Genomic DNA, 57,671 nt, shown 5'->3' with positions numbered 1-57,671 from the left:
AGGTATTGAACTTGCGCGAGCCAAGATCTGCAGCGGCCTCTAACAACGAGTTATCCATGCGCGTTAAGTGGGCATATAGCGGCAGCACCATGAACGGCAAGTAGGCATAAACAATGCCAATAGTTACTGAAAACTGGGTATTCATCATGCGCAGCGGCGAATCAATCAGGCCAATCCCGATCAACAGGTTATTGATTAACCCACTGTTGCTTAGAATTCCCATCCAGGCATAGACACGAATCAAAAACGACGTCCATGACGGCAACATGACCAGCAGCAGTAACAGCAGTTGCCAGCGTGCTGGGGCTCGGGCCATGGCATACGCCATCGGGTAACCGAGCAACAAACAGGCCAGCGTGGCAATAAACGCCGTTTTCACTGAGCCCCAATAGGCGGCGATATACAACGAATCTGAGAGCAGAAAGAGATAATTGCCCAGATTAAGAAAGACATGCAGCGTCTGATCGGCGTACTCAAGCAGCGGGCCATAGGGCGGAATCGCAATCGCCGCTTCGGAGAGGCTGATTTTGAGCACCAGCGCAAAGGGCAGTAAAAAAAACAGCATCAGCCACACGAGCGGAAACGCGATCACTGCTCGGCGCCCCAGCTGCAAGCGTTTGAGCAGTGCTGAAGAACGAGATAACTTCATTAAAGGCAGTCTCCTCGCGGTAAGGAATGCGCCACTATCGCAATTCAAAACTTTAGCAGCTCAAGACGCTAGCGGTTCAAAACAATCGTACTGTGATCTTCCCAGTAGACATACACACTGTCTTCCCAGGTGGGTCGATCACCGCGACGCTCGGTATTGGCCATACTGACTTTAATGATCTGGCCCGACTGGGTGCGCACGTAGTAGATCGAGAAACCGCCTAAATAGGCAATATCATCCACCTTGCCTTCTGCCCAGTTATATTCTGTTGTGGGTTTCTCGCGGGTTAGCCAGATTTTTTCAGGGCGCAGCGCGACCCAAACCCGCCGATTCGACGCCTGGGTGGTAATACCGTGGTCAATATAAATGGGCCGCTCGAGCGCGGGAGCGACGATGCGGCAGTGGTCAGCAGCATCTTCGCTAATCTCTCCTTCAAACAGATTCACCGTACCGACAAATTCCGCCACCATGCGGCTCACCGGGCTTTCATAAATATCGATCGGCGAGCCTATTTGTTCGATCCAGCCATCGGCCATGATCGCCACGCGGTCGGCCATGGTCATGGCCTCTTCCTGGTCGTGAGTGACCATAATGCAGGTAACACCCACCTGCTCGATGATCTCCACTACCTCTAGCTGCATTTCAGTGCGCAGTTTTTTATCCAGTGCGCCCATGGGCTCGTCTAACAGTAACAGTTTGGGCCGCTTGGCCAGCGAACGCGCCAGTGCTACACGCTGGCGCTGACCGCCAGAAAGTTGATGCGGTTTGCGCTTGGCAAAGCGCTCCATATGCACCAGCTTCAACATTTGCGCGACGCGAGCGTCGATATCCGCTTTGGGGAGCTTATCCTGCTTTAAACCAAAGGCAATATTCTGCGCCACCGTCATATGCGGAAATAGCGCATAGGACTGGAACATCATATTGATAGGCCGCTTGTGCGGAGGCATAGCGGTGATATTTTCACCGTCTAATAAAATACGGCCCTCAGAAGGAGTTTCAAACCCCGCCAACATCCTCAGCAGGGTTGATTTACCTGACCCGGAACCACCCAATAGCGCGAAAATTTCTCCGCGCTTAACCTGCAAATTGACATCATCCACCGCCAGCGCATCATCAAACCGCTTGCTTAAGCGTTTTACTTCCAGCACCACATCTTCAGCAAACCGCGGGGTTTTACCCTGGGGGCGCGACGAAGAAGGAGTGATTGGCGAAGCAGATGAAGGCTCGTTCGACAGGGGCGTAGTGACCATTCGCCACTCCCATCAAAAGGCCCGGCAATCCGGGCATTAAAAAAGACGAGCAGCGAGCCATAGAGAATTAACTCCAGGCTCGCCGTCGGATAAATGTCGGTTTAACGACCAGACTTTACGCGGTTCCAAATGCGCGTACGGGCACGCAGCACATCTTGAGGCTTTTCAGCCTGTACGTATAGGTTTTGCATGACCTCGGTTTCTGGGTAAATAGCCGGGTCATTGATGATTTCATCAGAGAGGTACTCATCGGCCGCCGCGTTAGGATTGGCATAACGCACGTACTCGGTAATTTCAGCAGCGATTTCCGGGTCAAGAATAAAGTTGATAAAGGCGTGAGCGTTTTCAGTATTAGGCGCATCGGCGGGTACTGCCATCATGTCGAACCAGAGCGCGGCGCCTTCTTTAGGAATGCTATAGGCGATGGTGAAATCTCGCCCTGCTTCTTCAGCACGATCGGCGGCCTGGAAAACATCACCCGAGTAACCAGCGGCCACGCAGATATCGCCATTCGCCAGATCGGACACATAGCGGGAAGAGTGAAAATAAGTCATGTCGTCGCGAACGTCGGCGATCAGTTCGCCAGCCGCTTCAATATCGTCCAGATTTTCACTCAGGGGATCAAACCCCAGGTACGCCATGGCGGGCGAGAGCATTTCATCGGCAGAGTCCAGCATCGACAAGCCGCAGCCCGCTTCGCTCAATGCAGCGGTTATTTCAGGATCAAACAGCAGTGCCCAACTATCTACCGGCGCGTCATCACCCAGAATTTCTTTTACCCGGTCAACGTTATAGCCGATTCCATTGGTGCCCCACATATAGGGAACCGAGTATTCGCTACCGGCGTCGATAGTTTCCAGGTTGGCCATCAGCTCGGGGTTGAGATTGTCTAAATTGGTTAGTAACTCATGGTTGAGCGGCTGAAAAACACCGGCTTTCACTTGGCGGGTAAAATAGTAGGTAGAAGGTACCACCACATCGTAGCCGGAACGCCCGGCGAGCAGTGCGGCATCCAAAATTTCATTGCTGTCATAAACGTCATAAGTCACTTCAATGCCGGTACGCTCGGTGAATTTTTCCAGCGTTTCCGGGGCAATGTAGTCTGACCAGTTAAATACCCGCACCTCTTCAGCGTGGGCAGCGCTAGCCGCTGCGGCGAATGAGATAGCCGCAACGGCCGCGGAAAGTTTGTGGATGTTCCCCATTATCACTGCTCCTGTTGTCTCAACTAGTCATTAAACAATTCAGCATTCACTAAACAATTCAGCCAAATATTTTGCCAAGTGTCTTCATACCAAGTGCGCCCTGCTGCTGCCGGCAACAGCCCTCAGCGGCTAACAATAGCGTAGGCCATATTACTGACCGTGCGAATTTTGCGGTGCAGTGACGCCTACCGCAAGCCAATGTGAAAAATTCTTGTATTTTGCCCTACCGACCCCATTAAGTAGCTAGTAAAACAGGATCTTGTGGTACGCCAATAGGGCAATGCTATTGGCTAGATGGCTTTTTTTAATTTTAGACATTAGTCGCTAGCCGTTAGCATTAGCACTACTTTATAAACCCTTCACTCATGACAACTGGAGATTATCTGAATGTCCTTGATCAACACTGAAGTAAAACCGTTTAAAGCCACTGCTTACCTGAATGGCGAATTCGTCGACGTAAGTGAAGCTGATCTGCAAGGCCAGTGGTCTATTTTCTTCTTCTACCCCGCCGATTTTACCTTTGTTTGCCCCACTGAGCTGGGCGATTTGGCCGATCACTATGCCGAGTTCAAGAAGCTGGGCGTTGAGATCTACAGCGTTTCGACCGATACCCACTTCACTCACAAAGCATGGCACGACAGCTCAGAGACCATCGGCAAGCTGCAGTACCCAATGATCGCCGATCCGACGCTACGGATTTCACGTAACTTCGAAGTCTTGATTGAAGACGCGGGTCTTGCTGAGCGCGGCACATTCGTTGTCGACCCAGACGGTAAAATCCAAATTGTCGAAATCAACGCTGGCAATATCGGCCGTAACGCCGAAGAGCTGCTGCGTAAAGTGAAAGCCGCTCAATACGTTCGTGCCAACCCGAACGAAGTGTGCCCGGCTAAATGGAAAGAAGGCGAAGAAACGCTGGCACCTTCACTGGATCTTGTAGGCAAAATCTAAACCGCCTACGGCTTTCACGCGCTTGCTCTTATTTGCGTGGCGCAAGAGCGTGCAGGTTCAACGCCCGGGTTTCGCCCGGGCGTTCTGTTTTAAAACAGTTTTAAATTATTAATGATTAGCGCCGTCACACGCGTGTATTTAATACGTCTGTTACTTGCGAGGAAGCTACTGTCATGCTGGACGCCAATTTAAAATCCCAGTTAAAAGCGTATCTGGAAAAAGTGACTCAGCCGTTCGAGATCGTTGCCTCCCTCGATGACGGTGCCAAGTCGCAAGAACTTCTCGGCCTGCTTGAGGACATCAGCAGCCTGAGCGATAAAATTACCCTACACAGCGATGGCCAGGACGACCGCACGCCATCGTTTGCGATCAACCGCCCGGGTGAAGAGACTGGCGTGGTGTTTGCCGGCATCCCCATGGGCCACGAGTTCACGTCGCTGGTGTTGGCACTGCTGCAAGTCGGCGGTCATCCGCCTAAAACGTCTGCTGAGCTACTCGACCAAATCAAAGCCCTCGACGGCGAGATGCTTTTCGAGACTTACTACTCGCTCTCGTGCCAGAACTGCCCTGACGTGGTTCAAGCGCTTAACCTCATGGCTATCTTCAACCCGAACATTCGTCACGTCGCTATTGACGGGGCACTGTTTCAGGACGAAGTTGAGTCGCGGGAAATCATGTCGGTGCCAAGCATCTATCTGAACGGTAAGCCGTTCGATCAAGGCCGTATGACCCTTGAGCAGATTTTGGCCAAAGTTGATACTGGTGCCGCCGAACGCGATGCCAAAAAGCTCAACGAGAAAGCCGCTTTCGATACGCTCGTCATTGGTGGTGGCCCGGCAGGCGCGGCGGCCGCCATTTACTCAGCACGCAAAGGCATTAACACCGGCATTGCCGCTGAGCGTTTCGGTGGTCAGGTGGCTGACACCATGGGAATTGAAAACTTTATCTCCGTTTCCCATACCGAAGGCCCCAAGCTAGTTAGCGCGCTTGAAGAGCACGTAAAAGATTACGAAGTCGATGTCATGAACCTGCAGCTTGCCACGGCGTTTAAAGCAGCCGAGGCGGAAGGTGGACTGCACGAAGTCACCTTTGAGTCGGGTGCGACGCTTAAGAGCAAAACCCTGGTACTGGCGACGGGTGCCCGCTGGCGCGAAATGAACGTGCCCGGCGAACAGCAGTACCGCAACAAAGGGGTGGCTTACTGCCCTCACTGTGACGGTCCGCTGTTCAAAGGTAAGCGGGTAGCGGTGATTGGTGGCGGTAACTCTGGCGTTGAAGCGGCGATCGATCTGGCGGGTATTGTCGGCCATGTCACGCTCGTAGAGTTTATGGGTGAGATGCGTGCCGACGCAGTGCTGCAGAAAAAGCTCAAGAGTCTGCCTAACGTCGATATTATCCTCAACGCACAAACCACCGAAGTAACGGGCGATGGCAGCCGTGTGAATGGCTTGAACTATAAAGACCGCACGTCCGACGAGAGCAAATCCATCGCGCTGGAAGGCATTTTTGTTCAGATTGGTCTGGTGCCTAACACCGAGTGGTTGAAAGGCTCTCCGATTGAAATGACGCCCCGCGGTGAGATCATCGTCGATGCTCACGGTATGACATCCGTGCCCGGCGTCTTCGCCGCAGGCGATGTAACTACCGTGCCCTACAAGCAGATCATCATCGCCATGGGCGAAGGCGCCAAGGCATCGCTGGGTGCTTTCGACTATCTCATTCGAAACTGACAGTGGCGAAGAAAAGCCCGCTGACAAAAATGTCAGCGGGCTTTTTAGTGGGAGGGAGTTTCAGCTCGCGAAACCTTAGGCTATTCGCCTATGCCAATTACGAAGAAGACGGGATTTCCCCCAACACTTCGGGGATTGTCATCTTCACGTAGCGGCCCGGCGCAGGCTCAATAATGTTGAGTTCACCGTCCCCTGGTTGGCGCACGGGCACCATTTTTTCGCTATTGGCATAGCCATTGTCGGTCATCCATGCCTGCCAGTGAGGCCACCAGGAGCCTTCCTGAGCCGTAGCACCTGCAAGCCACTCCTCATGGCTTTCGGGCAGTGTGTCGTTAGTCCAGTAGCTATACTTGTTCTTATGGGGCGGGTTGACGATACCTGCGATATGCCCCGAGCCGCCGAGCACAAAGGTCACCGGCCCCTTGGGTAGCAACGCCCCATAGTAGGTGCTGTTCCATTTGGCGATGTGGTCTTCTTTGGTGGAGATAAAATAGCTGGGCGCCGACACCTTGCGCAGATCAATTTTCACGCCATCCAACTCAATGCCACCTGGCTCAACCAAGCGGTTCTCTAAATACATATGGCGTAAATACCAGGCATGGGTGCCTGCGGTTAAATTGGTACCATCAGTATTCCAGTAGAGTAGATCAAAGGCGGCAGGCGTCTCGCCCTTCAAATAGTTATTAATGTAGAACGACCAAAACAGATCATTCTCACGCAACAAATTGAAAGTGTAAGCCATCGAGCGGCCATCAAGGTAGCCCTTCGCTTCTAGCGTTTGTTCGATCCCTTCAACCACCCGCTCATTGAGAAATACGCCGATATCGCCAGGATCACGAAAATCCTGCAGCGTGGCCATATAGGTCACCGACTTTACTTTGCGCCCACGGCGGGTGCTGGTGAGGTACGCTACCGTAGATGCCGTTAACGTGCCGCCGACACAGTAGCTGAGGAGATTAACCGACTTCTCGCCGCAGGCCTGCTCGATAGCTTCTATCGCGCTGATCGGCCCCATCTGCATATAGTCGGCCCAGGTAATATCGCGCTGCTCCGGGCCAGGATTACGCCAGGAGATCAGGAACACCGTATGGCCCTGATCCACCAGCCACTTCACCATGGAATTATCTTCACGCAGATCGAGAATGTAGTACTTATTGATCCACGGCGGCACCATTAGCAATGGCGTTTTAAAGGTCTTTTCCGTCGTTGGCGTGTATTGGATCAACTGAATCAGTTCGTTTTCATACACCACTGAACCGGGCGTTACCGCTATGTTTTCGCCCACGCCAAAGGCGGCGCGGTCTGTCATGCGGACATTAATGCCTTCACCAGAGTTACCTAAATCTTCACGTAGACGGGCCAGACCATCCACTAGGTTTTGACCACGGGTTTCAATGGTGCAGCGCATGACCTCTGGATTGGTAGTTATAAAGTTAGTGGGCGCCATCGCGTTGACCAACTGGCGCGCGTAAAACATCAAGTTACGCTTCTGGGTTTCATCCAACCCACTTAAGTTTTCAACCAGCTCTTCCACCATCTGCGAGAACAGTAAGTACTGCTGCATAATGGCCATATAGTGGGGGTTTTGAGTCCAGGCTTCATCTTTGAAGCGACGGTCACTTTTAGCCGGGGTAATCAGCGGCGTTATTTGCTCGCCAGCCATGCCACGCAGGGCCTGTTGCCACAATAGCCACTGGTCTTGAAGCAAACGGTTCTGGGTTTCCCACAGCAGCGTAGGGTTTTGCATTAATGACTGAGCACCCGCTTCAAAGCTTTCACGCATATCACTGTAAATTGAGTCGGCGGCTTCACTGGGCGCAATACGGGAAAGCAGATCCTGCATCAATCCTTGGTACTGTTCGCTAATCTCTTTAAGCTGATTATTCCAGGCTTCAATTTCCTCTGGGGATAACCCTTCAGGCAGTCCTTGAGAAAGCCCTTCAGACAGGCTGTCAGATAGCCCTTGTGATATTGCCTGGAACGGATTGTGCCACGCTGACTGCATACTCATTCTCCCTACGCCTATCATCGGGCGCACCGACCACTTTGGCTATGTAAGCATATATAAATTAAAGCTTATAAATGCATCGCGGCGCCCTTGGGCGCCGCGATGAGGTCACTAATCAGCTTTTGCGCGATGACTGACTAGAGGCTTTGGCAGGTTGCTCGCTTTTTGTAGCCGCCTTGGCTTGCTCGGACATTTGCTGACCGGCTTCGCTGAACATTTTTTCCATTTCAGACTTAAACTGCAGGCTCATTTCGCTCATGACGCGCGCGTCTTCCTGCATCTGCTGGGAAAGCTCGTTCATCATTTCAGCTTGCTTGGTGCCGAAATCACGCAGGCTTTCTGCGTCTTGAATTTCAGTGGCGCTACGAATGCGCTCTGTACCCATCTGGCTGTAGCGCTTCATGGCTTCCAGCTGATACTGGGTCATTTTTTCCATGTTGTTGAGCATCAGCGAATTAATTTTACGCATGGGCTCAAACATTTGCTTAGTTTGGGCGTTGAAGGCGTCCATCATATTGTCTTGCATAGTGTCTGCTCCTGTTTAGTTCCTTGGCATGAGCCTTGGAGTGACTCATCGTGATGTAGCTTGTCTTGCCTTGATTTGCTGCACTGCAAAAAGAGTAGTCCCTGGCATGCTGCATTGCAACAGCGACACTGTTTTCAGTAGCTGCATTCAGTAACGCTGCAAAACGTCTCCGCATTGCCTCTCTCACATCGCCATTAGCGATCTTTCAATCCACTTCCCCACAATCTATTTTTGCCAGTCTATCGTTACTGATTTATGAATCACTGCGCTTGGATGTTGAACGTGTGCTTGAGCCGGAACGGGAGCGCGACGACGCTGTTGACTTGGCCTTACCACCACTACTGGTACTTTTATTGGCACTACTATTATTAGTACTGCTCGCCCTGGAACTCGCCGCACTGCTTTTAGAGCTGGTGTTACCACCCTGTTCAGCCGCACTGCCGTTAGACGAGGACGCACTAGTGGCATTAGTGCTGGCGCTGCCCGCTTGGCGCAACATATCCAGCATCATTTGCTGATAAGTGCCGAAGTTGGCTAGCCCTTGAGACAGTCCTTCAGATAGCCCTTGAGACAGTCCCTGCGAGAGCCCTTGCTGCATCATCGGCTGCTGGAGAAAGGGCCTCATAAGACTCATGGGGTCGTAGCCCTCTACCCCAGACTCCATTTGCCGCTGGATATTTTCCAGCAGGTTTTTCTGGAAAGCTTCGACATCCGGCAGACCCAGAGATTGGCGAAATTCGTCCGGGGTAAGATCAAATTCAACGTTAATCTTCATAGGCGGCTCCTGCACTGTTTTGTTTGAGTGTAGCAGTGAACTGCAAACCTCACCGTATTGCGCTAGCGCTGGGTTAAACGCGGCGTATCAACGCTCACCTCACTATTTTGGCCGCGATGACGCAGCCAGTGATCCAGCAACGTAATCGCCATCATCGCCTCAGCGATGGGCGTTGCGCGAATACCCACACAGGGGTCGTGACGCCCTTTGGTAATCACTTCGACGGCCTGTCCATGGATATCGATAGAGCGGCCAGGCGTGGTAATGCTGGACGTCGGTTTTAGCGCCAAACGAGCCACAATGGGTTGGCCGCTGGAAATACCGCCCAGCACGCCACCAGCATGATTGGAAAGAAAGCCTTCAGGCGTCATCTCGTCACGGTGTTCACTGCCCCGCTGAGCGACACAACCAAACCCTGCGCCTATCTCCACACCTTTTACCGCATTAATACTCATCAAACCATGCGCCAGGTCAGCATCCAGGCGGTCAAACACCGGTTCGCCCAGCCCTACCGGCACCCCTTCGGCAATCACGGTGATTTCAGCACCTACCGAATCCTGATCGCGGCGCAGCTGATCCATGTAGGCTTCCAGTTCTGCTACGCGCTCCGGGTCAGGGCAGAAAAAGGCATTTTGACCCACCGCTTCCCACTGTTTGAAATCAATCTTGATGGGGCCTAGCTGGCTCATATAACCACGAATCTGAACACCTTGGGCGGCCAAATATTTCTTGGCAATCGCCCCTGCCGCCACTCGCATAGCGGTTTCACGGGCGCTGGAGCGCCCACCGCCGCGGTAGTCACGGTGGCCATATTTATGGTGGTAGGTGTAATCCGCATGCGCTGGCCGAAACTGCTCTTTGATTTTTGAGTAGTCGTTAGAGCGCTGGTCGGTATTTTCGATTAACAGGCCAATAGAGGTGCCGGTGGTCTTGCCTTCAAACACCCCTGACAGGATGCGCACCTGATCAGGTTCTTTGCGCTGGGTAGTATGCCGCGAACTGCCCGGCCGACGGCGATCCAGATCATGCTGTAAATCTGCTTCGCTTAACGGTAACCCAGGCGGGCAGCCATCAACGATCGCGCCGAGTGCAGGGCCGTGACTCTCACCGAAGGTAGTGACGGTAAATAGTTTGCCAAACGTATTGCCAGACATGGCGATTAGTTCCTCACAGGAAAGACGCCGCATGGGCGTCGAGTTCAGCGGCGCTCAAGGCAAATACGCCCTGGCCGCCACGCTCGAATTCAAGCCACAGGAAAGGCACGTCGGGAAACGCCGCTTCCACATGGCGATCAGAGTTGCCGACTTCTACGATCAGCCAACCCTCATCGGTTAGGTGTTCCCGCGCTTCACGGAGTATGCGCCGCACGATATCCAAGCCATCGCTGCCTGCCCCCAGTGCCAAGGAGGGTTCATGGCGGAACTCAGCAGGCATGGTGGCCAAGTCGCGGGCATCAACATAGGGCGGGTTGGAGACGATGAGATCAAAACGTCGACCTTCCAAGCCGCTGAATACATCCGATTCCACCGCTCGCACCCGGTTTCCCACATCATGGCGGGTAATATTTTGCCGTGCCACGGCCAGGGCATCCTGGCTGATATCAGCAAGTGCCACTTCACAAGTGGGCAAATAGAGTGCCGTAGCAATGCCGATACAACCGGAGCCAGTGCATAGATCCAGCACGCTAGCAGGCGGCTCTTCGGGAAACCAGGCGGCAAAGCCGTCTTCAATCAACTCGGCAATCGGCGAGCGCGGAATCAGCACGCGCTCGTCAACGCTAAACGGGTGACCGGCAAAGAAGCTCTCGCCGAGCAGATAAGGCAGCGGGCGGCGGGTGGTAACACGCTCCCGCGCCAGGGCAATAATCCGCTGACGCTCCACGGGCAGCAGCCGCGCCTCTAGCACACTGGGGTCGATATTCCACGGCAGGTGCAGCGCGCCCAAGCAGAGTGCCACCGCCTCATCCCAGGCAGAATCGGTACCATGGCCATAGTGCAGGCCCGCCAGATAAAACTCGCTGGAGACCCAGCGCAGGTAGTCGCGCAGCGTAAAGAGCTGGCTCACCAGCAACGACTCCGACAGGGAAAGGGTTGAGTGAGAATGCTCAACATTTAGATGCGTGGTCACAGCGGCTCCTGGTTAACGATAATCATGACTGCAGGCAATAGAACCTGAGCCATATGACGAATAAAAGATTGTACCTTTCACGCCGCCCGGTTCACAGCAACGCTCAGCCCGCTATACTGTGCTTCTTTAACTGATTCACCCGTGCTACCCCCATTTTTCTACCACCCGAGCCTGACATGACGCGACACCGCCACCTGCCAAATGATGACGATATCAGTGCCTTCCGCGACGCCTTGAAGGCGGCGGGGGTACGCCCTATCGCCACCAATCAGGCCGACCCTGGCAAACCCAAGCGCGACGTTAAGGCCCATGAAGCACGGCGCAACGCGGCGGTTGAGAGCAGCGCCCCTCAATCCAGCGGGCGCACTTCGGATGGCCGGGTGGAAGCCGTGCGCCCCTCAGAGTACCTCGAGTTCAGCGTGCCCGACTTGCCATGGCGCACGTTTAGCCAGCTAAAGCGCGGCCAAACCGCATGGCAGGCGGGGCTTGATCTGCATGGCTATACGCTGGAGGAGGCCCGCACGGAGTTGGAGAGTTTTCTGCGTGATTCAGCGGGGCAAGGTCTGCGCTGTGTGCTGGTGGTGCATGGCAAAGCGTGGGGCACCACCTCTGATTTTCCTGTACTCAAAAGCCATACCAATACCTGGCTACGGGAGTGGCCGGGGGTGTTGGCGTTCTGCTCGGCCATCGATCTCGATGGTGGCACAGGGGCAGTGTACATCCTACTGCGCAAGCGGGGTCAGTAGCCGTTACTCGGTAGCATCGGAAGCGATACTGGGCATCCGGCGTTCCAGCGCTTCATCTGCCAAGTGGCGACCAAGGCGAATCAAATCTCGGCCCCGGTAAAATTCGTAAGTACTACACACCGTTTTGGGGATTTCGATCAGCACATCGGGTGGATACCCTGCCACTTTGTACTTGGCCAACGCCGCCTGGGTAATATCGAATGACTCCAAAATCATATCGAGCTTGCTCCACTCGCGCTTGCCGCGCGCTTCAGTGGTTTCTTCTAGCTCTTTGTCGTCGCTCTCCCCGTTTGCGCCATCACCATTGGCACCCAGCCCTGCCCACAGTTTTTGGGTAGCTGCGCGTACATCGCCTATCCAACTGCTCATGCGTTGATCGCGGTCGATCTCGCTTTGGGTGCGGCTATCGGCTTTTTCCTCCTCTTTAGGCAGTAACTCCTCCAAGGTTACCGGCAACGGGCTATGGGCAGTCACATTAACCGCTACCACAAAGTCTGCTTGGTGCGCGGCTACCATAGGCATAATCGGCAGCGGGTTGAGCAGCCCGCCATCCACCAGCACCTGCTCGCCCAGATGAACAGGGGTTATAACACCCGGCACGGCCATTGAGGCACGAATCGCCTGCAGCAAAGGGCCACTTTGAAACCACACTTCCCGTTGCCGCACCAGGTCTGTCGCTACCGTGGTGACGGGGATCGCTAGGTCTTCAATCAGAATATCGCCGACCAGCGCTTCCAGTTTGCTCATGACCTTGCTTGCACGCATCGCCCCCATCGAGCTCCAGGTTACGTCAACCAGTTTGAGCACATCCAGGTAGTCGAGTTGACACACCCAGTCACGGTATTCAGGCAGCTTACCCGCGGCATAAATACCGCCAATCACTGCGCCCATTGAACACCCCGATACGGCAATAATTTCGAACCCCCGCGCCTCCAGCGCTTCGATCACGCCGATATGCGCGTAGCCACGGGCACCACCGCTGCCCAATACCAGAGCGACTTTATTGCCACTGCTCACGTGAGCCAATTCATTCATGCTGCGTCCCCTCCCTTAAACGGCACCAGTGTTACCCCAGTGAGTGCCGATAACCGTGGCAACTTGCGCCACTGCTCTAGGCTCCAAGTGTAAATGGTGGCCCCCCTTGAGCACTTTTCGGGTTAATCCTTTGACCGCTTGCCGTGCCTCTTGAGCCCATTGGCGCTCGCCTAAAATTCCCTGCTCGCCTTCTATCAATAGCAGCGGTGCGTTAATTTCCGCCAGTAGCGATAGCACTTGCTGAGGGGTAAAGCGCACCAGGGACGGCTTCAGTAACCGGCTGTCGGTGCGCATTTGCACATGACCATCAGCAGTAGGCTGGGTGTTACGCTCTACTAGCGGCGTTGCCGTGATGCTATCCAGCGGCGTGACCCCGCCTGCAACACGCGCAGCAATGGCACTCTCGATATCGGGGTAACGCGGCGCTCGTGACAGCGGCCGACGGTAGGCTGTAAGCCCCTTACGCAGCTGGCTGGCGGTCTCTTCAATGGGTGTATTGAGCGCCCCAAGTCCATCAATCAGCGTTAGCCGCTCGACGCGTTCGGGTAACGAAGCGGCGAGCAAGCAGGCCACTGCCGCCCCCATGGAATGGGCCAGTAAGCTGGTTTGCTCCAGCCCCAAGGACTCCATGGCATCCAATACATCATGGCAATAGTCCCAAAGGGCATAGTCGCCTAAGGCATAGTCACCGCCCTGTGGCGCGTGTGCCGAATGACCATGGCCGCGAAAATCCAGCGCCACAATACGAATATCCAACGCCTCGACCAACAGCGGGGCTAACCGGGTAAAACTGGCCGCATTATCCAGCCAGCCGTGTAAGGCTAACCAGGTTGGGGCGTCAGCACGCCCCCAGCTCAGCGCCGCTAAGCGACCTTGGGCAAGCGAAAGCGGCTTTGGCGCAACAGAGAGCGCTACCGGGGTGATTTGGGGCATAGAGTAACAGTCCTGAATAAACAGCTAATGATCCTGAACGAACGGTCGCGTCACTGGAGCAGTAAGATGACGGCGCAGACGACAAACGTTACCATGCTAGGCATATTTTACTTCAACCTTGTACTTAACACTGTATTGGTGCCGTTATGAAACCACGTCGTGATACCCGCGCCCGTAATCTGGTCTTTTTTGTAGCTGTCATCAGCGCCACCGTCGTCGGTTTTTGGCTGGCCCGCTGATTCATGAGTCGTCAAATCCTCACCGGATTAAGCTTCACCCAGTAGGCCGAGGCTGGCTGCCGGCGCCTGACGACGCAAACCCCGCGAAAGCGCATGCCCAATGACACCGATCAATAGCGCCCCGCCAACGGGAAGGAAAACCCATAGTCCCAGGTGCAAACGCGGGGTGAGATCCAGCAGGTAAATATACAGTACGGCCGAGGTTAGCTCCGCAAGTACTGCGCCCATCAAACCACTGGCAAAACCCAACAGCGCGTACTCAGCCCCCTGCACCCGTGAAATCATTCTGCTGCCTGCGCCAAATACGCGCAGTAGGCCGCTTTCATGGGCACGCACCGGGCGGCTTGCGGTCAGCGCGGCATACAGCACGCTAATCCCTGCCAGTAGCACCAAGGCGAGCACCAACTCCACTGCCCGGGTGACCTGGGCAAGCACATCCCGCACCTGACCTAAAATCGCGTCCACATTAAGCAACGAGACGCCTGGGAAGTCGGTGATCAGCTCACGAATCAGTCCCTGTTCCGCGTCTGGCAGGTGAAAAGCGGTGATGTAACTATGGCCAAACTGCTCCAGCACGCCCGGCGGGAAAATGACGAAGAAATTAGGCTGGAAGCTATCCCAATTCAGACTGCGCAGGCTGGTAATTTGGGTAGTGATCTCGTCGCTACCCACCGAGAAGGTCATCTCATCACCAATGCTTAGCCCAAGCCTTTCGGCGAGCCCATCCTCCATTGAAATGGGCACAGGCCCCGACTGTGGTGTTGCCTCCACGGCACTCATCCAGCCTTGGCTTTCATCGCTGCTCTCACTGCCTGAGTTGCTACCCAGCTGCGCTGGCGTGAACCACTCGCCAGCCACCACTTGGTTGCCTTCTGGCACTTCAGATTGCCAAGTAAGGTTGAGCTCACGGCGCAGTGAGTTGTCGCCACGGGCATCCGGCGGCACGGCCTCTCTGGGTGGCTGATCATTGATCGCTATCACTCGCCCACGCACCATCGGGTAGAGGGTGCTTTGGGTTTCCACCCGTGGTGAAACCGCCGCTTCAAAAGGGTCACGCTCGGAAGGCTGAATATTGATGGCAAAGTAGTTAGGCGTATTTTCAGGCAGTTGATCCTGCCAGGTGCTTAGCAAATCGCCACGCACCAAGACAATCATCGCCATGGCAAAGAAGGTCACCGAGAAGGCCAGCAACTGACCTAGGCCCGCTTGGCGACGCCGTGCCAATTGACGGCCGCCTAAGCGAAGTGCCTGTGACCACTCACTGCGCCCTGAGAACCGCTGCACAACACGCAGTAAGCCGCTAAGTAATAAGGCACTAATTATCCAAAGCACACCAAGCAGCAGCGCACCACCGATCAATAATCCAATCGCCAGTGGCAGGCTACCCGAGTAGAGCCAAAGCAACCCACCAAACACGATGCTCGCTACGCCAACGACCAGCCAGGCCGATGGCGGCAGTGGATCTAGCTCACGACGCAGTACTTTTAGTGCGCTGACTTGCTTGATACGCAACAGCGTTGGCCCGGCAAACCCAACCAGCACGGCAAGCGCGGTGAAGACCCCCAACCCTAGCGGCATCAGCCCCGGTGGCGGAAGTGTCATGGGTAGAAAACTCACCAATAGCCAAATCAGCACCGCTTGGCCAAGAAGGCCAAGCAGCGCTCCAATGACTGCCGCGACCAGTGCCAAGCCGAGTAACTGAAGGGTGAAAATCGTCACTAACTGACGCTGGCTGGCACCAAAACAGCGCAGTAGCGCAGCGGTATCCAAATGGCGCTCGACATAACGCCGGGTAGACATTGCCACGGCCACACCCGCCAGCAATACCGCCGCTAACCCGGCTAGCCCCAGGTAGCTTTCTGCCCGCTGTAACGCATTGCCAAGCTGGGGACGGTCAACGCGAACATCCCGCACCTCTACCCCATTGCGGCGTAGCTCAGCAAGTAAGCCTTGTACTTGATCGAGCGCCTCCGGCGGGCCTGCGGCTAGAATTTCAAACTCAATCCGCGAGCCCTCTTGAACCAGGCCCGTTGCCTCGACATCTGCCGTATTGAGCATCAAGCGCGGGTTAAAACTACCAAAACCACCGGACTGATCCGCTTCGCGCTCAATGATCCCCGTTACGGCCAGTTCAGTTTGACCCACCTGTACTCGATCACCCAGCTCGATTTCGACCAGTTCCATCAAGCGTGGATCCGCCCACGCCTCCCCTGGCGGCGGACCAGAAGCAGTTTGCTCGGTGCCATTGCCAAAGTCCACGTAGGAGACACCGTAGTGAGGGTAGACTTCATCCACGGCTTTTAAGCTGGCAGGCTGAAAGCGCCCCTCGCGACTAATCATCGACACCAAGTCCACTTGATCGCTAAGCACAAAACCAGCGTTTTCCAAGCGCTCTCTCAGCTCCTCGGAAAAAGGATCACGCTGCTCTAGCACCAGGTCACCGCCCAGCATCTGCCCTGCCTGGCGCTCCAGACCGCGCTCTAACCGATCAAGAAAAAACGCAATCATGGTGGAGGCCGCGACAGCCAATACCAGGGCAATAAATAGCGCACGCACATCAGCTGCGCGCAGATCCCGCTTGAGGCTGCGCATCGCCAAACGCCAATTCACATCACTCATTGCGCGCCCTCATCAATCGAAGCGGCAGTTGGTACGATGTTTTCAAGTACGGCTTCTAACTTGCCATGATCTAACCGCAAGCAGCGATCGCAGCGCCGCGCCAAGGCGTGGTCGTGAGTAACCAGAATAAGCGTAGTGCCCGCCTCATGGTTGAGCTGGAAGAGCAGATCTATGACTTGCCCACCGGTATCCGGATCCAGGTTGCCGGTGGGCTCATCAGCAAATACCAGCTCGGGGTCGGTCACGAAAGCACGCGCCACGGCAACGCGCTGCTGCTCGCCGCCGGAAAGCTGTTTGGGTAAGTGGTTCACTCGCTCACCAAGCCCAACACGCTCCAACCACTGAGCTGCAGTTTGCGTTTCCCCGGCGCGGGGCGATAATTCAAGGGGCAACATGACGTTTTCAAGCGCGCTCAAAGTGGGCAGCAATTGAAAGTTCTGGAACACAAAGCCTACTCGTCCGGCACGCAGCGCTGCTCGACCATCTTCATCCAAACGGCTTAATGCGTGTCCAAACAGCGTTAGTTCACCGTCGCTTGGCGTATCAAGACCCGCTAATAGCCCCAAAAGCGTTGATTTACCCGCACCGCTCTTACCCAGAATCGCTACGCTCTCTCCCGCCGCTACGCTCAGCGACAGGTCGTGTAAGATGGTGAGCGAGCGTTCACCGCTGGTGACTTTTTTAGAAAGTTTGTCAGCGTGCAGCACGGCTTGCCTAACAGTGCCGCGGGGAACATCGGCTACCGCTTGGTTGTCGGTAGTAGCTTGGCGCTCACCTTGGGATGCCTCGCTCGACATGGATATATCCGTAGCAGCATTGGCAGCTTTATCTAAGGAGCTTGAACTTGAAGAGTTTGAACTTGAGGAATAAGACATGAAGCGTGGCATCCCTATGGCATGGCATGGACTGAACCGCATGGTAACCGGATGGCTGGTGCTGCTGATAGTCACCTTTGCCTCATCGTCTATCAACGCAGAGCCTGTCAACGCAGACACAAACCCGGGCCCCACCCTGCTGGTGATGGGTGATAGCTTAAGCGCCGCTTACGGCATAGAGCGTGATCAGGGCTGGGTGAACCTACTGGAAGAACGCTTGGGAGATGATGCCCAAGTCATTAACGCCAGCATTAGTGGTGAAACGACGTCTGGAGGATTACAAAGGTTCACTGACCTTCTCGGACAGCGGCAGCCGGATATTGTTCTCATTGAGCTGGGCGGCAACGATGGTCTACGCGGCTTATCACCCAATCAAATGCAGGCAAACCTAGCCAGTATGATTGAGCAGAGCCAAGACGCTGGTGCTCAGGTGCTGCTACTGGGGATCGATATCCCGCCTAACTATGGCCAAGCGTACCGAGACGCCTTCACCGGGGTTTTCCACTCGCTGGCGGAAGAGTATGACGTTTCCCTAGTGCCTTTTTTATTGGAGGATATCGCCCTGAACGAGGCGTTAATGCAGAGCGATGGCATTCACCCTACCGCCGATGCTCAGCCGATTATCCTCGACAATGTATGGCCCGAACTTGAGCCGCTCATTGAACCCCTATTAGAAACAACGCATCAGGCAGCGGTTCAATAACCTCAGCCTTTTGACTGAGAGGTGTAGCACTTCCACTCGTCAGCTTGTAATCTTAAGCCCTATTTGGCGGTTACTAACGGCGACTCATGCCTGCATCCTCGCATCACACTCCTACATTCTCGCGTCGACAGTTCTTAGCAACAGTCGGCGCGCTTTGGTTAGGCGCAGGTCTTGGCATTCATCCAACGCCTGCCGCAGCGTTTGATCCACAACGCCTACGCCAAAGCATGCAGCAACAGTATGGGCAGGCTGGTTTGTCCGTATTAGAGGAGTGGTTTAACCTGCTTCAACAGCTACAAAACCAAGACGTTCAAGCCAAGCTGCGTGGGGTTAATGACTTCTTTAATCGCCGCATCCGGTGGATTGACGATATCCAGGTGTGGGGGCAAGAGGATTATTGGGCTACGCCTTTGGAAGCAATGGGTAAAGGCCAGGGAGATTGCGAGGATTACTCCATTGCCAAGTACATTACCCTTAAACAATTAGGCATTACTAGTCAGTACCTACGCATGATTTATGTCCGTGCGCGCATTGGGCGTAGTCAAATTACCCAAGCCCACATGGTGCTAGGCTATTACTCGACCCCAGATGCAGAACCGTTGGTGCTAGACAATATTGTACCGTCTATCACCCCTGCCTCTCAGCGTACTGATCTCGACCCACTGTTTAGTTTTAATAGCGATGGACTTTGGGCAGGTGGTTCTTCTGAATCCCGCGCAGACCCATTGGCTCGGCTATCACGCTGGCGCAGCGTCATTGAACGTATGCAAACCCAGGGTTTCATTTAAGAGGAATTGGCACGATGTCACTTATCAAACAACTTTGGATTGCCATTATCGCCCTGCTGCTGCTGTCGTTCATTGGTAGTCTTGCCATTAGTATTACCACTAGCCGCGATTATATCGAACAGGAAGTGCGCATTAAGAACGCTGACAATGCTACCGCTCTGGCGCTTTCAATGAGCCAGCTCGATAAAGACCTTGTCACCCTCGAACTGTTAATCGCAGCTCAATTTGACACCGGCTACTACCGCCGAATCACCCTGCGCGATACGGACGATAGCGTACTTATTGAACGCTCCGCCGAAGAGTATAGTGGCGATGTGCCCGCCTGGTTTCGTCAGCTTATTGAGTTTGATGTGCCCGACGGCACCGCGACGATTCAAGATGGCTGGCGACAGTACGGTACGTTGGAGCTTGAGAGCCAACACAGTTTTGCCTACGCCTCTTTATGGCGCAGCATGCTGGAACTCGCTGCTTGGTTTTTACTTGCCGGAGTAATTAGTTTAGCGATTGCTACCGTGATCGTTCGTGGTATTAAGCACCCCCTTTCCCGCGTCGTCACTCAGGCGCAAGATATCAGTGCGCGGCGGTTTACCACTATTAAGGAGCCACGCACGCTGGAGTTACGCCAAGTCACTCAAGCAATGAACGTGCTTTCTGCCAATGTCCATCAGATGCTCAGTCATGAAAGCCATAAGCTGGACGAGTTACGCCGCCATTTACAGCATGACCGAGTCACCGGTGCGCTGAATCGCGACGTGTTTATGGGTAAGCTTTCGTCTCAATTGGGCAGTGAAGATGCCCGCGCAACGGGCATGTTGATCATGGTTCGCGTACAGGCATTAGAGTCACTCAATGAGCAGCTCGGCTACGCTGCCACAGACCAACTATTAAATACGCTGGTTACCCAGTTGGGGCAATTGGACAGTGCGTCGGCAGAACCAATGGTAGGCCGCCTTAACGGCAGCGATTTTATCTTTATGCTGCCGCTTATGGATGATGTAGAGGAGCTTCGAATTCAGGTGATGGCAGCGTTAGCCGAGATAGCCGCCACGCAGCCCGACGTGGAGGTTTATCTACCAACGGCGATTGTACCTTATGCTCCACATGATGATCGCGGCACACTGTTAGCCACCCTGGATGACGCTTTGGCACAAGCCGAAAGCCTAACGTCCTTTGAACAGGTAGTCGTGCGTCAGCGCAAGCGTATTTCACTCTACAGCAGCCATGCCGAATGGCGAAATGCACTGGAAGCAGCAATCCTGGTTGGCCCTGAGTTAGCGTACTTCCCGGTAGTAGACGCTCACGGAGACATCATCCATTACGAATGCCCGGCTCGCTTACTGCTAGGTGGGGAGTGGCAAACCGCCGGAGTCTTTATTCCCTGGATCACCCGCTTTGAGATGGAGCCTGCACTTGATTTAGCCGTGGTCAAAAAAGCGCTCGCTAATCTAGAAGATGATATAAAGCCGGTAGGCATTAACCTCTCTGCGGCATCGATCACTAATACACAGTTCGTTAACGAGCTACGGACTCTGTTGGCAGCACACCCGCTATTGGCCAAGCAGCTCTGCTTTGAAGTGCCCGCCACGCTTAGCACGCACGCGATTGGTAGCTTACGAGGGCTTTGTACCGCCTTACGGCCCCTTGGTTGCACGTTTGGTATAGAGCATGTGGGGGCAGAGTTCACCAAACTTGCAGATTTACACGATGTGGGTCTTGCTTACTTAAAAATGGATAGCAGTCTTATTCACCAACTGCATGCTTCAAATGAGCAGCAAACCATTGTCCGCGGCATGGCTACGCTCTGCCATTCATTGGGCATTCAGGTGATAGGGGAAGGCGTTGCAGATGATGAGGAAATAGCCTGCCTGTTCCGCGTGGGTGTCGATGGAGCCACCGGACCAGGCGTACGCCTTTAACGCATAAACGCAATCGACGACGACTAGATAGTGTCGTCGTCGCTTAGCAAACCTACATCATTTTTAACCCGCAAGGACTTACGCTCCATCACTTTCGCCTGTGCAGCTTCCGGAAGGTCAGTGAAAGTGATGACTCCCTTGTTTAGTAACACCTCAAGAATATCTTCTACCACCCTCACAAACGCTAAGTCAGACGCTATAAAGTGTGCTGAGGATCCTGGCTGATCAGCAAGGAAAGCCAGTACCTCAGGTGAATCAGGATCAATCGTTTCGTTGCACTCTGACGTTGGCTCTTTGCTGAGCATCAGGATCTCGCCGGATGTATTACGTTTGGTGTAGAGCATGACCTGTCCTCTGTAAGTAAACGCGCTCAAGTATTGCGAAAGGTAATTAAAGCATTAATACAACAAGGCCGCCCTGTGGGCGGCCTTGTTGATTGTACGACTGATTAAATATCAGAGTTACTGGTAGCATGGTCATTATGTAGTTTCACATAATCAGTATGCCCACCCGCCGGTTCCACTTCAGTCGACACAGTGCTTTCTTGCGGCGCATCAGGAGCAGGCTTGGCTTTCTCTTCACCACTTTCAGAAGGCGGCAGCAGGCTATCAACGCTTTCGTCTTCATCACTGGAGAACAACTCACTCTCACTTAGTGAAGCCTCGATATCACCTTCAGATTCGCTAGTCTGCAACTCACTCGCGGGGACTGGTGTTGTTGCATTCTCTGAATCATCGTTCAAGGTAAACAGCGTCTCGTCATCTTCTAGCAACGAATAGCCATTACCGCTACTTTCCGGTTCCTCTTTTTCATCCCCTGGTGTTGCTGGAGCAACGTTAGTGACTTCATCATTGTCAGCCAGCACTTCTTCTTGCGCTAGTTCATCACCCTGCGTTAGAGCATCATCCTGACTCTGCTCGTCATCAGGTGTCGCTACACCTTCTTCAACGACTTCTTCTTCACTCTCATCTTCTGACGCCTTATCGCTTGAAGAGGTATCGTCATTTGTAATGTTATCGTCACGACTTTCTTCCTCATCGATGTCTTCAGCATCGTCAACAGTGGTGTCGTCTGTCGGCTCTGGCTCGTCTACCGCTTCCTCCCCTTCAACAGAAGGTTGAGTTTCTTCTTCACTGTTAATCAGTGCGTCAAGCTCTTCGGCACTCATCAAGAAGCCTGCTTCAGCGAAGGTGATGAGACCATCATCACCTATATCGGCAGTGGCAAACGAAGCGACCAACTGGCCATTAGCAAATAGCTCAACGGTGTCACCTTCGTCAAAAGCAAACATTCCATCGGTGAGTTCACCGATCAAGCCACTGCTGGTTTGGTAGGTCAGACCGTCGATCACGTCATGAGCGAGCACCGCCGTTTTGATTGAATCATCCGTATGTTCATCAAAGGTGGTAATCCCCGCATGCTTCTCAAGCATATCGCGCACGTGCTGCATGGCGTCTTCTTCGGTGACGTAGCTATCACCAACTCCCTCCAGTGCCGATTTAAGCTCAGCCTCGGAAACGTTACGCAAATCAAGCGTACTGCCTTCAAAGGCGGCGTTCATGGCGGAGGTAATGGTGATGCCGTTATCGGCTATGCCGTCCGCGTCCAGCGACTGCAGGAACACTGCCATATTCTCAACGTACTCATTGTTGAGGTCAGTCAGCTCGGTATTCGCCATTTCCTGCAGGAACACTTTGCCATCGGCAAGGGCTTCCGCGGAGGCGGTACCTATCACGACATCGCCTACCATAAAGGTCACCGAATCGCCGTCACGGTACTCAAAAGCACCGTTCTCATCGGTAGTACCGCTAAGCCCGGAGGAGGTGGTGTACATCGCGCCTTCTACAATGCCGTCGACCAGCTGTGCCTGCGTCGCGTTATAAGCTGCCAGGCTTTTAATCTCGAACTCTCCACCGGTACGCACGACCTTAACAGAATCAAATTCAAAGCCGGGAGTGAACGTTTGTTCAAACGAACCATTATTACTCCCCTTGGAAAGGTATGAATAGCCTAGAGAGTTGCCGTCCTCATAAAATTCTACATACCCTGAGTCGAAAACCCCACCGAACCCTTGGAGCTCAATATCTACACTGGTAGCGTTTCCACCTAAATTATAAGGCTCGGATGGATCCCACCAATTCAATGTATGATCATCGTTACTTTCGAAACCTTCCCATGAGCCTTCAGGTTCACCGCTGTTATCGTCAGGCTCAGAAGCAGTATTATCTGGCGGTATCGGTACAGTTTTGCTTTCAGCCGAATCCGTTGCTGAACGAGTTAATGTTTCGACCGTTGTATCCGTGGTGCCTGGATTAGACTCGGTCGCAATAGCTTCAGCGGAAAGCTGGAAATCTTCGCCCGCCTGACCAACAGGTACTGTCAATGTCAAACCATTGCCGCTGTAGCTGGTCTCACCCGGATCTACTTCGATCAGCCAACTGCCATCACCCTGTTCTGCCCCCTGACTAAGCACACCACCTTCGGGTACGCCTGTGACTTTAATACTCAAGGTCTCACTGCCATCTGTATCGCTAAGTGCAGCAGTTAAATCAACAGCATATTGATAAGCAGATACCTCAGTAACTTCAACAGAGCCAACCGAAACGGTTGCACCTTGAATAGTCGCTGTTTCAGATGTCTCTGTTGTTGCTGCACTAAATTCCAGCGTCAATCTTCCTTGACTGTCAAGAGTCGTGGTAATCGAAACATTATCAACGAAGTTAAGGTTGTAATTCGATGAAGAGCCATAATCATCAAAAACAAACTCTTCATCGCCATTTGCTCTGACAACCCAACGGTCATCAAACACATTCCAGCCACTATTCCAGCTACCTTGGATTAGCACGGGCATATCGACAGTAACTTGTTGACCAGCAAACACTGTGCCAAAGTCAAATACTTGGGTTGAAGCTTCAGAATAATTGTAATTAGGCGTTCCCTGTATATTGCCATCTCCACGCTCTTCACCAAGTAGCTCAGTAAACTCCCTAGATTGACCCGAAATGGTGCCTGTCTCATCGACAGACATCGCATCGCCAAGAGAGATGGCAACAGTTGGTTTATCAGCAACGGCATCAATATTGACCGTCGTCATATAAGTATCCGCTGACCAATTTTGTCCATCGGAGACTTTAAATTCAAATGACGTATCTGCGTCTGTATCCGAATTAGCAGGAATAAACGCAAGCTCACCGTTAGTCAGCTGTTGAGCTGTCACCTCCTCGCCAACCGCCACGTCAATTCCATTTAACTGAAGCTTACCAATTTCGTTATCAGGCAAAGACTCTATGCGCACACTTTCTAATGGTTCGTTATCTACATCCGAGTAGTCACCAAAATCATTGATACCCAAAACTACATTGGAAGCGCCCTCATTCAAGCTGACAACGTCGTTGGTGGAGGTTGGAGTGCTATCAGCGTCGATAATAGTCGCTTCGGCGGACTCGCCTCCTACTGTAAGTGTGAAAGTTTCATCCGCTTCGTCGATAAAGTCTTCAATCGTTTCAACGGTGATGCTGAACGTTGTAATACCCGCAGGCACAGCGATCTGGCCGTTGGCATAAGTAACACCATCACTGAAGGTGGCGTTCGCCAGCACGTCATCATAGTCCGAACCGCTGGTGGCAGTATCACCGGTGGCACCTAGGCTGATGGCGTAGGTCTGGGTGCTGCCACTAGAATTGCTCAGCGCGACCTCGAAGACGGCATTGTCGCCTTCGTCTACCTCTCCGCCTTGGGCAGCGGTAGTGATACTCTCAATCGTAGGAGTGTTGTTCTCTAGTGTTAAGCTGACTGGTACAGCAACCTCTTCGAAGTTGCCATTCACCTCAATGACCTTCGCAACCAGATCTTCGGCACCATCGGTTTCAACCGCCACAGATCCCTTGCCATTGCGATCAAGCTTGACTTCATAAATCTCGCCACCAATATTTACCGTAGCGGTCGGGAAAGTATCTACGAAATCATACTTGCTTTCGTCAGGATGGTTGGATGTCTCAATTTCGAAGATGACTTCGGATGCACCATCAATACTAATCGCCTCACCGTTCATCACTTCCTTGTATTGAATGGAATGGATTAGGTAATCATCATCGAAACCAACTGCTGTGAACTCCGCACGGACAAACGTTTCGCCACTTCCCGGCTCAAAGGTATATGAGTTGTCAACACGGTCAGAACCACCAGCCGCATGCTCTGTTTTGGTGACTTTGCCCTCAGCGTCGTAGTAAGTCACTAGAGCATCCGTCGACGTACCGCCGCCAGACACGATTGCCCAACCAACAGAGTTTCCATCTTCATCAAAGAATTCAACTTTTGCCTTCTCACCGTTGTTACGCCAAGCGAACTGAATATCAAAGGTTTTCACTTCGTTATTAAAGTCAACAACGATTTTTTCGCTACCACCGTTAGTACCATAACCAAGTTCGCTGCTATCACCACTACCAGAAGTTGAACCCTCGACGCCAAATCCATCGTGGTCGGTGCCTGTGACTTTGGAGATAGCTCCTTGATCATCCTCGGATCGATAGGCTGTCACGGTGAAGCTATCGGTGTCATCGACATTGCCAACATTAATTTCAGAAGTTTTCGTCACAATGGCAGTGATGCCAACAGTGGTGATGTCGATAGTATCGTTGACCGTTACCATCGCGGAATCACTACTGTCTAGTTTCTCAAAGTTGTGATCACCTTCATCAGCAACTGAGACGCTGTAACTTTCACTATCAAGGTAGACGTCGTCACCCTGAACCACGAACGCGTTTGAGGTGCCTTCAGTGGCTCCTTCAGCAAACACAATGGTGGCTCCATTGCTTAAAGTCACGGTAAAGCCTTGGCCCGCCGGGTTGCTGAGCGTGGCAGTGATAGTCGCTGTACCAGTCCCTTCCTCCACGGAGACATCATTCAAGGTGAGCGTGGTGATATCGATGCTATCGACAACTTCATGCGCGGTGGCACTGTTTACAAGATTGAGGTCTTCGTAGCCGCTGTTATTGCTGCTTTCAAAGTTGGTCGGTGCACTAATGGTATCGCTATCAACAAACACATCGGGATCACTGAAAGTGAACTCAGTGGTGCCGCTGGTGGCACCCGCTTCTATTGTAATAGTTTGCTGCTCGCCATTGACGTCGAAGGTGAAGGTTTCAGTCGCTGTTGGTGCAGTGCCCAGTGTGATGGTGTAGGTCACTGTGACAGCGTCTTCGTTGCTGCCTGCTGCCTGCGTCGAGGTCAGTGTGGCATCGACGGTGTCGATAGTGTCGGTGACCGTGGTCTCGGCGGCGTCGCCCAGGGTGACGTTCTCGAACGCGCTGCCGTCGGTGGCCGCGGCGTCTTCAAGGGCCACGGTGACGTTCTCGCCGTCCACGAAGACGTCGTCGCCTTGCGGGTCACGGGTGTAGGTGGCGTCGGTCTCGCCGGCGGCGATGGTGACGGTGTTGCCGCCGTCCAGGGTGACGGTGACGTCGCGGTCGACCGCTTCACTGAGGCTGACCGTGAAGGTCTGCTCTTCGGCTTCGCTGAACTCGGCTTGGTCGGCCACGATGCTGACGCTGATCGCGTCGCCGCCATTGGGATCACCAGGATCGCCTGGGTTACCCGGGGTGCCGGGTTCGTCGGTGACGGTGACGCTGGTCTCACCGGCGGTGACGAGTTGTTCGAACTCACTGTCGCTGTCGTTCTCTACCGTGGCGATGCTGTTGACCAGGGTGGCTTGGCCGCCTTCGAAGGCGTCGTCGGCGGCGGTCACGGTGGCGCTGCCGCTGAGTTCTCCGGCGGCGATGGTGACCGTGGAACCGTCGGCGAGGCGGAACTCGAGGCCGTTGTGTCCGCTGAGGTCGGCGCCTTGCGGGCCGGTCAGCGTCACGGTGTAGGTGACGGTGCCGCCTTCGGCGACGCTGTCACTGTCGGCACTCAGGGTGGCGGTGACGGTGTCGATAGTGTCGGTGACCGTGGTCTCGGCGGCGTCGCCCAGGGTGACGTTCTCGAACGCGCTGCCGTCGGTGGCCGCGGCGTCTTCAAGGGCCACGGTGACGTTCTCGCCGTCCACGAAGACGTCGTCGCCTTGCGGGTCACGGGTGTAGGTGGCGTCGGTCTCGCCGGCGGCGATGGTGACGGTGTTGCCGCCGTCCAGGGTGACGGTGACGTCGCGGTCGACCGCTTCACTGAGGCTGACCGTGAAGGTCTGCTCTTCGGCTTCGCTGAACTCGGCTTGGTCGGCCACGATGCTGACGCTGATCGCGTCGCCGCCATTGGGATCACCAGGATCGCCTGGGTTACCCGGGGTGCCGGGTTCGTCGGTGACGGTGACGCTGGTCTCACCGGCGGTGACGAGTTGTTCGAACTCACTGTCGCTGTCGTTCTCTACCGTGGCGATGCTGTTGACCAGGGTGGCTTGGCCGCCTTCGAAGGCGTCGTCGGCGGCGGTCACGGTGGCGCTGCCGCTGAGTTCTCCGGCGGCGATGGTGACCGTGGAACCGTCGGCGAGGCGGAACTCGAGGCCGTTGTGTCCGCTGAGGTCGGCGCCTTGCGGGCCGGTCAGCGTCACGGTGTAAGTGACGGTGCCGCCTTCGGCGACGCTGTCACTGTCGGCACTCAGGGTGGCGGTGACGGTGTCGCTGTCGTCAATCGTGACGACGGTGGCTTCGGCACTGCTATCCAGGGACTCGAACTCACCACCAGTAGTGCCTGTGATAGCAAAAGTCTGGCTTTCCTCGCCTTGCTCGTAGACATCATCCGAGCGGCTGTCGAAGGTCACACTGCCAGTTGTTTCACCCGCGGCAATAGTGATCTGTTGCCCATTATTCAGTGTAATAACCAACGGACTGCCCTGAGGGGCGCTGCTAACGCTGGCTGAAACGGTGATCGACTCACCTTCAATGACCTGCTGAGGAACACTTAGGGTAATAACACCAGTCACTCCAGTACCTGGAGTTGGTTCTGGCTCAGGGGTCGGTTCTGGCTCAGGGGTCGGTTCTGGCTCAGGGGTCGGTTCTGGCTCAGGGGTCGGTTCTGGCTCAGGGGTCGGTTCTGGTTCGGGGGCCGGTTCTGGCTCGGGGGTCGGTTCTGGCTCGGGGGTCGGTTCGGGTTCTTGCTCAGGCACTTCATCAGCGGTAGCCGTTGCTACAGCACCACCGTCAAATTCAACAAACTCAGTGCCCTCTAGACCACCTTCGGTGCTGAAACTAAGCGGATCGGTTTCTTCGGCGATACGAGCAACGCGTACGAAATCGCTGCCACCGCCACCGCCACCGGCACCACCACCGGCTGCAGTCGCGTCAAGCAGGTCAAGTAAATCGCCCTCTCCGTCGTCTAGGGCGGCAAGCAGGGCATCAAGATCGTCGTCTTGGGCACTGGCGTCTTCCGTTGCAACGATAAGATCACTAACCAAGTCGGCAGTAACGGCCACCTCTTGACCGCCCTCTACTACATTGGCGTCCGTACCGTCAGCGAAATCTAGCTCTACGCGACCATTATCGGAGGTGATTAGCGTTTCGCCTTCTTGAAGCGTATCACCAATGCGCAGCTCACGTAGATTGCCAGCTTCGTCACGCGCCCATGCTTGCCCTGTAATAGCGATTACCGTTGCAGTTGCCATGTGTCACTCCTAGATCATTGACCGATCACTGTTTGGTGCCACTTAATCCTAGTGAATTAGCACTAGTGAGATTAGCGGCACATGAATCCATCCTAGGTGAGTAAGCAATTAAAAAGTATTGTACCGATGGACAAAAAAATGAGGCCTTTTAGGCCTCATTCTGTAACGCAACAACGACTGATTAGTGATGCCACTATTGGTGAATATCTCCCAACAATTAATGTCTGGCTATGCTAAGAACTTAACTGTTCAGCAATCGGGGCCAGCTTAAGGATCAACTGCAGCCGATCCCGTACCGCTAATTTTTTAAAAATAGCGCTTAAATGCGCCTTAACGGTACGCTCGGTAATATCCAACTGTCTCGCCACCTCTTTATTGGTAGCACCCCGAGCCACGGCGAGTGCCACTCCTCGCTCCCGCTCAGTTAGCAGTTCAAGATATTCACTATACTGAAATGAGGCGCCTTGATGGCGCTGCTGGAGCGTCTTAAATGAGCCACCCAGCACTTTGGCTAGCAGCTCTTGTCCTACCCATATGCCTTGATTGGTCACCACCAATGCCACCTGCTTAAGCACCTCAGGGGCGGCTAAGGTATGCACATAGCCACGAGCACCAAGATCTAACGCTCTCAACGCTTCCCGGTCATCCGGTGCATAACTGAGCACTACGGCAACAGCACCTTCAGCAACAATTAAAGGGACTAACTGTGGCCAATTTTTAACAGTAGTGGAAAGCCATACCAAGTCGTTCGGTTGAGCCGATTGGAGCACGGCTTCAGGGTCTGATGAACCAATATTTTCAAACGCTTTTTTCCAACGCCCTTTTAAACTACCGTCGCTGGTAATGAACCAATGCTTCATCAGCGTTCCCCCATGGAATCACGCCACGCTCTTAAGACAGGTTTCAGCATAAACTGCATCACTGTGCGCTTGCCCGTTACTATGTCCACTTGCGCCGTCATGCCGGGAATTACTTGTAGTTTATCGGCGACATTTTCGTTTTCTAAACTGCGCACCCGCACTTGATAGAAGGTATTACCGTCATCATCAGTAATGGTATCGGCGCTAATACGCTCAAGCTCGGCCTGTAAGCCACCATAAATGGCATAGTCATAGGCCGTCAGTTTGATAGTCGCAGGCTGCCCAGGATGCAAAAAGGCGATATCTTGCGGGGCGATGCGCGCCTCAACCAGCAGTTGGTCGTCAGTAGGCACGATTTCAACAACCTCTTCCCCTGGCTGAGCAACACCACCTATGGTGTTGATATGTATGCGCTGAACAATACCATCAACCGGCGAGCGAATTTCGGTCAGTCGTACCTTATCCTGCAAACCAGTTCCCGATTGTTGCAATGCATTTAGGTCGCCCAACGTTTGAGCCAGATCATTCCGCCACTCACTCCGGCGTTCGGCACCCAGCTCCAGCAATTGCCCTTCTGCTTCTTCCACCCCGGCCTCTAAACGTGAAACAGCGGCATCCGCTTGGTTACGCTCCCCTGTGGCACTAGATACATCTCTCTCTAAGCGTAGCACTTCTACCTCAGACACAGCCCCCGAAGCCAACAGCGGGCGAGTCAAGTTAAGCTCTTGACTGGCCATATTGACTTCACGCTGGGCTGTATCACGGCGAGCTTGCGCCTCTCGCAGCTCTTCCTGACGCTGACGAATGCGGTCATTAAGCACATTTTCTTGTTCGCGCAACTCTTCACGACGGCTTTCATAAACCTCGCGCTCTTGCATCACAATGTCAGGCACTTCTTGACGGAGCTCTTCGGAAGGCTCAAACGCAGTACCCGTTGCTAGCGCACGTAGCCTTTCAGCACGCGCCTGAAGCGCATAACGCTGGGCACGGTTTTCTCGAAAATCAGAAACAAAGCGCGTAGGGTCGATCTGCATCAGCACTTGACCTGCCTCGACGATCTGCCCTTCGCGAATAAAGATCTGTTCAACAACGCCACCATCAAAAGACTGGATACGCTGTAGTTGGCTTGCAGGGATCACTCGCCCTGCCCCACGGGTTACTTCATCGATAGAAGCAAAATACGCCCACACTAACAACGCAACCACAGTGAGCAGGACGGTATAGAGGAATAACCGTGCACGAATGGGCTCTTGCTGCATACGCGCCCAGTCGGTATCGCTTGCCCAATCGCGGTTTAGGTGGGCAGAGGTCACACGCTTGGCAAACAAGCGATCCATAAAAGGGCGAAATGGTTTTTGGCCTTTTTCTGAAAAACGGCCAATGGCGTCAAAACCTTTTTGCTCGGTCGTGGAAGAGGGTTTACGCGCCATTACGATGCCCTCCCGATCTGGCCTTTACGCAATGCCTCTACCACTGTATCCCGCGGGCCATCCGCTACGACCTTGCCAGCATCCATGACAATAATTCGGTCGACCAATGAGAGGAGCGAGGTACGGTGCGTGACCACTAGGATGGTTTTGCCAGCAGCGACGTTTTTAAGGTTGGCTTTAAACGCTTCTTCGCTAGCATTATCCATAGAGCTTGTCGGTTCATCTAACAGCAAAATAGGCGGATCCTGCACTAGCGCACGGGCAATGGCGACAGACTGTTTTTGCCCGCCGGAAAGTGCTTGGCCGCGTTCACCTACTTGCAAATCCACGCCATGTGGGTGGTTGTTGACGAGTGACTCTAGGCCGGCCAAGTCAATCGCTCTAAGCAATGCCTCATCCTCAACGCGGTCGCTACCGCCACCCGCCACAATATTGTCCCGCAGAGATCCTGAAAACAGGCTAACGTCTTGAGGAACATAGCCAATATGACGGCGCAACTGCAGTGGGTCTAACTGGCGAATATCCACGTTATCAACCAGCACGGCCCCCGAGGTTGGCTGATAAAACCCTAGCACTAGCTTGTTTAATGAAGATTTGCCGCAACCAATGCGGCCAAGTAACGCAACTTTCTCACCGGCTTTGACAGTTATCGATACATCTTTCAGCGCCTCGCGCTCTTCATTGGGGTAACGAAGAGTGACTTTCTCAAGGCGTATATTGCCGGCGAAGCTGGGCTTTTCTACATAAGCCTTGCCTTCATGGCGCTCAACCTTCTTATCCATTACCGCATTGAGTGACTCAAGCGCCGTGGAGGATTGATGATATTGCGCCAGCAGCGCTGCAGCCTGACTTATAGGTGCCATCGCCCGGGAAGAGAGCATATAAGCGGCAATCAACCCACCCTGGGTGAGGTTACCTTCGATGATTTGATATACACCGACGATAATGACGCACACCGCCACACTGTGCTGCGCCCACTGGGCCACGCTGGAGACTGAGGTGCTCACCATCTTAAGCTGCGCGCCAGTACGGGAAAGGAAGGCAGATGATTTTTCCCAGTGGCGCTGGATACGGCTTTCAGCCCGCAGGGCCTTAACATTTTCTAATTGGGAAATAGACTCTACCAACAGTGAGTTGCGCTGTGCGCCGACTTCCCAGGTAGTTTGAGAAAGTTCATGAAGCTTACCCTGAGCAGCCAGCGCGTAGAGCAGCACAAATACGATGCCCACCAATACCGGCAGCACTAGCCAGGGATTAATCAGCGCGATAATCGCCGCAAACATCAGTACGAACGGAAGATCGACAATCCCCAGAATGGTCGCAGAACCAATAAACGCGCGTACCGACTCAAAAGACTGGAGCGTCGAAGTGAACGAGCCGGTTGATGCGGGGCGCTCTTCTAAACGAAGGCCCAATGCTTTAGCCATGATTGAGGAAGAGAGCTTCACATCCGCACGGCTAGCGGCTAAGTCGACAAAGCTGCTGCGCATTAGCCTGAGTACCAAATCAAAGCACAGCACTATAAAGATGCCTATTGCCAGCACCCATAGCGTTTCCGTTGCCTGATTGGGCACTACTCGGTCATAGACGTTAAGCACGAACAGCGGCATGGCGATGGCAAACACATTGATCGCCACTGACCCCAACACGATATCGCGATAGAGAGGTCTGCTTTCGCGAATGACGCCCCAAAACCAGTGCTGGTCGCGGCGTTTCTTGACGCCTGGTTCCGAGGCGTTATCCGCTAAAAACTTAGGGCGAACGTAAATAGCTTCGCCGCTATAGCCTGCATACAGCTCTTCCAGGGGCAGTTCAACGTTTGATTCAGATAGTTCAGGAAAAATGACGTTCGCTTTTTGCTGTTTGAGATCTATCCCCAACAGTACGCACGCCCTACCTGGTTCCAGCAATAGAATAGCGGGAAAGAGAGCGGGGTTAAGCGCCGACAGCTTACTTTTAACAATTCGCGCCGTCAGTCCAGCACGGGAGGCAGCCCTACCAAATACGGAAGGCGTTAGCTTGCCCTGCTCCAAGGGCAAGCCAGCTCTAAGGGCCTCTGATGACACCTCATGCTGATGAAATGAGGCAACCGCTTTCAAACATTCGAGTAACTCATCGCCTACTGGCTGCTCGCTAGCATTTGCAGCGATCGGCCTTTCCAGCTTGGTTTGTGTCACAGAAACCTCATTCCCCTAATGCCTATTTAGACATCTATTTCCCCTATGATTAGCGGAAGCCGCTAATCCTTCGCCGCCAGACGACGAACAACCCTGTTTTTTATACAGCAACATCCAGACACGTTAGCCGTTAGTGACAAACGTATCCTCGTGACTCAATTGTAGATTTTGAGAAGTAATGACTGGCTCCTCATTGGCTGAATAAGACAAAGCTATCATATCTACTTGAGTGGGTAGCGAAGAAATACCGCGCGTAAAGTCTTCTAAATTAAAGCCACGAGGCCCTTCCGTTCCACAGGCCATCTCAGCGCTAAGTGTGGCGTCGTCGTACCCCAATTCGTCAAGAGTGGGGATATCGTCACGCACCACTTCAAGGGTGTGCATAAGCTGCCCCATTGCTGCTAGCGTACGCGCTTGAGCCAAAGTTAAGTCAAACTCTGCATTCGCGTAGGCTCGGCTGGCTTCGAAGTACTCGTTTTCACTATCAAGCACGTCCAACAAAGTACGTTGGCCAATATCAAACTGCTGCTGGTAAGCCCCACGAACCCGGTTAATCGATTGGCGATGATCATTCAAATAGTTCAATTGCTCACCCAAACGCTGGGTATCGTTATAAGCAATTTGCGTGGTTTGACGTACGTTTGTACAAGCCGTTTCGCGCTGGTTGACAGCTTGTTCAATACGCGTGGCCGCCGCATCAAAAGCTGCACTATCAGAACCACCGCGATAGAGGTTCATGCTGGCGACCAGTTGAATACTGTGCTCATCACTGCGCCCAGCTATCGAGTCGTCTTGATTATTGGTGCCCGTACGTCCCTGTATATCCAGGCGGGGCATAAAGGCGGCCTTCGCAGCCTCTTGTTCCGCACGTTGCACAGCAATATTTTCAATCGCGGCATGGAACTCAGGGTTCCCCTCAAATGCCATTTCGATCGCTTGGTTGACACCAGCGGGTAGTTCATCGGCCAAGCTAGGTGCAGGCGACATATTCTGAGGAGGAAGTTCGCCTACGATACGCTGATAGCGAGCCGTTACATCGTGCAGGTTCGACGCCTCGGTCATCAAGTTGGATTCGGCTAATGCCAAACGGCCGCTAATTTGCTCTAGGTCAACGCCACGGCCCGCCCCGGAAAGCGCACGCTCTTCAATTTGCGAGAACACACGTTGGTGTTCGCGGTAATTATCTTGAGCTAAACGCACCATCTCGCGGTAGCGAAGCACATCAAGGTAGGTGCGAAAAGCTTCAAGCGTCACCTCTTCACTTGCACCCAGCAGCTCAAAATAGGCAATCAGCCGAGTGCGATCCAAACGCTCTACTTCGCTACGGGTGGCAAACCCATCAAACACCATTTGGGTGAGCGTGAGCTCAGCAAAGTCACTGCTATAGCTTCCGCGCCCATCATTTTGCTGGTCTTGCCGACCCACGCCCGCAGAGATATCAATAGAAGGCAAATAATTACCCTTTGCGACTCTGACATCGCTCCCAGAAGCGCTAAAGTTCGCCCATGCAGCGTTTACATCGGGATTAGTAATGATCGTTTGTTGAATAGTACTGGGAAGATCAGTGGCACCTGGCGCGTAGAGGCTAGCGGGTAGCGACTGCGCTAATGCCGTAAGCGGGACACACGCTAACGTGGTCATTGTCAGCGGCTTAAAAACATGGTGACAGAAGGTTTTTTTTAGTCTCGATACGGCATTTTTTTTCATCGTCAGCGTTCCCTATGATGTGGCACTCATTGCACGCAGCTCATTATTCGTGTGACCCATTGAGCCATGCTGCACTATTGCTTCAAGCGTAAGCCCGCGAAGTCTCATCCCGAAGTGAGCCTGTGTCCCTCTACGAGCGCCCAATTTTTGAAGTAAACACATGGTAGATAAAACTTAATTAGCTGAGCTTAGCCTAATTTAGTTAATTTCCTACTCATCCTGAGGCTATAAAACCAAATGTCACAAAAAATTACAATAAGAACACCATTAAAACACAAAAAAATATTCAGAATTATTCGTTTTTCTGTGCTTGTTGCAGCCCGAGACCCAGCAGTATCAGCACTAGCCCAATCAACGTTGAAGGCAAAATAGGCTCTCCCACTACCAGGAAAAGTAACAGCAGTGATACAGGAGGTGAGAGAAAAATCAGGTTGGAGACTTTGGCCGTGCGCGACACTTTATGCACTGCCAACTGCCACAGAATGAAGGCCACCCCCATTTCAAATAGCCCCACATACACACCAGCACCAAAGGCAGGCCAACCGTGCCACTGGTAACCGGGGCCCAGTAATAGCAATAGGGTCAACACAGGTAGGCCAACGCTAAAGTTTTGCCACTGGCCAACAAGGGGTGGTCGGCTATCCCGCGCATTAAGCAGCCAATACAGCGCCCAAAGAAGAGTCGAAGCGAGTGCCAGCACGACCCCTAGCGGGTCGGCAAAAGAGACATTTAAAACCGCGCCTCGTGTTGCTATCACCCATACGCCTGCGTAGGCGACCAGCCCAGCAACAATATCCATACGCGTTAAGCGCTGCCCGAGCAAAGGCACGGCCAAAAATGCCATCGCTAAGGCCCAGGTGTAATTTAGTGCCATCGCCTCTTGCCCTGGGAGACGGTCATAGGCGGCGAAGAGCACCAAATAATAAGCCACTGGGTTCATAAGCCCTGCCCACGCTGCTGTCTTCCAACCGGTGCGCAACGCTGTGGCGATATTTCCCTGCTTGATGACCAGCGCCCCCATCAGTGCCCAAGAAACAAGCGCTGCGAGCCACATCAGCTCTAGAGGGCTCATCCAAGCGAGTGCCACTTTGAAGGCCGTTGCCACCGTCGACCATAATGCGACGGCCCCTAAGCCAAACAGGATTGCTTGCCTATCCTGATTCATCGGTCGATATGCCCTAAATCTCGACCCGGCTCCAACTGGTCGCGTACACGCTGCTTAAGAAGCTTGATATCTGGGAAACCGCCATCGCGCTTGCGCTCCCATAACAGCAGATCATCACACCAGATCTCGAACGTACCGCCATGGGAAGGGGCTAATGAGACCTCGCTTAAATCTTCACCAAAGGTTGAGAGCAACTCCTGTGCATACCAACCACTGCGCAGCAGCCATTGGCATTGCGTGCAATAACGGATTTGAATACGTGACATCCCTGATCTCCCAGGCAAGTTAATGTGGCATTCTAAAAGGATATTCTGTCATTTTGAGATGGCTTGAGATAGCTCTCTTGAAATAGCTCTCTTGAGACAGGTCGCTTGAGATAGGTCGATTAAGAAGGAGTCCCAATGGCCGAACATAACGTTTCACAAACTCGCCTGTATGAGTGGCTAACGGGCGATGACGACAGCCGCATGTGCGACGACATACCTGAAAGCGCCTGCGACGAACAACCGCGTAATTTTTTTCTACATATATGGGCCTCTTTGGGCAATAAACTGGCTGACGAGCTGTCGAGCGCGCGTTTAGTCTTACCCTGGCTGATGGGCATTATTGGCGCTCCCATCTGGATGGTAGGTCTGCTGGTCCCCATCCGAGAATCGGGTGCCCTGCTGCCGCAAATCTTCGTAGCGGGGTTTATTCGCTTAAAACCTAAGCGCAAATGGGTGTGGGTGGTCGGCGCGCTGACCCAAGCCTTCGCTGCCTTAACGCTTGCCGTACTGGCGCTGTTCGCCACCGGCACCTTGGGCGGAGCGTTAGTGCTCACAGCATTAGTTCTGCTCTCACTGGCACGTGGCTTATCCTCAATTGCCACAAAAGATGTGCTGGGCAAAACCATTGCCAAGCGCCGCCGCGGTACGCTAATGGGCTGGAGCGGCAGCATTGCTGGTGGTGCAACGCTGGTCGCTGGGACACTGCTAATGTTGTTTGAGAGCCGACCCGGCCATTTAGTGGTGGCGGTACTGCTGGCCATAGCTGCCTGCGGGTGGCTAATCAATGCCATCGCCGCCGCACGCATCAAAGAAGCCCCTGGGGCAGTAGAAGGCGGCGAAAACGGCTGGGACAGTATTAAACAGGGACTGTCGCTGTTAAAAGATGACCGTACTTTTTTACACTTCAACCTTGCCAGGGCGCTGCTGCTCTCAAGTGCACTCGCCCTACCCTACATCGCCCTGCTAGGGCAAAACCAAAGCGGCACCGACCTGGGAGGCCTGGGCATACTGATTGTGGTGTCGGGGCTGGCCGCGATGGTAGCTAGCCCGGTATGGGGGAAACGGGCGGATCAGTCGAGCCGTGGCGTGATGCGCGATGCGGCGATCGGTACCGCCATTTGCTGCGTAATGGGCGCTAGTTTAGCTTGGTTACCCGGCGAGTGGACACACAGTGTATGGCCCTATGCAGCGGTTTATGCACTACTCGTGATTGTTCACCACGGCGTACGCTTAGGGCGTAAAACCTACCTCGTCGATATGGCCAACCAAGATAATCGTGCGCTTTACGTGGCGCTCTCGAATACCTTAACCGGCGTCTTAATGTTGATTGTAGGTGGCCTTATTGGCGCCTTTGCCCAGTGGTTTGGTAGCGGCACATTACTCCTCGTGCTAGCGGCTACCGCCGTGGGGGCCATACTTAGCGCCCAACAATTACCTGAAGTCGAGTGACGCGCCACCGGTAACCACATGTATTCAAGCGTGCTATCGAGAGCTCTACCTACATTAGCGTAGCGTTCGCGATTGCAATGCGTGACAACGCTCGCCATGATAGGGCCGAATAGCAGTGATGTAGTGGCGCCTTTGCTATGCTGCCTATAATAAGTGATTGGAAATTCCGTTAGCTCATGGGCGAAAGCGACTGTGAACGACGGAAAGGATTGGAGCTGCAACAGGAACCCCTTGATGAAACGATCTCCATTGATCAGTCCAGAATTGCTCGAACGTATTGTTGACGCATCGGAAGACGGCATTGTCGTTGCCGAACAGGAAGGGGATGAAAATATCCTCATCTACGTCAACAAAGGCTTTGAACGCTTGACGGGCTATAGTGCTGATGAAATTCTGTATCGCGATTGCCGCTTTTTACAGAACGAAGACCGCGACCAGGACGCGCTTGTCGCCATTCGAGATGCGCTAAACGAGGGCCGACCTTCTCGAGAAGTACTGCGTAATTATCGCAAAGACGGCACCATGTTTTGGAATGAACTTTCCATTACGCCGGTCTATGACGAAGCAGACAAGCTGATGTATTACATTGGCGTGCAAAAAGATGTAACGGAGCGTGTAGAAACACAGCTTGCGCTAGCGGAGTTACAAAATCAGCGAGAAAACAGCTAATCATTAACTTTCTCACTAAAAAAAACTATAAAGCTTGAACTTCATCCCAACTGGCGTTATATAGCGGCAAGGCGCTTGAATTGCGCTAGGCGCTTCACTTTGCAGTTGGCATGTGTTTAATAAACTGCACATGTACTCGCGTGAAGCCGTTGTTACGCCGGCACGCCGGCTGGGTTGGAGGACATCACATGAGCCGTGATCCCCTAAGTCGTGAGACCCTAAGTCATGAAACCTTAGGCAACGAAACACTCGACTCAGATGAGTTCGAAAGCTTAGACGCCGTCAATGACGACCACTACAACAGAAGCAAACCGAGCAAAGCTGACAGCTTACGCGCGCGGCGCCAAGTCGAGGCGTGGTTGGAAGAGCGACGACTTCAGCGCGCCATCGAAGATGACTGGGACGAAGAAGAGTAATCCTTGAGCAGCTTGGCCTTCTCAGCAAATGAGCGGGCCTAGCTAGCCAACACCTCAAGTAGCCTAGCCTTTCCTGGTGCAGACCACTATCATCACGCTTCAGCCAGCAATAAGAGCCAGCAGTCTGCTGCTGTCGCTTTCTTCTTTTCAACAACTTAACGGATCTCCATGGCGCAATACGTTTTCACCATGAACCGGGTTGGCAAAGTAGTGCCGCCCAAAAAGCAAATTCTCAAGGATATTTCGCTCTCGTTTTTCCCTGGCGCCAAAATCGGCGTTCTGGGGCTTAACGGTTCGGGCAAATCCACACTGCTGCGCATTATGGCCGGTGTCGATAAAGAGTTTGAAGGTGAAGCTCGTCCGATGCCTGGCATCAATGTTGGCTACCTTCCACAGGAGCCGCAGCTAGATGACGAGAAAAACGTCCGCGACACCGTCGAAGAAGCACTGGGGGCGATCAAAGATGCCCAGGAGAAGTTGGATGGGGTGTATGCGGCCTACGCAGAGCCCTACGCCGACTTTGATGCGCTAGCCAGCGAGCAGGCCCGGCTTGAAAATATTATCGAAGCTGCTGATGCGCATAACCTGGAACGCAAACTTGACGTTGCTGCCGAAGCACTGCGACTCCCCCCCTGGGATGCCAAAGTGGGTAACCTCTCAGGTGGTGAGCGCCGTCGTGTAGCACTCTGCCGCTTACTGCTCTCCAGCCCCGATATGCTGCTGCTTGACGAGCCTACCAACCACCTGGATGCAGAATCGGTGGCTTGGCTTGAACGCTTCCTTCACGACTATAACGGTACAGTAGTGGCGATCACCCACGACCGCTACTTCCTGGACAACGTGGCGGGTTGGATTTTGGAGCTTGATCGTGGCCAAGGCATACCCTTCGAGGGTAACTACTCCCAGTGGCTGGAGCAGAAAGATCAGCGTTTGAACCAGGAAGCCAAGCAGGAAGCCTCGCGTCAGAAAGCCATCAAGCAAGAGCTTGAGTGGGTGCGCAGTAACGCCAAAGGCCGCCAGGCAAAGAGCAAAGCACGCCTCAACCGCTTTGAAGAGATGCAGTCTGGCGACTTCCAAAAGCGTAATGAGACCAATGAAATTTATATTCCGCCTGGCCCGCGCCTGGGCGATAACGTCATTGAGTTTCGTGATGTGGCTAAACGCTTCGATGACAAGCTGCTCTACCAGAACCTCTCCTTCACCATTCCCCAGGGTGCGATCGTTGGTATCGTCGGTGGTAACGGTGCGGGTAAATCGACGCTCTTTAAACTGATTACCGGTAAAGAGCAGCCGGACGAAGGCGAAGTCCTGGTGGGTGAAACGGTCGATATCGCTTACGTCGAACAGCTACGCGACGGCTTAGATGACAAGCAGAGCGTGTGGGAAGCCGTTTCGGATGGTCAGGATATCCTTAATATTAACGGCTACGAAGTCTCCTCGCGTGCCTATGTGGGTCGCTTCAACTTTAAGGGTAACGACCAGCAGAAGCGTTTGTCGGAGCTTTCCGGTGGTGAGCGCGGTCGCTTACAGCTTGCCCAAACGCTCAAGCAAGGCGCTAACGTGCTGCTGCTCGATGAGCCCTCCAACGACCTGGATATTGAAACCCTGCGGGCACTGGAGGACGCGCTTCTAGCCTTCCCGGGCTGCGCTATGGTGATCTCTCACGATCGTTGGTTCCTTGACCGTATCGCCACGCACATTATGGCCTTTGAAGGTGACTCTGAAGTGGTCTTATTTGAAGGCAACTACGCGGAGTACGAAGAGGATCATAGAAAGCGGGTCGGAAACGATACGCCTAAGCGCATGAAGTATAAGCGTATTGATGCTTAATCATTAGCATCACGCTGGCAGTCAATGCTGACAGCAAAAGGCCCCGCAGAGCGGGGCCTTTTAGTTTGTGTTTGCACTGACGCTAGCGCAAAGCCCTAACGTCTGCGGCCGGTAAAAAATGACACAAGAAACAAAATAAGAAACAGCACAAACAAAATTTGCGCAATGGTGGACGCCGCCCCGGCAATGCCAGAAAAACCGACCGCCCCAGCGATGATCGCAATAATTAAAAACAGCACTGCATTGCCTAGCATCTTCTTGCTCCTCTCCTTGGTAACGACTTCCCTACACCGCCACTTAACCCATTATGCAACGTGAATATGTCTCAGAGATGATAGGCGCTTTTAGTCATTACCTTAGAGGCCAGCCGTATGCCCCACTTCACCGGTGCCGGAAAGCGAACGCCCCCCGCTTCTAAGGCAAGCTGAGCATGGTGAGCTTCATCAACTGCCATCTGGCGCAGTATGGCGCGGGAGCGGTTGTCACCACGGGGTAGCGACTGTTGGTGTGAATCAAGATGCTTACCTACCTGCTCTTCGGTCGCGGCAACCAATCCCAAACTAATACGATCACTGACCGCCCCAGTGGCCGCGCCAATGCCAAAGGAAGCGGCATAAAACAACGGGTTTAAGCAGCTTGTTCGGCTCTGCAACTGCTCTAGACGCTCATCACACCAGGCAAGATGATCGATCTCCTCTAGCGCCGACTGCTCCATCTGGTGACGCACATGAGGAAGTTTAGCGGTCACGCCCTGCCCCTGATACAGCGCTTGAACACACACCTCACCAGAATGGTTGATACGCATCAAACCTGCTGCATGGCGGCGTTCTTGATCGTCGAACGTTCCCTCAGCCACACCTTCAGCGGGGCTGGTGCGCTGTGGTGAAGCAGCGTGTGGCATAAGCGTTCGTAAAATGGTATCGAACTGATGTATCAGGCGATCTGAACGACTCTGTTGACGATCCATGGCAACACTCCGTTGACTTGCGATAGCGATCTGCCGAACTCAACCGGCAGGCCATGTGAATGCACGCCCACCGAGTAGATGCATATGAATATGGTAGACCGTTTGTCCGCCCATTTCGTTGCAGTTCATCACCACGCGGTAGCCATCTTCAGCAAACCCCTGCTCGCGGGCAAGCTTGGCGGCGGTAAACTGAAGCCGCCCTACTGTGGCAATATCAGCCTCATCGATATCATTGAGCGTGGCGATATGCTTTTTAGGAATGATTAGCTGATGAGTAGGCGCCTGGGGGCCAATATCATTGAATGCCAACACGTGGTCATCTTCATAAACGATATCAGCGGGAATTTCACGGTTAATGATTTTACAAAACAGACAATCCATACAGCTCTCCTTTATTAACTACTTGCCACTTAAGTGTCGAATTATCTCTGCCAGTCTGATGATTGCACCGATGAATTGCACCGGTGAGAGGTAGCTTCAAGCCCACGACCTTTTAACGAAATCGTCTCTGGGAAAGAAGATGCCTAACCAAGGGGGCAAGAATCAACTCCATCGCCAGCGACATCCGCGCCCCCGGCACCACCAACGTGTGCGGACGGGTCATAAACGAGTCCTTAATCATCGCCAGCAGCCAAGGGAAATCAACGGTGGAGGGATCACGAAAACGGATGACCACGAACGACTCAGCGTCGGTGGGAATATCCTGCACTTCAAAGGGGTTAGAGGTATCGACGGTGGGCACACGTTGAAAATTGATGTGAGTACGCGAAAACTGCGGTTGGATGTAGCGCACATAGTCATCCATCCGGCCCAGGATAGTGTCAATGACCGCTTCTTGTGAGTAGCCCCGCAGCTTAGTATCACGGTCGATCTTTTGAATCCATTCAAGATTCATGGTCGGCGCCACACCAACCAACAGATCCACATGGCGGGCAATGTCATACTCTTCAGTGACCAGCCCACCATGCAAGCCTTCATAAAACAGCAGGTCGGTACCACAGGGCAGCGACTGCCACTCGGTGAAAGTACCTACCCGGCAGCCTGCTTCAATTTTCTGCTTATCTTCAGCATGAATATAGTGCCGAAAAGTCCCCGAACCGTGTTCGCCATACTCACTAAACAACCCTTCCAGACGATCCAGCAAATTCGCCTCTACGGCAAAATGCGAAAGTTCGTCTTTGCGTTCTGGCTCTTCTCGGAAGATGCGGTGCAGGTCATCACGGGTATAGCGGTGAAAGGCATCGCCATCAACCATTGCTGCATGCACATCTTCGCGCAGAAACATGCGCTCAAAGCTGCGCTTCACGGTGGTGGTACCCGCCCCTGAGGAACCGGTTACCGCGATAATCGGATACTCCCGAGACATCAGCCATACCTCGCGTGGGAAAGCGCTTGTTTAACCTGCTCAGGTACTTCGACAGGACGCCCAGTAGCACGATCAATCAGTAGCTGATTGATCCGTGCGGTAGCAACTACCTGCTGAGAATCTGCCTGGTAGATGCGCTGATAGATCGTCAACGCTTTGCCTTGGGGCTCGGGTACAGCGGTGGCAATCGTTAGGCCATCGGGCCAGCGCGCTTCACTTTGATACTGAACGGCGAGATCAGCGACCACCGAAGGGTATCCCTGCATATCCCACTCAGGCAGATCCAGTGCAGCAAAGGCTTGAATGCGCGCCTCGTGGAGCAGTGATACCAGCGCATCATGCCCCAAGTGACGGCCGTAGTTCATATCGGTTACCCTCACGGTCAAGGGGTGACGATGTATGACCGCCTCAGCGGGAAAGTCCAGCTTGACACGCTCCATGCCCTGTTTCCTCGTCAGTATTAGCTTAGCGTAAGGCGTGCTTACTCCTCTCGGGCAATCGCCCTGAAGGCGATATCACGGCGACACTCGACGCCGTCCCAGTGAATAGCATTAACGCCTTGGTACGCTTGCTGCTGCGCCGCTGAGACGCTATTGCCCAATGCCGTTACACACAGCACACGGCCACCTGCCGTAATAATCTCGCCCTGGGAATCCTGCGCGGTACCGGCGTGGAACACTTTGCAGCCCGTTTCTTCAGCCGCAGCTAAACCGTGAATCACGTCACCCTTGCGGTAGCTGCCAGGGTAGCCTCCGGCCGCCAGCACCACGCCCACCGCTGCACGGGAATCCCATTCGCAGCGTTGCCCATCCAGCTTGCCCTGGGCACCCGCTAAGCAAAGCTCAGCGAAGTCAGAGGTTAAGCGCAGCATGATTGGCTGAGTTTCAGGATCACCAAAGCGGCAGTTGTACTCAATAACCTTGGGGTTACCCGCCGCGTCTATCATCAGGCCTGCATATAAGAACCCTGTATAAGCATTGCCTTCTGCAGCCATGCCCCTCACGGTGGGCAGAATGACCTGCTCCATGATACGTGCATCAACCTCGGGCGTGACCACAGGTGCTGGTGAATAGGCGCCCATACCGCCGGTATTAGGGCCGGTATCACCATCATAAGCGCGTTTGTGGTCTTGGCTGGTGGCCATGGGTACCACATGCTCGCCGTCCACCATGACAATAAAGCTCGCCTCTTCGCCCTCCAGAAACTCTTCGATAACCACGCGAGCGCCTGCACCGCCGAAGGTATTGGCCTCCAGCATATCGCGAATAGCAGCCTCAGCTTCGGCTTCACTCAGCGCCACGATGACGCCTTTGCCCGCTGCTAGGCCATCCGCCTTAATCACAATGGGTGCGCCCATTTTGCTTAAATAGGCAAGCGCAGAGTCTACGTCAGTAAACGTTTGGTAGTCAGCCGAAGGAATATCATGACGGGCCAGGAAGTCCTTGGTAAATGATTTTGAGCCTTCCAACTGAGCAGCCGCCTGAGTAGGGCCAAAGATAGTCAGACCGGCCGCTTGGAACCGGTCAACAACACCTTCAACCAAGGGAGCCTCCGGCCCCACCACGGTCAAGCCAATCTGCTCATCACGGGCAAAAGCGACCAGGCTGTCGAGATCCGTTGCGGCAATCGCTACGTTGGTCAGCTTCGCTTCCGCCGCGGTGCCGGCATTGCCGGGGGCGACAAAGACCTGCTCAACCTGGGTAGATTGCGCCAATTTCCAAGCCAGGGCGTGCTCGCGACCACCGCCGCCTATCATCAAAACCTTCATGTGCATCCTTCTCAAACGGGAGAGCGTATATCGGCGGCATTATGCCACAGCGCAGCACCAAGTGGGGTCAGGAGGAGGGTTTGTTATCTTTGCTGGTATCGTTGCTATCGCTCTCAGGCTGCTCAGCATCACTCGACTCATCGGCTTGACCCGGCTGATTCAAGGTATTTTGCCAAAAGCGCATGTTCTCTTCGGCAAGCTCACGCATAAATTCTAACGGCGTGTTGCGCATTGCCTGTTTCCACTGGCTCTGCAAACGTTTCTGCTGCTCCAACATCAGTTGCGTACCCTGTTCGAGGTAACGCGACAGCGGCAACGGTGAGGTCATATCGTAAACCCGGATAAGCTGCGCTAGAAGATCGTTTGAAAACACTTCCGCTTCGCTATCCGCTTGCTCCTGCTCAATAATGATAGAGAGCAGAATAGTCCGCGTCAGGTCTTCTCCGCTTTTGGCATCTTCCACCCTGAACGGCTCTTCTTCGATGATTAACCGACGCAGGTCTTCCAGCGTCACATAACGACTCTGCTGAGTATCGTACAACCTGCGGTTTGCATATTTGCGAATTACGCGCACGGCGCATCTCCTTAAACGCGATAGGGACTTTTTTATTCCCGTTACTGGTTCCGTTGCTGATATTGTGCCTGCACCACGCGCCTATGCAAGCCACCTTAATAGTTTAGCAAGGCGTACCGTGCCTGCTTTGTGACCAATAGACCATCATTATGAATTTGATTCTGCTCAATCCCAACGATCTCACCAATGACGGCCACGTCTGCATCACCGATCCACGCCGACTAAAACACCTTCGTGATGTCCATCGATCGGCACCTGGCGACCGGCTCACCGTGGGTGTGCAAGGCGGCGCCATGGGCAAAGCGATGCTAAAAGAGCTCAACGCTGAGCGCGCGTATTTCCAATTAGAAAACCTTGATGAACCACCGCCGCCACCGTTACCCGTACATTTGGCATTGGCTCTGCCCCGTCCCCGTATGTTGGCGCGTACGTTAGAGCATGTGACGGCACTAGGCGTCAAAGAGATCACCCTGCTACATACTAAACGGGTTGAGAAGAGCTACTGGCAATCCCCTGAGTTACGCCCGGAGAAAATCCACCAGCACTTGGTACTCGGCTTAGAGCAAGCCCGCGACACCCAGCTACCATCGGTCACCCTGAGCAAAGGCTTTCGTCCTTTTTTGAAGCAGCAACTGCCTGGCTTACTCAGCGAACGCCGCGGACTCGTAGCCCATCCTGGCATGCCCAACGCTTGCCCAAGAGACATAAGTGAACCTACCCTGCTATTGGTAGGCCCTGAGGGCGGTTTTATTGCTTGGGAGGTAGAGCAACTAATGCTAGCAGGTTGCGAGGGTATGCATCTAGGCCCGCGCATTTTACGCGTTGAAACAGCCGTGACCGCGCTTCTATCACGGCTGTTTTAAGCATTTATCGATAGGTAAGTTAGGACTGTTCATCTTCTGGGTCGTGGGGCACAACGGTAGAGTTTTCCCCACACTCGGGCTCCTGCAAGAAGGTTTCACGCACATCCAGCAAGCCAAGGTGGCTAATGGTACGACGACCGAGCAGCAGCGGATAGTTCATTTCTTCACGGTCACGTAGACTAAACTGCTCTTCGTAAATGGTGTCGCCCATACAAACTTCCAACAACACCACGGGACGCTCGTCGCGGCCGCCTGCTCCGCGAACAGCCAATTCTCGATAAAGCGGCCGCTCAATTTGGTCGCTGAATACGTCTCCGCTTGCTTGATCTTCAAGCTTCAAACGAAAGCGCACCCACTCCTCGTCACCCTGCTCGAACATCTCTATATCGCGAGCGTCTAATGAAGAGGTTAATGCTCCGCTATCGAGCTTGGCTTTTACCTCGATATCCCAGGGTTGCAGGGTGGCTTTTTCAACCCAGCCGAATACCTGGTCATCATCTGCCATCGCCATGGAAGCAGACAGACCAGAACCTAACAACACGGCACCTAACATCACTCTGTTAAAAAACATCTTATCTATCAACTGCATAACATCATCCTTGGAAATTAGAAGCACCCTTTTAACACTGCTTACTGCGAACGCTGGCGTAGCTGTTCAAGTAGCTCCTGGGTCGCAAACCCATCCGGTATTAACCCTTGATCACGCTGAAAGTTCCGCAAACCTTGCCGGGTGTTGGGCCCCATAATGCCGTCCGCGCCGCCTACAGAGTATCCTACCCGGTTCAACGCGCGCTGAAGTTCTTGAACATCGTCACGAGTAAGTGGCGCTTGATCCCGGGGCCAGCTGTGCTGAATGCCCTCGCGTCCAGCGATCGCATCGCCTAAAGTCGCAACGGCCAGTGCATAACTGGTGGCATTGTTATAGCGTAAAATCGCACGGAAATTAGCACCTACCAAAAATGCAGGGCCATTAGCGCCAGCGGGTACCACGATAGCGGCGCTATCGAAGTTCGGCAATTCGCCCTGCTGCGCCTGTACGCCTTGGTTGCGCCACTCGGCACTGCTGCGGCGTTCGGTCTGGGCGTAATCAAACCCTTCGGGCAGGCGTACCTCAATACCCCAGGGTTGACCGGTTTGCCATCCGGCTCGGTCAAGATAGTTGGCCGTTGATGCCATGACATCGGGGATGCTGTCCCAAATATCGCGCCGACCGTCACCGTCGCCATCGACGGCATAGGCTTCGAAGCTACTGGGAATAAACTGAGTATGTCCCATCGCCCCAGCCCAGGAGCCCTTCATGTCTTCAGCAGCGATATCACCTTGATCAATAATCCGTAAAGCCGCGAGCAGCTCACCTCGAGCAAAGTCACGGCGTCGACCATCGTAAGCCAGCGTGGCCAGAGACTCCAACGTCGAAAAATCGCCAAAATTACTGCCATAGTTACTTTCGATGCCCCAAATGGCGACGATTATTTCTGCTGGCACCCCATAGCGCTGCTCCATTTGCTGAGCAGTGTCACGGTGATCAGCCAGCTTTTCTTGACCGTTAGTAATACGCGTGGATGAAACCGCGGTATCCAGATACTCCCAAATAGGGCGAACAAATTCGGGCTGGTAGCCGTCGAGTTCAATCACACGCTCACGATAACGAACGCCATCCAGGGCGTTGCTTAATGTGGCTTCGCTGATCCCTTGGCCTGCAGCGTACTGGCGAAAATCTCGAAGCCACTGCTGAAAATTAGCGTAGCTAACCTCAGAAGCAGCCTGAGTATCGACTTCTGACATTAGCTGAGGGTTAGCGACCGCTACGCTTGACGCGAAAGGAGCGCTTAGCGCTGCGACTATGGAAACACACAAAAGAGGGCTGCAGCGCCGCCCAATAGAGAAATTACCAGACATTATATCGATCCTTAGGCAGTCCTTGGCATATCTGGAATGATGGCCTAGAAAAGAGGTAGATACTAGGGTCTGGCCGAAGGTGATAATTACTTTATAACGCTCTCCACGGCGGACGACTCAGCTAAAGTGCCTACTTCACAGCGAGGAATTAGCCATCGCTCCCACTGCTCGGGCACAACGCAGGGAGCATCAAACCTCAAGGGGTCTGCACGCCACGGCTGATGGCGCTCAAGGCCATTGGGCAGTGTTTCGAGCTGCTCCAGCCAGTGAGCAACATAGAGCCCCTGGGGATCGTAATGGCCCGCCTGTTTGAGCACATTAAAGTAACGATCTTGGCGAGGATCGCGACCAACACCAGCAATATAGCGCCAATTGCCCCAGTTGCTGGCCACGTCATAATCAATCAGGCAGTGCTCGAACCATAACGCCCCCAAACGCCAATCTACCTTTAAGTCTTTAACTAAAAAGCTAGCCACGTTTTGCCGGGCACGATTGGATAGCCAGCCAGTGTGGAGTAGTTCCCGCATAGCGGCATCCACAAACGGCAACCCCGTGGTACCGTTACGCCAGGCATCGAAAGCGGCACACGGCTGGTCAGTCTGGCGTGAGCCAAACATTTTCGCCCCTTCCAACTGAGCGGTACGGATAAAATACTCCCGCCAGAGCAGTTCGAAGCCAATCCAGTAGCTTGACTCATTACTGCCGTTTTCCGCTTCCCACGCTTTCACAGCCTCATAGACTTGACGAGCTGACAGGCAACCTCGCGCCAGCCAGGGTGAAATGCGGGTTGAAAAATTAGCCCCCAATAGCCCGTTGCGGGTTTTCTTGTAGGTTTCACCGCCCTGTTGACGCCACAAGTAATCCTTCAGACGCCCATGAGCCGCTGACTCTCCTCCCCTATAAGCGTAACCTTGGCGAGGATCGGGCTGCCAGGTAGCGCTCTGCTCACAGACGGCTTTTAGCGGCGGAAATCCCCTTGCCGCCTCGGGCCAAGGGGGCAACGTTATTGGAGCGCAGCGGCTGGCAGGCACAGCACATTCGCTCTCCACACTGCGCCTAAAGGCAGAAAAACTCCCAGGCAGCGCTTCCCTCTCAAAAGGCAGCGCCTTTCGATCAATGAGTCGCCCACTCTCTATGCAATTGAGGGCCGTTTGACTAGGCAGGCCTTGCTCAACCGCCTGAATATGCGCGAATTCCTCAACCCCTGCATGGTCAGCAACACGCACCTCTCGTGCGTTTAACTTTGACGCCAGCTCAATCACCACATCACTGGGCTTGCCAATGCGCACCAGCAGATCGCTGCCACGCTGTAGGAGCTCACCACGCAACTCCATTAAGCTTTGCCATAAAAAGCGCAACCGCGCAGGCCCAATACGCGGCGTAGATTCGACGTCAAATAATGGCAAGAACCATCGCTCATCTAACACGTAGATACACATCAGATAACTAGGAGGAGAGGCAAAGTGTAAAAGAGGATTATCAGCAATACGCAGGTCGTCTTGCAGCCAGACAATATCAATCGTGCTGTACATGTTTGTGCCTCCTAGGGGTACATTCCTGCCCAGAACTTGGTGTTATCACCGTGGTTTGCTTGGCTACTTGGCACTACGACGGCACCGCTCGCTGCAGTAGCGCACCTCGTCCCAGCAGCGCGCCCATTTTTTCCGCCAAGTAAACGGTCGCTGGCATTGAGCACAGTCTTTTTGTGGCAGGTGTTGTTTGCGTCGCATGATCACGTTTAATCACATTTCTGCGGGGCATGGGGTAAAACATGAACGCATTATCTTATACAGTACAATTATTGTACATGATTTTATTGTACATTATTTGTTAAGGGCGAACTAATTACTCGTGTCTTAATACACCCCATCTCCAGACGCAAAAAAACCACCCGAAGGTGGCTTAGCAGCGGTTATTCAATGGCTACTACGCTGTGGTTTGCTCTAGTCAAACCTAGTCAGGGTCAGTCTCGCGGGGTTGGCGCTTGGCGTTTTCCTGGGTTTCCAGGCCGCTTTTAAGCTCATGGGTTAAGGGATCATAGTTCGGGCGCAACTCATCCTTTACGGTACCGCTCCACAGCTTCGAGCCAACAAAGTACCCGGCACGGCCAATCACGTGGGCCGCCACGGGGGCGGTCATCAGGATAAACACGATGATGGCAAATGAGCGGGCCACGATCCCCACTTCAGCAAAGTGCATGGCCGCTGCCAACATAATTAAGATAACGCCTAACGCCGCGGCCTTGGTAGTGGCATGCATGCGGGTTAACAAATCGGGCAACCGCAGCAATCCGACTGAGGCAAGCAGTATAAATAGTGCACCACCAATGATTAACGCGCCCTTTATGAAATCAATCATCCCTTGGGCCTCCCCTTTCCAAAAAGCGCGCAAACGCAATTGCCGCTAAGAATCCCATTAATGCGATCACAATGGCGGCATCCAGAAAGCTAGCCACGTCAGACTTGATGGCATAAACCCCGACCAATCCCACCACGGTGGTAGAAAAAAGCTCTAACGCCACCACCCGATCAGGCAAACTCGGCCCGCGCACTACACGCACAAAAGTAAAGATAAGCGCCAGGCTCATGATGACTTGGCTTATTAAAATGACGGTATCCATTAGCGAAATAGCTCCAAAGCCCGGTGCTCCATCTCTTTTAAGTTGCGCCGTAGCTCCTCTTCATTGTCTAAAAACATCGCGTGGATATACAAGACTTTACGGTCATCTGATACATCCAGGCTCAACGTTCCTGGTGTCAATGAAATCAGATTGGCTACCAGAGTAATTTCCATTTCGGTACGCGCGGAAAGCGGCATCGCAATGACCCCAGGCTTCATATGCCAAGGGGGGGTGACAATATCAAAAGCGACACGCAAGTTGGCTTGAACAAGTTCTTTTAGAAAAAAACCAATAAAGCCGATAAAACGCGGTACTCGCGCAGGATAGCCTTTTAGGGAATCAAGCTGAGGTTCGATGAGTATCAGCGTAATGTAGCCAAATATTAGCCCGACAAGGAGGTTTAAGCCGCTAAAATCACCGCTTAACAGTACCCAAGCAAGGCCTAGCAGTAGGTTCCAAATGGCTCCGGTCATTGCGCTGCCTCCCCGGCATCCGCCTCAGGTTGATCTTCTGCCGCCCCCGTTGGCTGCAGCAGAACATCGTCTGCACTGGCTGAAGCACCCAATACGGCTTCGATATATCCCGAAGGTTCAAACAGTTGATCACCAATACCCATCATCACCCACATAATAGGTTCTGCAAGCACACCAATGAGCAGAGAAAATAACGCCAACACCATAACGGGCGAATACATCATCCACAGGCTAGGCTTTAACAGCCGACCGTCGTCACCAGTGGGCGTGGCAGTCGCAGGCACGTCGTTATCTTCGGGTAACGACTTCCAAAACACTTCATTCCAAATTTTCACCATGGAATAAAGCGTCATTAATCCCACCGCCAGTGCAATACCGGTCACCACATAGGCTTCAACTTCCAGGCCCGCACGCACAATTACAAATTTGGCAAAAAAGCCTGACAGCGGCGGTATCCCCGCCAGCGAGAAGGCAGAAAGAAAGAACGCCACGGCAAGCCAAGGGCGATCTCGGTACAGCCCGCCCATTTTTTTAAGCTGGTAGGTTCCCTGCAAACGGTGGGTGATACCACTGATCAAGAAGAGATTGGTCTTCACCACCATGTTATGCACGATGGCAAACACGCCACCGGCGATCGCCAAAGGTGTGTAAAGAGCTAAGCCTAAGATCATATAGCCAATCTGGCTGACGATATGAAACGACAAGATTCGCCTAAACTCATGCTGGGCGGCGGCACCGAGCACGCCTGTTACCATGGTGAAGGCAGCACCCCAGAGCATAATCTCCTGGAGATAGCCCATGGTTTGATCGAACATCAGGGTGAAGACACGGAACATCGCATACACCCCCACCTTGGTGAGCAACCCGGCAAACAGCGCCGAAACAGCGACAGGCGGGGTGTGATACGAGGCTGGCAGCCAGAAAAATAGCGGAAAGGCGGCGGCTTTGATGCCGAAGGCCACCATAAACATGACCGCAAGCACTTCCACCATACCGGTGTGCTCTGCCTCATCCATGCGCAACGCAATGTCGGCCATGTTGAGTGTACCCACCATGCCATAGAGTAGCCCCACCGCGGTCAGGAAGATGACCGATGCCAACAGGTTCAAGGTGACGTACTTAATCGCCCCTTCCATCTGCGCGCGTTCTCCCCCCAGAATCAGCAGCGCAAAAGAGGCCACCAGCATTACCTCAAACCATACATAGAGGTTAAAGATATCGCCGGTTAAGAAGGCCCCCATCACCCCGGCGAGCAGCAGGTGCATTAACGGATAGTAGCCAAATTTTTCGTGGCCGCGGCCAGTGGTGGCCAGCGAGTAAACACCCATTGCCAAACCGATAAGAGCGGTCATTAACACCATCACCGCACTTAACAGATCGGCTATTAAGGTAATCCCGAAGGGAGCTGGCCAGCTACCCATTTGCATGGTGACATAGCCATCTGACAACGTAGATACAAACAGCCACAGGCTAACCATGAGTAGCGCAACATTACCTGCCACCGCCAAAAAGCGCTGCATGGGGCGCACGCGCCAAAACAACAAGGAAACTGCCCCGGTTAGCAGGGGCAAGAGGACGGGAAGAGCAACTTCAGGCCTCACGTATCAGTATCCTTCATCTTATCGAGATCATCAGCCTTAACGACTTCGTAGGCGCGTCGAATCAATACCACGGCAAAGGCAAGCACCCCAAAGGCAATCACAATGGCCGTCAGCACAACCGCTTGGGGTAAGGGGTCGGCTACCCCGCTGGGCGGCAGCATCATCCCCTCAGGGATAAGCGGAGGTGCTCCACGGGTCATGCCCGCCGTGGTAAAAATCAGTAAATTGGCGGCATTAGAGAGCAGCATCAGACCAATCACCAGTTTGACGATAGAACGACGCAACATCATAAAAATAGCCGTCGCATACAGCAGGCCAATCGCCACTGCCATTAATGGTTCCATGCTGTGCCTCCTGTTAACTCAAGGTTCATCCTTGTCGACCTCCATAAGCGTCATCACCATGCCGGTGACCGAACCCAGCACAGCAAAATAGACGCCTACATCGAAAATCAGCGGCGTGGAAGCTTTAAAGTCGATAACCGGGATAGTCCACCACTGGGCTGTCAGAAATGGCTGCCCCATAAACCAGGCAGGCACTACCGAGATCATTCCCAGCAATAGCCCAACCCCAATCAGGTCTCGGGGGTCGACCATGCGCAGCACTTCTTTGGTGGCACTTACACCAAAGGCAAACAGATACAGCGTAAACGCCCCTGCCGCTACCAAGCCGGCAATAAATCCTCCGCCCGGCTCGTCATGCCCTCGCAGCAATAGGAAAATAGAAAACATCAGTTGCAGCGGCATTAAAAACCGTGCGGCGGTATTAAGAATAATCGTGCCTGACTTAACCATCGTAAGGCTCCTTGGCAGCTACTTTACTGCTGTCGGTGGTTTTGGTGTTATTGCGTAGCTTTAACATGGCGATCACGCCGATGGCGGCAAGCGCTAACACGAACATCTCACCTAAGGTATCCAGGGCACGGTAGTCGACCAAAATGACGTTAACGATGTTGCGGCCATACGCCAAAGGCGCGCTGTTCTCAATCATGTAGGTCGAAATGGGCTCAAACTGTTGAATGCTCCAGGAGGTCATAATCAGTAGGCAGATCAAGATACCCACCATAGCGGCCACCACGCCGTCGCGTATGCGCTCCAAGCTGGTGGAAAGATTCGAGAAGCGTGGCAGGCGAAACAGCACCAGTACCAGCAAAATAACCGTTAAGGTCTCTACCAGCAGTTGGGTAATCGCTAAATCTGGCGCACTGAACAGAACAAAAATCAATGCAATGGAAAAACCCATGATGCCCACGGAAACCACTGCCCCCAGCCGCGATCGAGAAATGGTCGCAAACAGTGCCCCCATCACCATAGTGCCAGCCACGACTACCTCGTGAAAACGCACATCCAGGTCAACGGCAAACACAGGCGAATGGCGTAATAGAATTGAATTACCGATCAGTGCAATAAGCGTCGCTAACATCACTAAAATGTAGTTACGCATATAGCCGTTTTGGAGCAGCCGAGTTTGCCACTCTGAGAAGTGCACAATGCCATTCATCATGCTTTCATACCCAGCCTCGGGGCCATGGCGCATCACCGGTGCCAATACAGAGAGCTTGCCACGCACGCTGTCCCAACGCCTAAACAGCAAAAAGCCTAAACCAAGGCTAACGATCGACATTATCAACGCGACGTTAATGCCATACCAAAGCGACAGCGCCACTTCTACTGTTTGCCCGGATATAGCAGTGGCGGTTGCCGTTAACAACGCATCAGCACCCAGCACAGCGGGCATCAAGCCTAACAGTAGCGACCCTAGTGCGAGCAACGCGGGCCCAAGCAGCATACCAGGCGGGGCTTCATGTGGTTCAAGCGGGGTTTGGTGACGCTTACCGTAAAAAGGACGTAGCGCCACAATGAAAGCAACGGCGATAGTTAAAATAGATGCCAGAAAGGCGAACAGCACCAGTAGTGTTCGGAAGCTATCGGCACCGAGAACTGATTCAAGCATCAGTTCTTTACCGATAAAACCGAGTAGCGGCGGCACACCGGCAAGCGAAAGCGCAGCCACCAACGCAATGGTGGCAGTCAGCGGCATCACTGAGCGTAACCCGCCCATCTGGGTGACATCTTTCGTGCCGGTCTCATGATCGAGAATACCGGCGACCATAAACAGCGCCCCTTTATACAGCGAGTGCGCGAGCAGGAAGGTAACAAACGCGGTCATCGCGTACTCGGTGCCGATGCCCAATAGCATCGTCAGCGTGCCCAGCGCCATAATGGTCGAGTAAGCGAGCAGCTTTTTGATATTGGTGTGATGAATCGCTAAAAACGCACCCACCAGCATAGTGGTTGCGCCGACCACGGAAAGAACGCCAACCCACATCGCAGTGCCACCCAGCTCCGGGTGTAAGCGCGCCAGCAGATAAATACCCGCTTTCACCATGGTGGCCGAGTGCAGGTAAGCCGAAACCGGAGTCGGCGCGGCCATGGCGTTGGGTAACCAAAAGTGAAACGGAAACTGCGCCGATTTGGTGAAGGCACCCAGTAGCAAACAGATCAGCATAGGCGTGTAGAGTGCATGTTCACGCAGGTCAGCCTCCTGATCGAGAATCTCCGCCAGCGACCAGCTACCGCTGGCAATCCCTAGCAGCACCAGCCCAGCCATTAATGCTAACCCACCCGCCACGGTAACGAATAAGCCCTGCCGCGCTGATTTACGTGCATTGATATCAGCGTGGTTAAAACCAATCAGCAAATAGGAGGTAATGCTGGTCAATTCCCAAAAAACGAATAGCGTTAATAGGCCGTCAGCTAGTACCAGCCCCAGCATCGACACCATGAAGGCGACCAAGGCGATGTGAAATCGGGCAAGATCAGGGTGATCTTTAAGGTAGCCGCCGGCATATACCAGCACGCAGGCCCCCATAACGGTAATCAATAACCCAAAGAGTAACGATAGACCGTCCAACAGGAAGGTAAGGCTGATTCCCAGAGAAGGCACCCACTGCCACTCTAAAAGCAGGCTACCGTTCTCAATGACCTCAGGGGCTTGAAGTGCCAACCACGCCGCCAATCCGGCAGGAAATAGAGCCAATACTAGGCTGGCACGCTGGCCGAACCAGTGGTTTAACATTGGCGATAGCGCCGCCAGTACGAACCCCATTAAAACGGCAAATTGTATCAAGCGAAACCTCCTGAAAAACGAAAGGCTCACCACCAAGACAGCCGCTAGCGGTTAGACACCTTACCTTACCAATAATATGCCAGCGTTGAATAATAGTGATTCTAAAGTTGTACACCATATAACAGGCAGTTTTGACTGACCAGTCAAACGCTTAAACGCAAACAGCCGCACAGCGATTAATTTCGCAGGGCGGCTGCTATTAGCTTTCAGTTATGACGAGTAGCTAGCTAAACGCTAGGGTTTGGGGCCGATAGCCATCCTGCTAATTCATTGTTGATGACTGCTAACAGTGCCTCAATATGGTCATCGCGATCATTCAGGCAAGGTATATAGCTGAACGTTTCGCCACCCGCTTCCATAAAGCTATCGCGAATCTCCTCTTCGATCTCTTCCAAGGTTTCAACACAGTCGGAAGAGAAGGCAGGCGACATAATCGCAATGTGCTTATGCCCCTGCTCGGCGAGTTCTGCCACATGCTTAACGGTTTGTGGGCCGACCCATTTTTCAGGGCCAAACTGCGACTGGAAAGCGGTATCCACTTCCTCTTTGCTAAAACCAAGCTTCTCACGGAGCAGGCGCGTCGTTTTCTGGCACTGACAGTGGTAAGGATCACCCTCCATCAGGTAGCGCTCGGGAACGCCATGGTAGCTGGCCACCAGCTTGGTCGGCCGGGTCGAGAAACCGTCGTAGGCTTCTTGTACCGAGTTGGCCAACGCCTGAACGTAGGCAGGATGTTCAAAATAAGCGGGCACCGTACGTATATAAGGCTGCCACTTCATCTTCATCAGGGTGCGAAACGCCTGATCATTCGCCGTCGCCGTGGTGGGCGAACCGTACTGAGGGTATAGCGGAAAAAACACGATTCGCTCGCAGCCCTTCTCTTTTAATCGCGTCAGCACGCTTTCCGTCGAGGGATTACCGTAGCGCATGCAGAAATCGACCTCGACATCGTCACCATAAAGCGCCTTTAACCGTGCGGTCATCTTCTCGGTCTGGGCGCGCGTCGTTGTTAGCAGCGGGCTTTCGTTTTTCTCGTTATTCCAGATTCCCCGGTAGGCCTTGCCCGATGAGAACGGACGCTTGGTCAAAATAATCAGCTGTAGCAACGGCTGCCATTTCCAACCGGCATAGTCGACCACACGCTTATCAGAAAGAAACTCATTAAGGTAACGACGCATTGACCAGTAGTCGGTGGCATCCGGGGTTCCCAGGTTTGCCAGCACAACACCCACCTTGGCGCGCGCTACCGGCGGATGCTCGCTGGGTGCATGGGCCAGACGTCCCTCGCCCGGCTGATCCTTGACGACATTCTCGGTCATTACTCATGCTCCTGAAAAATAACGATGGTGCTCAGTACATCTATCAATTAATTAAATCTTATCACTTTTCGGCAAAGTGGCGGTATAAAGTTATACTATCGGCATTATTTGTATAACTACAGGCCAACTTATGTCCAAGCCTTTGCTTTTAGTGCTCGGCGACCAGCTCTCGTTTTCACTCACAACGCTGCAAGACGCGCCCGCCAATGCCGTGGTTGCCCTGTGCGAAGTTGCCGAGGAAGCGCGCTATGTTCCCCATCATATCCATAAAATTGGCCTCTTTTTGGCTGCCATGCGTCACTTTGCCCAGGCACTGCGCGAAAAAGGCTTTCAAGTGCACTACAGCGCGCTGGATGATGCAGATAACTGCCACTCCCTTATTGAAGAAGCTGAACGCATCGCACAACAGTATGGCTGCGATGAGATACGCGTTGCCCGACCTGGCGAATGGCGGCTT

At 53.5% G+C, this 57,671-nt stretch carries 51 protein-coding genes (2 of these 51 cut by a window edge); 12 read left to right on the top strand and 39 right to left on the bottom strand.

Translation table 11 applies throughout. From position 1 onward, the window contains the following. The 3 genes from E0L35_RS13255 to E0L35_RS13245 form a co-directional block, all read right to left on the bottom strand. Positions 1–649: the 5' portion of an ABC transporter permease subunit gene (locus E0L35_RS13255; RefSeq protein WP_027958411.1), read on the bottom strand. Its footprint begins 260 nt before the window's first position; 649 of the gene's 909 nt are visible here — the first part of the coding sequence; the start codon lies at positions 647–649; its stop codon lies beyond the left edge, outside the window. Positions 650–717: 68 nt separating this feature from the next. Then, positions 718–1,899, bottom strand: coding sequence for a polyamine ABC transporter ATP-binding protein (gene potA / locus E0L35_RS13250; protein ID WP_138800512.1), 1,182 nt, complete (start codon positions 1,897–1,899; stop codon positions 718–720). Between the two features lie 101 nt (positions 1,900–2,000). Next, on the bottom strand, positions 2,001–3,104 hold the full coding sequence (locus E0L35_RS13245; protein WP_022522773.1) for a polyamine ABC transporter substrate-binding protein: 1,104 nt from the start codon (positions 3,102–3,104) through the stop codon (positions 2,001–2,003). Positions 3,105–3,491: 387 nt separating this feature from the next. Between E0L35_RS13245 and ahpC the strand changes: the two genes are divergently transcribed. After that, positions 3,492–4,055 carry an alkyl hydroperoxide reductase subunit C gene (gene ahpC / locus E0L35_RS13240; protein ID WP_027958409.1) on the top strand — a complete coding sequence of 188 codons (564 nt, stop codon included), beginning with the start codon at positions 3,492–3,494 and terminating at the stop codon, positions 4,053–4,055. 173 nt (positions 4,056–4,228) lie between these two features. Then, on the top strand, positions 4,229–5,785 hold the full coding sequence (gene ahpF, locus E0L35_RS13235; protein ID WP_138800511.1) for an alkyl hydroperoxide reductase subunit F: 1,557 nt from the start codon (positions 4,229–4,231) through the stop codon (positions 5,783–5,785). 97 nt (positions 5,786–5,882) lie between these two features. On the opposite strand, the gene phaC is transcribed toward ahpF, so the two are convergent. The 5 genes from phaC to prmB all read right to left on the bottom strand — a co-directional run bounded on the left by phaC (position 5,883) and on the right by prmB (position 11,221). Beyond that, positions 5,883–7,790, bottom strand: a complete 1,908-nt coding sequence (phaC, locus tag E0L35_RS13230; protein WP_022522770.1) for a class I poly(R)-hydroxyalkanoic acid synthase — start codon at positions 7,788–7,790, stop codon at positions 5,883–5,885. A 118-nt stretch (positions 7,791–7,908) separates the two neighbouring features. Further along, positions 7,909–8,319 carry a phasin family protein gene (locus E0L35_RS13225; RefSeq protein WP_007113285.1) on the bottom strand — a complete coding sequence of 137 codons (411 nt, stop codon included), beginning with the start codon at positions 8,317–8,319 and terminating at the stop codon, positions 7,909–7,911. Positions 8,320–8,572: 253 nt separating this feature from the next. Continuing rightward, a complete protein-coding gene (locus E0L35_RS13220) occupies positions 8,573–9,094 on the bottom strand; it encodes a hypothetical protein (protein WP_022522768.1) in 522 nt (173 codons plus the stop codon). Between the two features lie 62 nt (positions 9,095–9,156). Then, on the bottom strand, positions 9,157–10,248 hold the full coding sequence (gene aroC, locus E0L35_RS13215) for a chorismate synthase (RefSeq protein WP_053857021.1): 1,092 nt from the start codon (positions 10,246–10,248) through the stop codon (positions 9,157–9,159). Between the two features lie 13 nt (positions 10,249–10,261). Next, positions 10,262–11,221 carry a 50S ribosomal protein L3 N(5)-glutamine methyltransferase gene (prmB, locus tag E0L35_RS13210; RefSeq protein WP_138800510.1) on the bottom strand — a complete coding sequence of 320 codons (960 nt, stop codon included), beginning with the start codon at positions 11,219–11,221 and terminating at the stop codon, positions 10,262–10,264. 176 nt (positions 11,222–11,397) lie between these two features. On the opposite strand from prmB, the gene E0L35_RS13205 reads away from it, so the two are divergent. Next, complete coding sequence (locus E0L35_RS13205) at positions 11,398–11,967, top strand: Smr/MutS family protein (RefSeq protein ID WP_022522766.1); 570 nt, start codon at positions 11,398–11,400, stop codon at positions 11,965–11,967. Positions 11,968–11,970: 3 nt separating this feature from the next. Here E0L35_RS13205 and E0L35_RS13200 read toward each other — a convergent pair whose 3' ends face one another. From E0L35_RS13200 to E0L35_RS13185, 4 genes are all read right to left on the bottom strand, one after another. Beyond that, positions 11,971–13,002, bottom strand: coding sequence for a patatin-like phospholipase family protein (locus E0L35_RS13200; RefSeq protein ID WP_138800509.1), 1,032 nt, complete (start codon positions 13,000–13,002; stop codon positions 11,971–11,973). 15 nt (positions 13,003–13,017) lie between these two features. Beyond that, a complete protein-coding gene (locus E0L35_RS13195; protein ID WP_138800508.1) occupies positions 13,018–13,935 on the bottom strand; it encodes an alpha/beta hydrolase in 918 nt (305 codons plus the stop codon). A 266-nt stretch (positions 13,936–14,201) separates the two neighbouring features. Beyond that, positions 14,202–16,793, bottom strand: a complete 2,592-nt coding sequence (locus E0L35_RS13190) for an FtsX-like permease family protein (protein ID WP_138800507.1) — start codon at positions 16,791–16,793, stop codon at positions 14,202–14,204. Next, positions 16,790–17,590 (bottom strand): ABC transporter ATP-binding protein, encoded by an 801-nt coding sequence (locus tag E0L35_RS13185; RefSeq protein WP_022522761.1) that lies wholly within the window; start codon positions 17,588–17,590, stop codon positions 16,790–16,792. Before E0L35_RS13185 ends, E0L35_RS13190 begins: the two co-directional genes overlap by 4 nt. A gap of 76 nt (positions 17,591–17,666) precedes the next feature. Here E0L35_RS13185 and E0L35_RS13180 point away from each other — a divergent pair, with 76 nt between their 5' ends. From E0L35_RS13180 to E0L35_RS13170, 3 genes are all read left to right on the top strand, one after another. After that, a complete protein-coding gene (locus E0L35_RS13180) occupies positions 17,667–18,371 on the top strand; it encodes an arylesterase (RefSeq protein ID WP_022522759.1) in 705 nt (234 codons plus the stop codon). Positions 18,372–18,457: 86 nt separating this feature from the next. Beyond that, positions 18,458–19,159, top strand: coding sequence for a transglutaminase-like cysteine peptidase (locus E0L35_RS13175; protein ID WP_009287953.1), 702 nt, complete (start codon positions 18,458–18,460; stop codon positions 19,157–19,159). Between the two features lie 14 nt (positions 19,160–19,173). Then, positions 19,174–21,075 (top strand): EAL domain-containing protein, encoded by a 1,902-nt coding sequence (locus E0L35_RS13170; protein WP_138800506.1) that lies wholly within the window; start codon positions 19,174–19,176, stop codon positions 21,073–21,075. Positions 21,076–21,098: 23 nt separating this feature from the next. Here the strand turns inward: E0L35_RS13170 and E0L35_RS13165 are convergent, their stop codons facing one another. The 8 genes from E0L35_RS13165 to E0L35_RS13130 form a co-directional block, all read right to left on the bottom strand. Beyond that, complete coding sequence (locus E0L35_RS13165; RefSeq protein ID WP_022522757.1) at positions 21,099–21,419, bottom strand: hypothetical protein; 321 nt, start codon at positions 21,417–21,419, stop codon at positions 21,099–21,101. 104 nt (positions 21,420–21,523) lie between these two features. Further along, a complete protein-coding gene (locus E0L35_RS13160; protein WP_138800505.1) occupies positions 21,524–28,666 on the bottom strand; it encodes a retention module-containing protein in 7,143 nt (2,380 codons plus the stop codon). A gap of 233 nt (positions 28,667–28,899) precedes the next feature. Beyond that, positions 28,900–29,526: a response regulator transcription factor gene (locus E0L35_RS13155; RefSeq protein ID WP_027960157.1), complete on the bottom strand. Its 627-nt coding sequence runs from the start codon at positions 29,524–29,526 to the stop codon at positions 28,900–28,902. Continuing rightward, positions 29,526–30,956 (bottom strand): HlyD family type I secretion periplasmic adaptor subunit, encoded by a 1,431-nt coding sequence (locus E0L35_RS13150; protein WP_138800504.1) that lies wholly within the window; start codon positions 30,954–30,956, stop codon positions 29,526–29,528. The genes E0L35_RS13155 and E0L35_RS13150 overlap by 1 nt, the downstream gene beginning before the upstream one ends. Then, complete coding sequence (locus tag E0L35_RS13145; protein ID WP_138800503.1) at positions 30,956–33,133, bottom strand: type I secretion system permease/ATPase; 2,178 nt, start codon at positions 33,131–33,133, stop codon at positions 30,956–30,958. Before E0L35_RS13145 ends, E0L35_RS13150 begins: the two co-directional genes overlap by 1 nt. 123 nt (positions 33,134–33,256) lie before the next feature. Beyond that, positions 33,257–34,774, bottom strand: a complete 1,518-nt coding sequence (locus tag E0L35_RS13140; protein ID WP_249362139.1) for a TolC family outer membrane protein — start codon at positions 34,772–34,774, stop codon at positions 33,257–33,259. Between the two features lie 358 nt (positions 34,775–35,132). After that, positions 35,133–36,005, bottom strand: coding sequence for a DMT family transporter (locus E0L35_RS13135; RefSeq protein WP_009287682.1), 873 nt, complete (start codon positions 36,003–36,005; stop codon positions 35,133–35,135). Continuing rightward, positions 36,002–36,271, bottom strand: a complete 270-nt coding sequence (locus E0L35_RS13130) for a SelT/SelW/SelH family protein (protein WP_022522748.1) — start codon at positions 36,269–36,271, stop codon at positions 36,002–36,004. The genes E0L35_RS13135 and E0L35_RS13130 overlap by 4 nt, the downstream gene beginning before the upstream one ends. A 135-nt stretch (positions 36,272–36,406) precedes the next feature. Here E0L35_RS13130 and E0L35_RS13125 point away from each other — a divergent pair, with 135 nt between their 5' ends. The 4 genes from E0L35_RS13125 (at position 36,407) to ettA (ending at position 40,635) form a co-directional block, all read left to right on the top strand. Further along, the gene (locus E0L35_RS13125) at positions 36,407–37,720 is read left to right on the top strand and encodes an MFS transporter (protein ID WP_138800501.1); all 1,314 of its coding nucleotides are present in this window, start codon (positions 36,407–36,409) and stop codon (positions 37,718–37,720) included. 234 nt (positions 37,721–37,954) lie between these two features. Next, on the top strand, positions 37,955–38,389 hold the full coding sequence (locus tag E0L35_RS13120; RefSeq protein ID WP_138800500.1) for a PAS domain S-box protein: 435 nt from the start codon (positions 37,955–37,957) through the stop codon (positions 38,387–38,389). Positions 38,390–38,577: 188 nt separating this feature from the next. Then, complete coding sequence (locus E0L35_RS13115) at positions 38,578–38,805, top strand: hypothetical protein (RefSeq protein ID WP_022522745.1); 228 nt, start codon at positions 38,578–38,580, stop codon at positions 38,803–38,805. Between the two features lie 168 nt (positions 38,806–38,973). Then, positions 38,974–40,635: an energy-dependent translational throttle protein EttA gene (gene ettA / locus E0L35_RS13110; RefSeq protein WP_138800499.1), complete on the top strand. Its 1,662-nt coding sequence runs from the start codon at positions 38,974–38,976 to the stop codon at positions 40,633–40,635. Positions 40,636–40,730: 95 nt separating this feature from the next. On the opposite strand, the gene E0L35_RS13105 is transcribed toward ettA, so the two are convergent. The 7 genes from E0L35_RS13105 to phaR form a co-directional block, all read right to left on the bottom strand. Further along, positions 40,731–40,889: a DUF1328 domain-containing protein gene (locus tag E0L35_RS13105; RefSeq protein WP_022522744.1), complete on the bottom strand. Its 159-nt coding sequence runs from the start codon at positions 40,887–40,889 to the stop codon at positions 40,731–40,733. Positions 40,890–40,960: 71 nt separating this feature from the next. Beyond that, positions 40,961–41,602 (bottom strand): 2-polyprenyl-3-methyl-6-methoxy-1,4-benzoquinone monooxygenase, encoded by a 642-nt coding sequence (coq7, locus tag E0L35_RS13100; RefSeq protein ID WP_138800498.1) that lies wholly within the window; start codon positions 41,600–41,602, stop codon positions 40,961–40,963. 39 nt (positions 41,603–41,641) lie between these two features. Continuing rightward, positions 41,642–41,983, bottom strand: a complete 342-nt coding sequence (locus tag E0L35_RS13095; protein WP_022522743.1) for a histidine triad nucleotide-binding protein — start codon at positions 41,981–41,983, stop codon at positions 41,642–41,644. A gap of 112 nt (positions 41,984–42,095) precedes the next feature. Continuing rightward, entirely contained in the window at positions 42,096–42,968 is an 873-nt protein-coding gene (locus E0L35_RS13090; protein WP_009287678.1) for a phosphoribulokinase, read from the bottom strand. Continuing rightward, a complete protein-coding gene (locus tag E0L35_RS13085; RefSeq protein ID WP_022522742.1) occupies positions 42,968–43,408 on the bottom strand; it encodes a thioesterase family protein in 441 nt (146 codons plus the stop codon). The genes E0L35_RS13090 and E0L35_RS13085 overlap by 1 nt, the downstream gene beginning before the upstream one ends. 41 nt (positions 43,409–43,449) lie before the next feature. After that, positions 43,450–44,736, bottom strand: a complete 1,287-nt coding sequence (gene purD, locus E0L35_RS13080) for a phosphoribosylamine--glycine ligase (protein WP_138800497.1) — start codon at positions 44,734–44,736, stop codon at positions 43,450–43,452. A gap of 67 nt (positions 44,737–44,803) precedes the next feature. Then, positions 44,804–45,310 (bottom strand): polyhydroxyalkanoate synthesis repressor PhaR, encoded by a 507-nt coding sequence (gene phaR, locus E0L35_RS13075; RefSeq protein WP_009287676.1) that lies wholly within the window; start codon positions 45,308–45,310, stop codon positions 44,804–44,806. A 149-nt stretch (positions 45,311–45,459) separates the two neighbouring features. Between phaR and E0L35_RS13070 the strand changes: the two genes are divergently transcribed. Then, positions 45,460–46,173 carry a 16S rRNA (uracil(1498)-N(3))-methyltransferase gene (locus E0L35_RS13070; RefSeq protein WP_138800496.1) on the top strand — a complete coding sequence of 238 codons (714 nt, stop codon included), beginning with the start codon at positions 45,460–45,462 and terminating at the stop codon, positions 46,171–46,173. A 19-nt stretch (positions 46,174–46,192) separates the two neighbouring features. Here the strand turns inward: E0L35_RS13070 and E0L35_RS13065 are convergent, their stop codons facing one another. The 12 genes from E0L35_RS13065 to hemH form a co-directional block, all read right to left on the bottom strand. Continuing rightward, positions 46,193–46,762: an ATP-dependent zinc protease gene (locus E0L35_RS13065; RefSeq protein ID WP_022522738.1), complete on the bottom strand. Its 570-nt coding sequence runs from the start codon at positions 46,760–46,762 to the stop codon at positions 46,193–46,195. A 41-nt stretch (positions 46,763–46,803) separates the two neighbouring features. After that, positions 46,804–48,072, bottom strand: a complete 1,269-nt coding sequence (locus E0L35_RS13060; RefSeq protein ID WP_022522737.1) for a lytic murein transglycosylase — start codon at positions 48,070–48,072, stop codon at positions 46,804–46,806. A gap of 86 nt (positions 48,073–48,158) precedes the next feature. Continuing rightward, positions 48,159–49,604, bottom strand: coding sequence for a DASH family cryptochrome (locus tag E0L35_RS13055; RefSeq protein WP_138800495.1), 1,446 nt, complete (start codon positions 49,602–49,604; stop codon positions 48,159–48,161). Positions 49,605–49,667: 63 nt separating this feature from the next. Continuing rightward, positions 49,668–49,802 (bottom strand): DUF2256 domain-containing protein, encoded by a 135-nt coding sequence (locus tag E0L35_RS13050; protein WP_138800494.1) that lies wholly within the window; start codon positions 49,800–49,802, stop codon positions 49,668–49,670. Positions 49,803–50,025: 223 nt separating this feature from the next. Beyond that, positions 50,026–50,430, bottom strand: coding sequence for a monovalent cation/H(+) antiporter subunit G (gene mnhG / locus E0L35_RS13045; RefSeq protein ID WP_007113321.1), 405 nt, complete (start codon positions 50,428–50,430; stop codon positions 50,026–50,028). After that, on the bottom strand, positions 50,423–50,692 hold the full coding sequence (locus tag E0L35_RS13040; RefSeq protein ID WP_022522735.1) for a cation:proton antiporter: 270 nt from the start codon (positions 50,690–50,692) through the stop codon (positions 50,423–50,425). The genes mnhG and E0L35_RS13040 overlap by 8 nt, the downstream gene beginning before the upstream one ends. Continuing rightward, complete coding sequence (locus E0L35_RS13035) at positions 50,692–51,165, bottom strand: Na+/H+ antiporter subunit E (protein ID WP_022522734.1); 474 nt, start codon at positions 51,163–51,165, stop codon at positions 50,692–50,694. The genes E0L35_RS13040 and E0L35_RS13035 overlap by 1 nt, the downstream gene beginning before the upstream one ends. Beyond that, on the bottom strand, positions 51,162–52,766 hold the full coding sequence (locus E0L35_RS13030) for a Na+/H+ antiporter subunit D (protein ID WP_138800493.1): 1,605 nt from the start codon (positions 52,764–52,766) through the stop codon (positions 51,162–51,164). The genes E0L35_RS13035 and E0L35_RS13030 overlap by 4 nt, the downstream gene beginning before the upstream one ends. Continuing rightward, on the bottom strand, positions 52,763–53,110 hold the full coding sequence (locus E0L35_RS13025; RefSeq protein WP_022522732.1) for a Na+/H+ antiporter subunit C: 348 nt from the start codon (positions 53,108–53,110) through the stop codon (positions 52,763–52,765). Before E0L35_RS13025 ends, E0L35_RS13030 begins: the two co-directional genes overlap by 4 nt. Before the next feature lie 18 nt (positions 53,111–53,128). Further along, complete coding sequence (locus E0L35_RS13020) at positions 53,129–53,560, bottom strand: Na+/H+ antiporter subunit B (RefSeq protein WP_022522731.1); 432 nt, start codon at positions 53,558–53,560, stop codon at positions 53,129–53,131. Continuing rightward, on the bottom strand, positions 53,553–55,892 hold the full coding sequence (locus E0L35_RS13015; protein WP_027960148.1) for a putative monovalent cation/H+ antiporter subunit A: 2,340 nt from the start codon (positions 55,890–55,892) through the stop codon (positions 53,553–53,555). The genes E0L35_RS13020 and E0L35_RS13015 overlap by 8 nt, the downstream gene beginning before the upstream one ends. Before the next feature lie 230 nt (positions 55,893–56,122). Next, positions 56,123–57,214: a ferrochelatase gene (gene hemH, locus E0L35_RS13010; RefSeq protein ID WP_022522729.1), complete on the bottom strand. Its 1,092-nt coding sequence runs from the start codon at positions 57,212–57,214 to the stop codon at positions 56,123–56,125. A 130-nt stretch (positions 57,215–57,344) separates the two neighbouring features. Between hemH and E0L35_RS13005 the strand changes: the two genes are divergently transcribed. Continuing rightward, on the top strand, positions 57,345–57,671 hold the start of the coding sequence (locus E0L35_RS13005) for a cryptochrome/photolyase family protein (RefSeq protein WP_138800492.1). It continues 1,263 nt past the right edge of the window; only the first 327 of its 1,590 coding nucleotides appear in the window; the start codon lies at positions 57,345–57,347; its stop codon lies off the right edge, out of view.

Source organism: Halomonas sp. ATBC28 (assembly GCF_005937175.1).
Lineage (GTDB): Bacteria > Pseudomonadota > Gammaproteobacteria > Pseudomonadales > Halomonadaceae > Vreelandella > Vreelandella titanicae.
This window is presented reverse-complemented; position numbering and strand designations above follow the sequence as displayed.

Excerpts from the sequence above, each read along its gene's own strand:
- potA (WP_138800512.1), bottom strand. The coding sequence starts at position 1,899 with ATGGTCACTACGCCCCTGTCGAACGAGCCTTCATCTGCTTCGCCAATC.
- E0L35_RS13245 (WP_022522773.1), bottom strand. The coding sequence starts at position 3,104 with ATGGGGAACATCCACAAACTTTCCGCGGCCGTTGCGGCTATCTCATTC.
- ahpC (WP_027958409.1), top strand. The coding sequence starts at position 3,492 with ATGTCCTTGATCAACACTGAAGTAAAACCGTTTAAAGCCACTGCTTAC.
- ahpF (WP_138800511.1), top strand. The coding sequence starts at position 4,229 with ATGCTGGACGCCAATTTAAAATCCCAGTTAAAAGCGTATCTGGAAAAA.
- phaC (WP_022522770.1), bottom strand. The coding sequence starts at position 7,790 with ATGCAGTCAGCGTGGCACAATCCGTTCCAGGCAATATCACAAGGGCTA.
- E0L35_RS13225 (WP_007113285.1), bottom strand. The coding sequence starts at position 8,319 with ATGCAAGACAATATGATGGACGCCTTCAACGCCCAAACTAAGCAAATG.
- E0L35_RS13220 (WP_022522768.1), bottom strand. The coding sequence starts at position 9,094 with ATGAAGATTAACGTTGAATTTGATCTTACCCCGGACGAATTTCGCCAA.
- aroC (WP_053857021.1), bottom strand. The coding sequence starts at position 10,248 with ATGTCTGGCAATACGTTTGGCAAACTATTTACCGTCACTACCTTCGGT.
- E0L35_RS13205 (WP_022522766.1), top strand. The coding sequence starts at position 11,398 with ATGACGCGACACCGCCACCTGCCAAATGATGACGATATCAGTGCCTTC.
- E0L35_RS13200 (WP_138800509.1), bottom strand. The coding sequence starts at position 13,002 with ATGAATGAATTGGCTCACGTGAGCAGTGGCAATAAAGTCGCTCTGGTA.
- E0L35_RS13195 (WP_138800508.1), bottom strand. The coding sequence starts at position 13,935 with ATGCCCCAAATCACCCCGGTAGCGCTCTCTGTTGCGCCAAAGCCGCTT.
- E0L35_RS13190 (WP_138800507.1), bottom strand. The coding sequence starts at position 16,793 with ATGAGTGATGTGAATTGGCGTTTGGCGATGCGCAGCCTCAAGCGGGAT.
- E0L35_RS13185 (WP_022522761.1), bottom strand. The coding sequence starts at position 17,590 with ATGTCGAGCGAGGCATCCCAAGGTGAGCGCCAAGCTACTACCGACAAC.
- E0L35_RS13180 (WP_022522759.1), top strand. The coding sequence starts at position 17,667 with ATGAAGCGTGGCATCCCTATGGCATGGCATGGACTGAACCGCATGGTA.
- E0L35_RS13175 (WP_009287953.1), top strand. The coding sequence starts at position 18,458 with ATGCCTGCATCCTCGCATCACACTCCTACATTCTCGCGTCGACAGTTC.
- E0L35_RS13170 (WP_138800506.1), top strand. The coding sequence starts at position 19,174 with ATGTCACTTATCAAACAACTTTGGATTGCCATTATCGCCCTGCTGCTG.
- E0L35_RS13165 (WP_022522757.1), bottom strand. The coding sequence starts at position 21,419 with ATGCTCTACACCAAACGTAATACATCCGGCGAGATCCTGATGCTCAGC.
- E0L35_RS13160 (WP_138800505.1), bottom strand. The coding sequence starts at position 28,666 with ATGGCAACTGCAACGGTAATCGCTATTACAGGGCAAGCATGGGCGCGT.
- E0L35_RS13155 (WP_027960157.1), bottom strand. The coding sequence starts at position 29,526 with ATGAAGCATTGGTTCATTACCAGCGACGGTAGTTTAAAAGGGCGTTGG.
- E0L35_RS13150 (WP_138800504.1), bottom strand. The coding sequence starts at position 30,956 with ATGGCGCGTAAACCCTCTTCCACGACCGAGCAAAAAGGTTTTGACGCC.
- E0L35_RS13140 (WP_249362139.1), bottom strand. The coding sequence starts at position 34,774 with ATGACCACGTTAGCGTGTGTCCCGCTTACGGCATTAGCGCAGTCGCTA.
- E0L35_RS13135 (WP_009287682.1), bottom strand. The coding sequence starts at position 36,005 with ATGAATCAGGATAGGCAAGCAATCCTGTTTGGCTTAGGGGCCGTCGCA.
- E0L35_RS13130 (WP_022522748.1), bottom strand. The coding sequence starts at position 36,271 with ATGTCACGTATTCAAATCCGTTATTGCACGCAATGCCAATGGCTGCTG.
- E0L35_RS13125 (WP_138800501.1), top strand. The coding sequence starts at position 36,407 with ATGGCCGAACATAACGTTTCACAAACTCGCCTGTATGAGTGGCTAACG.
- E0L35_RS13120 (WP_138800500.1), top strand. The coding sequence starts at position 37,955 with ATGAAACGATCTCCATTGATCAGTCCAGAATTGCTCGAACGTATTGTT.
- E0L35_RS13115 (WP_022522745.1), top strand. The coding sequence starts at position 38,578 with ATGAGCCGTGATCCCCTAAGTCGTGAGACCCTAAGTCATGAAACCTTA.
- ettA (WP_138800499.1), top strand. The coding sequence starts at position 38,974 with ATGGCGCAATACGTTTTCACCATGAACCGGGTTGGCAAAGTAGTGCCG.
- E0L35_RS13105 (WP_022522744.1), bottom strand. The coding sequence starts at position 40,889 with ATGCTAGGCAATGCAGTGCTGTTTTTAATTATTGCGATCATCGCTGGG.
- coq7 (WP_138800498.1), bottom strand. The coding sequence starts at position 41,602 with ATGGATCGTCAACAGAGTCGTTCAGATCGCCTGATACATCAGTTCGAT.
- E0L35_RS13095 (WP_022522743.1), bottom strand. The coding sequence starts at position 41,983 with ATGGATTGTCTGTTTTGTAAAATCATTAACCGTGAAATTCCCGCTGAT.
- E0L35_RS13090 (WP_009287678.1), bottom strand. The coding sequence starts at position 42,968 with ATGTCTCGGGAGTATCCGATTATCGCGGTAACCGGTTCCTCAGGGGCG.
- E0L35_RS13085 (WP_022522742.1), bottom strand. The coding sequence starts at position 43,408 with ATGGAGCGTGTCAAGCTGGACTTTCCCGCTGAGGCGGTCATACATCGT.
- purD (WP_138800497.1), bottom strand. The coding sequence starts at position 44,736 with ATGAAGGTTTTGATGATAGGCGGCGGTGGTCGCGAGCACGCCCTGGCT.
- E0L35_RS13070 (WP_138800496.1), top strand. The coding sequence starts at position 45,460 with ATGAATTTGATTCTGCTCAATCCCAACGATCTCACCAATGACGGCCAC.
- E0L35_RS13065 (WP_022522738.1), bottom strand. The coding sequence starts at position 46,762 with ATGCAGTTGATAGATAAGATGTTTTTTAACAGAGTGATGTTAGGTGCC.
- E0L35_RS13060 (WP_022522737.1), bottom strand. The coding sequence starts at position 48,072 with ATGTCTGGTAATTTCTCTATTGGGCGGCGCTGCAGCCCTCTTTTGTGT.
- E0L35_RS13055 (WP_138800495.1), bottom strand. The coding sequence starts at position 49,604 with ATGTACAGCACGATTGATATTGTCTGGCTGCAAGACGACCTGCGTATT.
- E0L35_RS13050 (WP_138800494.1), bottom strand. The coding sequence starts at position 49,802 with ATGCGACGCAAACAACACCTGCCACAAAAAGACTGTGCTCAATGCCAG.
- mnhG (WP_007113321.1), bottom strand. The coding sequence starts at position 50,430 with ATGATTGATTTCATAAAGGGCGCGTTAATCATTGGTGGTGCACTATTT.
- E0L35_RS13040 (WP_022522735.1), bottom strand. The coding sequence starts at position 50,692 with ATGGATACCGTCATTTTAATAAGCCAAGTCATCATGAGCCTGGCGCTT.
- E0L35_RS13035 (WP_022522734.1), bottom strand. The coding sequence starts at position 51,165 with ATGACCGGAGCCATTTGGAACCTACTGCTAGGCCTTGCTTGGGTACTG.
- E0L35_RS13025 (WP_022522732.1), bottom strand. The coding sequence starts at position 53,110 with ATGGAACCATTAATGGCAGTGGCGATTGGCCTGCTGTATGCGACGGCT.
- E0L35_RS13020 (WP_022522731.1), bottom strand. The coding sequence starts at position 53,560 with ATGGTTAAGTCAGGCACGATTATTCTTAATACCGCCGCACGGTTTTTA.
- hemH (WP_022522729.1), bottom strand. The coding sequence starts at position 57,214 with ATGACCGAGAATGTCGTCAAGGATCAGCCGGGCGAGGGACGTCTGGCC.